General features: G+C 61.6%; 58 protein-coding genes (1 of these 58 running past the window's edge). 19 read left to right on the forward strand and 39 right to left on the reverse strand.

The window, feature by feature from the left end; genetic code table 11:
• Positions 1-42: 42 nt before the first annotated feature.
• On the forward strand, positions 43-1263 hold the full coding sequence (gene sstT / locus HX875_RS06775) for a serine/threonine transporter SstT (RefSeq protein WP_177042565.1): 1221 nt from the start codon (positions 43-45) through the stop codon (positions 1261-1263).
• Between the two features lie 72 nt (positions 1264-1335).
• On the opposite strand, the gene HX875_RS06780 is transcribed toward sstT, so the two are convergent.
• Positions 1336-1845, reverse strand: a complete 510-nt coding sequence (locus tag HX875_RS06780; protein ID WP_088423220.1) for a DUF1993 domain-containing protein — start codon at positions 1843-1845, stop codon at positions 1336-1338.
• A 126-nt stretch (positions 1846-1971) separates the two neighbouring features.
• On the opposite strand from HX875_RS06780, the gene HX875_RS06785 reads away from it, so the two are divergent.
• Positions 1972-2619 carry a YceH family protein gene (locus HX875_RS06785; protein ID WP_177042566.1) on the forward strand — a complete coding sequence of 216 codons (648 nt, stop codon included), beginning with the start codon at positions 1972-1974 and terminating at the stop codon, positions 2617-2619.
• A 113-nt stretch (positions 2620-2732) separates the two neighbouring features.
• On the opposite strand, the gene HX875_RS06790 is transcribed toward HX875_RS06785, so the two are convergent.
• On the reverse strand, positions 2733-3551 hold the full coding sequence (locus HX875_RS06790; RefSeq protein ID WP_177042567.1) for a shikimate 5-dehydrogenase: 819 nt from the start codon (positions 3549-3551) through the stop codon (positions 2733-2735).
• A gap of 241 nt (positions 3552-3792) precedes the next feature.
• On the opposite strand from HX875_RS06790, the gene HX875_RS06795 reads away from it, so the two are divergent.
• The 3 genes from HX875_RS06795 to HX875_RS06805 all read left to right on the forward strand — a co-directional run bounded on the left by HX875_RS06795 (position 3793) and on the right by HX875_RS06805 (position 4853).
• The gene (locus HX875_RS06795; RefSeq protein WP_010172321.1) at positions 3793-4146 is read left to right on the forward strand and encodes a hypothetical protein; all 354 of its coding nucleotides are present in this window, start codon (positions 3793-3795) and stop codon (positions 4144-4146) included.
• 232 nt (positions 4147-4378) lie between these two features.
• A complete protein-coding gene (locus HX875_RS06800) occupies positions 4379-4573 on the forward strand; it encodes a hypothetical protein (RefSeq protein ID WP_003211226.1) in 195 nt (64 codons plus the stop codon).
• A gap of 100 nt (positions 4574-4673) precedes the next feature.
• On the forward strand, positions 4674-4853 hold the full coding sequence (locus tag HX875_RS06805) for a hypothetical protein (RefSeq protein ID WP_134868689.1): 180 nt from the start codon (positions 4674-4676) through the stop codon (positions 4851-4853).
• On the opposite strand, the gene HX875_RS06810 is transcribed toward HX875_RS06805, so the two are convergent.
• Positions 4850-5911, reverse strand: a complete 1062-nt coding sequence (locus tag HX875_RS06810) for an AI-2E family transporter (protein WP_177042568.1) — start codon at positions 5909-5911, stop codon at positions 4850-4852. The genes HX875_RS06805 and HX875_RS06810 overlap by 4 nt on opposite strands.
• 149 nt (positions 5912-6060) lie before the next feature.
• Here HX875_RS06810 and trhP point away from each other — a divergent pair, with 149 nt between their 5' ends.
• The 4 genes from trhP (at position 6061) to HX875_RS06830 (ending at position 13260) form a co-directional block, all read left to right on the forward strand.
• Positions 6061-7380, forward strand: a complete 1320-nt coding sequence (gene trhP, locus HX875_RS06815) for a prephenate-dependent tRNA uridine(34) hydroxylase TrhP (protein WP_177042569.1) — start codon at positions 6061-6063, stop codon at positions 7378-7380.
• A gap of 398 nt (positions 7381-7778) precedes the next feature.
• Positions 7779-9020 carry an exonuclease SbcCD subunit D C-terminal domain-containing protein gene (locus HX875_RS06820; protein WP_177042570.1) on the forward strand — a complete coding sequence of 414 codons (1242 nt, stop codon included), beginning with the start codon at positions 7779-7781 and terminating at the stop codon, positions 9018-9020.
• Positions 9017-12655, forward strand: a complete 3639-nt coding sequence (locus tag HX875_RS06825) for an AAA family ATPase (protein WP_177042571.1) — start codon at positions 9017-9019, stop codon at positions 12653-12655. Before HX875_RS06820 ends, HX875_RS06825 begins: the two co-directional genes overlap by 4 nt.
• Positions 12652-13260, forward strand: a complete 609-nt coding sequence (locus HX875_RS06830; protein WP_177042572.1) for a glutathione S-transferase — start codon at positions 12652-12654, stop codon at positions 13258-13260. Before HX875_RS06825 ends, HX875_RS06830 begins: the two co-directional genes overlap by 4 nt.
• Before the next feature lie 120 nt (positions 13261-13380).
• On the opposite strand, the gene HX875_RS06835 is transcribed toward HX875_RS06830, so the two are convergent.
• From HX875_RS06835 to HX875_RS06855, 5 genes are all read right to left on the reverse strand, one after another.
• The gene (locus tag HX875_RS06835) at positions 13381-13560 is read right to left on the reverse strand and encodes a hypothetical protein (RefSeq protein WP_177042573.1); all 180 of its coding nucleotides are present in this window, start codon (positions 13558-13560) and stop codon (positions 13381-13383) included.
• A 156-nt stretch (positions 13561-13716) separates the two neighbouring features.
• Complete coding sequence (locus tag HX875_RS06840; RefSeq protein WP_177042574.1) at positions 13717-14892, reverse strand: lactonase family protein; 1176 nt, start codon at positions 14890-14892, stop codon at positions 13717-13719.
• Positions 14879-15175, reverse strand: a complete 297-nt coding sequence (locus tag HX875_RS06845) for a DUF5629 family protein (protein WP_177042575.1) — start codon at positions 15173-15175, stop codon at positions 14879-14881. Before HX875_RS06845 ends, HX875_RS06840 begins: the two co-directional genes overlap by 14 nt.
• A 118-nt stretch (positions 15176-15293) precedes the next feature.
• Positions 15294-17669 carry an efflux RND transporter permease subunit gene (locus tag HX875_RS06850; RefSeq protein ID WP_177042576.1) on the reverse strand — a complete coding sequence of 792 codons (2376 nt, stop codon included), beginning with the start codon at positions 17667-17669 and terminating at the stop codon, positions 15294-15296.
• Positions 17670-17684: 15 nt separating this feature from the next.
• Positions 17685-18725, reverse strand: a complete 1041-nt coding sequence (locus tag HX875_RS06855) for a WD40/YVTN/BNR-like repeat-containing protein (RefSeq protein ID WP_256348061.1) — start codon at positions 18723-18725, stop codon at positions 17685-17687.
• 429 nt (positions 18726-19154) lie between these two features.
• On the opposite strand from HX875_RS06855, the gene HX875_RS06860 reads away from it, so the two are divergent.
• Positions 19155-20270 (forward strand): Gfo/Idh/MocA family protein, encoded by a 1116-nt coding sequence (locus HX875_RS06860; RefSeq protein WP_177042578.1) that lies wholly within the window; start codon positions 19155-19157, stop codon positions 20268-20270.
• 136 nt (positions 20271-20406) lie between these two features.
• On the opposite strand, the gene HX875_RS06865 is transcribed toward HX875_RS06860, so the two are convergent.
• The 5 genes from HX875_RS06865 to HX875_RS06885 form a co-directional block, all read right to left on the reverse strand.
• Complete coding sequence (locus HX875_RS06865; RefSeq protein ID WP_177042579.1) at positions 20407-23520, reverse strand: efflux RND transporter permease subunit; 3114 nt, start codon at positions 23518-23520, stop codon at positions 20407-20409.
• A complete protein-coding gene (locus tag HX875_RS06870) occupies positions 23517-24785 on the reverse strand; it encodes an efflux RND transporter periplasmic adaptor subunit (RefSeq protein ID WP_177042580.1) in 1269 nt (422 codons plus the stop codon). Before HX875_RS06870 ends, HX875_RS06865 begins: the two co-directional genes overlap by 4 nt.
• On the reverse strand, positions 24778-26016 hold the full coding sequence (locus HX875_RS06875; RefSeq protein ID WP_177042581.1) for a TolC family protein: 1239 nt from the start codon (positions 26014-26016) through the stop codon (positions 24778-24780). The genes HX875_RS06870 and HX875_RS06875 overlap by 8 nt, the downstream gene beginning before the upstream one ends.
• Positions 26017-26112: 96 nt before the next feature.
• On the reverse strand, positions 26113-26460 hold the full coding sequence (locus HX875_RS06880; protein ID WP_177042582.1) for a hypothetical protein: 348 nt from the start codon (positions 26458-26460) through the stop codon (positions 26113-26115).
• Positions 26461-26652: 192 nt separating this feature from the next.
• A complete protein-coding gene (locus HX875_RS06885) occupies positions 26653-27558 on the reverse strand; it encodes a hypothetical protein (RefSeq protein ID WP_177042583.1) in 906 nt (301 codons plus the stop codon).
• Positions 27559-27925: 367 nt separating this feature from the next.
• Here HX875_RS06885 and HX875_RS06890 point away from each other — a divergent pair, with 367 nt between their 5' ends.
• Both HX875_RS06890 and HX875_RS06895 read left to right on the forward strand, forming a co-directional pair.
• On the forward strand, positions 27926-28609 hold the full coding sequence (locus HX875_RS06890; RefSeq protein WP_003219726.1) for a response regulator transcription factor: 684 nt from the start codon (positions 27926-27928) through the stop codon (positions 28607-28609).
• On the forward strand, positions 28587-29984 hold the full coding sequence (locus HX875_RS06895; RefSeq protein WP_177042584.1) for a sensor histidine kinase: 1398 nt from the start codon (positions 28587-28589) through the stop codon (positions 29982-29984). Before HX875_RS06890 ends, HX875_RS06895 begins: the two co-directional genes overlap by 23 nt.
• Positions 29985-30118: 134 nt before the next feature.
• Here HX875_RS06895 and HX875_RS06900 read toward each other — a convergent pair whose 3' ends face one another.
• The 3 genes from HX875_RS06900 to HX875_RS06910 are packed head-to-tail and all read right to left on the reverse strand — an operon-like array spanning position 30119 to position 32384.
• Positions 30119-30535, reverse strand: coding sequence for an SRPBCC family protein (locus tag HX875_RS06900; RefSeq protein ID WP_177042585.1), 417 nt, complete (start codon positions 30533-30535; stop codon positions 30119-30121).
• A 29-nt stretch (positions 30536-30564) separates the two neighbouring features.
• On the reverse strand, positions 30565-31362 hold the full coding sequence (locus tag HX875_RS06905) for an SDR family NAD(P)-dependent oxidoreductase (RefSeq protein ID WP_218170914.1): 798 nt from the start codon (positions 31360-31362) through the stop codon (positions 30565-30567).
• Between the two features lie 17 nt (positions 31363-31379).
• Positions 31380-32384, reverse strand: coding sequence for an aldo/keto reductase (locus HX875_RS06910; RefSeq protein ID WP_177042586.1), 1005 nt, complete (start codon positions 32382-32384; stop codon positions 31380-31382).
• A gap of 118 nt (positions 32385-32502) precedes the next feature.
• On the opposite strand from HX875_RS06910, the gene HX875_RS06915 reads away from it, so the two are divergent.
• The gene (locus tag HX875_RS06915; protein ID WP_177042587.1) at positions 32503-33399 is read left to right on the forward strand and encodes a LysR substrate-binding domain-containing protein; all 897 of its coding nucleotides are present in this window, start codon (positions 32503-32505) and stop codon (positions 33397-33399) included.
• Positions 33400-33435: 36 nt separating this feature from the next.
• Here the strand turns inward: HX875_RS06915 and HX875_RS06920 are convergent, their stop codons facing one another.
• From HX875_RS06920 to HX875_RS06965, 10 genes are all read right to left on the reverse strand, one after another.
• Entirely contained in the window at positions 33436-34785 is a 1350-nt protein-coding gene (locus tag HX875_RS06920; protein WP_177042588.1) for an OprD family porin, read from the reverse strand.
• Between the two features lie 147 nt (positions 34786-34932).
• Positions 34933-36282, reverse strand: a complete 1350-nt coding sequence (locus HX875_RS06925) for an MFS transporter (protein WP_177042589.1) — start codon at positions 36280-36282, stop codon at positions 34933-34935.
• A gap of 179 nt (positions 36283-36461) precedes the next feature.
• Positions 36462-37481 (reverse strand): 4-hydroxy-2-oxovalerate aldolase, encoded by a 1020-nt coding sequence (gene dmpG, locus HX875_RS06930; RefSeq protein WP_177042590.1) that lies wholly within the window; start codon positions 37479-37481, stop codon positions 36462-36464.
• Between the two features lie 10 nt (positions 37482-37491).
• The gene (locus HX875_RS06935; RefSeq protein WP_177042591.1) at positions 37492-38430 is read right to left on the reverse strand and encodes an acetaldehyde dehydrogenase (acetylating); all 939 of its coding nucleotides are present in this window, start codon (positions 38428-38430) and stop codon (positions 37492-37494) included.
• Between the two features lies 1 nt (position 38431).
• On the reverse strand, positions 38432-38623 hold the full coding sequence (locus HX875_RS06940; RefSeq protein WP_177042592.1) for a 2-hydroxymuconate tautomerase: 192 nt from the start codon (positions 38621-38623) through the stop codon (positions 38432-38434).
• Between the two features lie 10 nt (positions 38624-38633).
• Positions 38634-39434 carry a 2-oxo-3-hexenedioate decarboxylase gene (gene dmpH / locus HX875_RS06945; protein ID WP_177042593.1) on the reverse strand — a complete coding sequence of 267 codons (801 nt, stop codon included), beginning with the start codon at positions 39432-39434 and terminating at the stop codon, positions 38634-38636.
• An 11-nt stretch (positions 39435-39445) separates the two neighbouring features.
• A complete protein-coding gene (gene dmpE, locus HX875_RS06950; RefSeq protein ID WP_177042594.1) occupies positions 39446-40222 on the reverse strand; it encodes a 2-oxopent-4-enoate hydratase in 777 nt (258 codons plus the stop codon).
• Positions 40223-40230: 8 nt separating this feature from the next.
• A complete protein-coding gene (locus tag HX875_RS06955; RefSeq protein ID WP_177042595.1) occupies positions 40231-41688 on the reverse strand; it encodes a 2-hydroxymuconic semialdehyde dehydrogenase in 1458 nt (485 codons plus the stop codon).
• The gene (locus tag HX875_RS06960; RefSeq protein ID WP_177042596.1) at positions 41685-42389 is read right to left on the reverse strand and encodes a class II aldolase/adducin family protein; all 705 of its coding nucleotides are present in this window, start codon (positions 42387-42389) and stop codon (positions 41685-41687) included. Before HX875_RS06960 ends, HX875_RS06955 begins: the two co-directional genes overlap by 4 nt.
• Positions 42386-43249, reverse strand: a complete 864-nt coding sequence (locus HX875_RS06965; protein WP_177042597.1) for a VOC family protein — start codon at positions 43247-43249, stop codon at positions 42386-42388. The genes HX875_RS06960 and HX875_RS06965 overlap by 4 nt, the downstream gene beginning before the upstream one ends.
• A 106-nt stretch (positions 43250-43355) precedes the next feature.
• Here HX875_RS06965 and HX875_RS06970 point away from each other — a divergent pair, with 106 nt between their 5' ends.
• A complete protein-coding gene (locus HX875_RS06970) occupies positions 43356-44255 on the forward strand; it encodes a LysR family transcriptional regulator (RefSeq protein ID WP_177042598.1) in 900 nt (299 codons plus the stop codon).
• Between the two features lie 324 nt (positions 44256-44579).
• Complete coding sequence (locus HX875_RS06975) at positions 44580-44921, forward strand: DUF6124 family protein (RefSeq protein WP_177042599.1); 342 nt, start codon at positions 44580-44582, stop codon at positions 44919-44921.
• A gap of 179 nt (positions 44922-45100) precedes the next feature.
• Here the strand turns inward: HX875_RS06975 and HX875_RS06980 are convergent, their stop codons facing one another.
• From HX875_RS06980 to HX875_RS07000, 5 genes are all read right to left on the reverse strand, one after another.
• Positions 45101-45310, reverse strand: a complete 210-nt coding sequence (locus tag HX875_RS06980) for a YXWGXW repeat-containing protein (RefSeq protein WP_076016843.1) — start codon at positions 45308-45310, stop codon at positions 45101-45103.
• An 89-nt stretch (positions 45311-45399) separates the two neighbouring features.
• On the reverse strand, positions 45400-45876 hold the full coding sequence (locus HX875_RS06985) for a periplasmic heavy metal sensor (protein ID WP_177042600.1): 477 nt from the start codon (positions 45874-45876) through the stop codon (positions 45400-45402).
• Positions 45873-46304, reverse strand: a complete 432-nt coding sequence (locus tag HX875_RS06990) for a hypothetical protein (protein WP_177042601.1) — start codon at positions 46302-46304, stop codon at positions 45873-45875. The genes HX875_RS06985 and HX875_RS06990 overlap by 4 nt, the downstream gene beginning before the upstream one ends.
• The gene (locus HX875_RS06995) at positions 46301-46882 is read right to left on the reverse strand and encodes an RNA polymerase sigma factor (protein WP_177042602.1); all 582 of its coding nucleotides are present in this window, start codon (positions 46880-46882) and stop codon (positions 46301-46303) included. Before HX875_RS06995 ends, HX875_RS06990 begins: the two co-directional genes overlap by 4 nt.
• A gap of 47 nt (positions 46883-46929) precedes the next feature.
• Positions 46930-47250 carry a YXWGXW repeat-containing protein gene (locus HX875_RS07000; protein ID WP_177042603.1) on the reverse strand — a complete coding sequence of 107 codons (321 nt, stop codon included), beginning with the start codon at positions 47248-47250 and terminating at the stop codon, positions 46930-46932.
• Positions 47251-47519: 269 nt separating this feature from the next.
• Here HX875_RS07000 and HX875_RS07005 point away from each other — a divergent pair, with 269 nt between their 5' ends.
• Positions 47520-47663, forward strand: coding sequence for a hypothetical protein (locus tag HX875_RS07005; protein ID WP_166742173.1), 144 nt, complete (start codon positions 47520-47522; stop codon positions 47661-47663).
• 3 nt (positions 47664-47666) lie between these two features.
• On the opposite strand, the gene HX875_RS07010 is transcribed toward HX875_RS07005, so the two are convergent.
• Positions 47667-47915 carry a DUF1652 domain-containing protein gene (locus HX875_RS07010; RefSeq protein ID WP_017477131.1) on the reverse strand — a complete coding sequence of 83 codons (249 nt, stop codon included), beginning with the start codon at positions 47913-47915 and terminating at the stop codon, positions 47667-47669.
• Positions 47916-48157: 242 nt separating this feature from the next.
• Between HX875_RS07010 and HX875_RS07015 the strand changes: the two genes are divergently transcribed.
• Entirely contained in the window at positions 48158-49102 is a 945-nt protein-coding gene (locus HX875_RS07015) for a GGDEF domain-containing protein (RefSeq protein ID WP_177042604.1), read from the forward strand.
• An 82-nt stretch (positions 49103-49184) separates the two neighbouring features.
• Here the strand turns inward: HX875_RS07015 and HX875_RS07020 are convergent, their stop codons facing one another.
• The 4 genes from HX875_RS07020 to HX875_RS07035 all read right to left on the reverse strand — a co-directional run bounded on the left by HX875_RS07020 (position 49185) and on the right by HX875_RS07035 (position 53239).
• Positions 49185-50438, reverse strand: a complete 1254-nt coding sequence (locus tag HX875_RS07020) for a M10 family metallopeptidase C-terminal domain-containing protein (RefSeq protein WP_177042605.1) — start codon at positions 50436-50438, stop codon at positions 49185-49187.
• Between the two features lie 794 nt (positions 50439-51232).
• Positions 51233-51493: a hypothetical protein gene (locus HX875_RS07025; RefSeq protein WP_177042606.1), complete on the reverse strand. Its 261-nt coding sequence runs from the start codon at positions 51491-51493 to the stop codon at positions 51233-51235.
• A 115-nt stretch (positions 51494-51608) separates the two neighbouring features.
• Positions 51609-52508 carry a helix-turn-helix transcriptional regulator gene (locus HX875_RS07030; RefSeq protein ID WP_177042607.1) on the reverse strand — a complete coding sequence of 300 codons (900 nt, stop codon included), beginning with the start codon at positions 52506-52508 and terminating at the stop codon, positions 51609-51611.
• A 35-nt stretch (positions 52509-52543) separates the two neighbouring features.
• On the reverse strand, positions 52544-53239 hold the full coding sequence (locus HX875_RS07035) for a fumarylacetoacetate hydrolase family protein (protein WP_177042608.1): 696 nt from the start codon (positions 53237-53239) through the stop codon (positions 52544-52546).
• Here HX875_RS07035 and HX875_RS32730 point away from each other — a divergent pair.
• Positions 53238-53453 carry a DUF4262 domain-containing protein gene (locus HX875_RS32730; protein WP_256348053.1) on the forward strand — a complete coding sequence of 72 codons (216 nt, stop codon included), beginning with the start codon at positions 53238-53240 and terminating at the stop codon, positions 53451-53453. The two genes, HX875_RS07035 and HX875_RS32730, sit on opposite strands and share 2 nt — an antisense overlap.
• Before the next feature lie 3 nt (positions 53454-53456).
• On the opposite strand, the gene HX875_RS07045 is transcribed toward HX875_RS32730, so the two are convergent.
• From HX875_RS07045 to HX875_RS07055, 3 genes are all read right to left on the reverse strand, one after another.
• Entirely contained in the window at positions 53457-53786 is a 330-nt protein-coding gene (locus HX875_RS07045; RefSeq protein WP_177042609.1) for a hypothetical protein, read from the reverse strand.
• A gap of 83 nt (positions 53787-53869) precedes the next feature.
• On the reverse strand, positions 53870-54190 hold the full coding sequence (locus tag HX875_RS07050; RefSeq protein WP_177042610.1) for a DMT family transporter: 321 nt from the start codon (positions 54188-54190) through the stop codon (positions 53870-53872).
• Between the two features lie 71 nt (positions 54191-54261).
• Positions 54262-54708 (reverse strand): carboxymuconolactone decarboxylase family protein, encoded by a 447-nt coding sequence (locus HX875_RS07055; RefSeq protein WP_177042611.1) that lies wholly within the window; start codon positions 54706-54708, stop codon positions 54262-54264.
• A 195-nt stretch (positions 54709-54903) separates the two neighbouring features.
• Between HX875_RS07055 and HX875_RS07060 the strand changes: the two genes are divergently transcribed.
• Positions 54904-54939, forward strand: the start of a protein-coding gene (locus HX875_RS07060; RefSeq protein ID WP_177042612.1) for an FMN-dependent NADH-azoreductase. 567 nt of this gene lie beyond the right edge of the window; 36 of the gene's 603 nt are visible here — the first part of the coding sequence; the start codon lies at positions 54904-54906; its stop codon lies beyond the right edge, outside the window.

Consider the following 54939-nt stretch of genomic DNA (forward strand, 5'->3'; position numbering starts at 1 on the left):
CTTAGCTGCATCTAATTAGAAAAAACCAGAGACAACCCTTTTATGACTGCTGCCCCTTCCCTCTTTCAACGACTGACATCGATCAGCCTGGTCACCCAAATTGTCATCGGCCTGGTCGCCGGCATTCTATTGGCCCTTCTGTTACCCGACGTCGCACAAGCCACCGGCTTTATCGGCAAGGTCTTCGTCTCGGCGCTCAAGGCCGTCGCGCCGATCCTGGTGTTTGTGCTGGTGATGGCCTCGATTGCCAACCACAAGCACGGCCAGGAAACCCATATCCGGCCGATCCTGTTCCTGTACCTGCTGGGCACCTTTGCCGCCGCCGTGGTCGCGGTGATCGCCAGCACGCTGTTCCCCTCCTCGCTGGTGCTGGCCACCCACGATGTGGCCGTCAGCGCCCCCGGCGGCATCGGTGAAGTGATGCAAAGCCTGTTGCTCAGTGTGGTGGACAACCCGGTCAGCGCGCTGATGAATGCCAATTTCATCGGCATCCTGGCCTGGGCCATCGGCATGGGCATAGCGATTCGCCATGCCAGCGACACCACCCGCACGGTACTGGGCGACCTGTCCAACGGCGTCACGCTGATCGTGCGCATGGTGATCCGCTTCGCGCCCCTTGGGATCTTCGGCCTGGTGGCCTCGACCCTCGCTACCTCCGGCTTCGGCGCCTTGCTGGGCTACGCGCACCTGCTGCTGGTGTTGATCGGCTGCATGCTGTTCGTGGCGCTGGTGATCAACCCGGCCATCGTGTACTGGAAACTGCGCCGCAACCCTTACCCGCTGGTGCTGATGTGCCTGCGGGAAAGCGGCATCACCGCGTTTTTCACCCGCAGTTCGGCGGCCAACATCCCGGTCAACCTGGCATTGAGCAAGCGCCTGGGCCTGCATGAAGACACCTACTCGGTGTCGATCCCCCTGGGCGCCACCATCAATATGGCCGGCGCAGCCATCACCATCACCGTGCTGACCCTGGCCGCCGTGCACACCCTGGGCATCGCCGTGGACATCCCCACCGCCGTACTGCTCAGCGTGGTCGCGGCGGTGTGTGCCTGTGGCGCGTCGGGTGTGGCCGGTGGTTCGCTGCTGTTGATTCCGCTGGCGTGCAGCCTGTTCGGCATTCCCAGTGAAATCGCCATGCAGGTGGTGGCCGTGGGCTTCATCATCGGGGTGTTGCAGGACTCGGCGGAAACCGCGCTGAATTCGTCCACCGACGTGTTGTTCACCGCTGCCGCGTGCCTGGGCAAGGAAGAGCAAGCCGCGTAAACCTTACGCGCACAAAAAAGCCCGGGGCGGTTCGTGAATGAACCGCCCCGGGCTTTTTTTACGCCTTAAGGCTTAGAACGCGCCCATGTAGTCGCGCTTGCCCACTTCCACACCGTTGTGACGCAGCAAGGCGTAAGCAGTGGTGACGTGGAAGAAGAACTGCGGCAGGCCGTAGCTCAGCAGGTACGACTGGCCACTGAAGCGCTTCTCTTTCGGGGTGCCAGGGCGGGTGACGATTTCGATGCCTTCTTTACCGTCGACCTGGGCCGGGGTGATGGTGTCGATAAACGCCAGGACCTTGGCGATCAGCGCTTGCAGGTCGGCGAAGGTGACTTCTGTGTCGTCGTATTTCGGGACTTCGATTTCAGCCAGGCGGGCAGAAACGCCTTTGGCGAAGTCGACGGCGATCTGCACCTGGCGCACCAGCGGGAACATGTCCGGGTACAGGCGTGCTTGCAGGAAAGCGTTCGGGTCGATGTTCTTGGCGGTGGCGTGGGCTTCGGCCTTGTTCAGCACATCGCTCAGGGCGTTGAGCATTTGCTTGAAGACCGGGAGGGAAGCGGCGTACAGGGAAATAGTCATGACAGTCTCGACAGTTGTGGCAGGGTTTGAAACAGCGGCGATTATAGACATGCCGGCAGCCGGCGCCGCTTGTCTTTTATTTTTTCAGGATTAGGCTAGTGGGCTCACTGCATTAGGGAAAGCGCGATGACCACCGAGCACGACACGACTTCTGAAGAACCGCGCCTGAACAGCACGGAAATCCGCATCCTGGGCTGCCTGATCGAAAAACAGGCCACCAGCCCCGAAACCTACCCGTTGACCCTCAACGCGCTGGTGATCGCCTGCAACCAGAAAACCAGCCGCGAGCCGGTGATGAACCTGAGCCAGGGCCAGGTGGGCCAGAGCCTGCGGGCCTTGGAAGGTCGCGGTTTTACCCGGCTGGTGATGGGCAGCCGCGCCGATCGCTGGGAGCATCGGGTGGACAAGGCACTGGAGTTGGTGCCGGCCCAGGTGATCCTCAGTGGCTTGCTGTTCCTGCGGGGGCCGCAGACGGTCAACGAACTGCTGACCCGCAGCGGGCGCATGCATGACTTTGAAGACGCCGAGCAGGTGGTGCATCAACTGGAACGCCTGATTGCCCGTGGGCTGGCGCTGCTGGTGCCGCGTCAGTCGGGGCAGCGGGAGGATCGGTACGTGCATGCCCTTGGGGACCCGGCGGATATCGAGGCGATCCTGGCGGCGCGTGGGAATCCGGTGGAGCGCAGTGCGGGAAGTGGCGTTTCGCTGGAGCGTATCGAAGAGCTGGAGGCGCGGATTGCGGCGCTGGAAGAGCGCCTGTCCCGGCTGGAATAATCAACCTGTGGGAGCCGGGCTTGCCCGCGATGGCGGTGGATCAGCCACTAGAAGGATGACTGACCCACCGCCATCGCAGGCAAGCCAGCTCCCACATTTGATATGCGCACTGTTCACGCCCGGGCAAACGCTACCGCGGCCTGAAACTGCTCATCCGTCGGCCGCACGCCGGTGTACAGCACAAACTGCTCCAGCGCCTGGATGGCGATCACTTCCAGACCGGTAATCACCCGCTTGCCCTGGGCGCGACCACGCAAAATCAGTGGGGTTTCGGAGGGAATCGCCACCACATCGAAGACGGTCTCGGCACCATCAATGGCCTCGGCCTCGAACGCCAACTGATCCGCTTCCGCCCCTCCAGTCATGCCAATCGGCGTCACGTTGACCAGCATCCGCGGGCGCAAAGCCCCCAGCTCCGCCTGCCACTCATACCCCAGGCTCTGGGCCAGTGCCCGGCCCGCCGCTTCATTGCGCGCCACGATCACGCCATTGGCGTAGCCACCATCACGCAAGGCGCTGGCCACGGCCTTGGCCATGCCGCCGCTGCCGCGCAGGGCGAAGGTCGAATCCTTGGGCACTTCATGCTTCTTCAGCAGTTGCTCGATGGCGATGTAGTCGGTGTTGTAGGCCTTCAAATGCCCGTTGGTGTTGACGATGGTATTGATCGACGCAATGGCCCGCGCCGAATCGTCCAGCTCATCCACCAGGGCAATGCAGGCCTCCTTGAACGGCATCGACACGCCACACCCACGAATACCCAAGGCACGAATGCCACCGACGGCGCCCGGCAAGTCCTGGCTGCTGAAGGCCTTGTAGTAGAAATTCAGCCCCAGCTGTTCGTACAGGTGGTTATGAAAACGCAGGCCAAAATTCCCGGGGCGCGCCGACAGTGACATGCACAGTTGGGTGTCCTTGTTGGGGTTCATCTGCATCGGTAACTCCTTGAAGCCCTTCCAGAGGCGGTTTCGGATAGACGGATTACCCGCGCCGGCGGGTTGCCATGGATCATACGCATTGTGCCCGGCCGCTTGTGTAAGCGCGCCGATACAGACCTTACACAACCTTTACCTATCGGCTGTGCTGTTTTTCAGAAATACGCTGTCTTAAAAGTATCCCCGCGACAATCCTTGAGTCTATTGATTGCAGACCACAAGCGCAGGGGCTAACCGAGGAATGACCATGATTCGTAAAATCCCCAAGATCGCCTTGCTTATCGGCGCACTCGCTATAGCAGGACAAGCCTCCGCCCACGGTGGTGGTTGGGGTGCTCCACTTGCACTGGGTGCCGTTGTCGGTGCAGTGGTAGGCGGCTCGATCGTTGCCAGCCAGCAGCAGCCGGTCTACGTGCAACAGCCGGTGTATGTCCAGCCGCAGCCGGTGTATGCCGCTCCGCCGCCGGTCTACTACGCGCCGCCACCGCCTGTGTATGTGCAACAACAGGTTTATTACCGCCCGGCGCCGGTCTACTACGGCCCACCGCGCGGCTACTACGGCCCTCCACACGGTTACTACGGCCGCGGCTGGTAAGCATGAACTGACACACCTGAACAGGCTCCGCCCTAAAAGCGGGGCCTTTTTTTGGCCTGTTGGTCTGAATAAATCTCGCCAAGGTCGTTATAAGGACAATGGCTGTGGCCAAATCCCACATCATTGATCTCAATAGACACTTGCCCGAACAGGGCTCGCGCTGTCATGTTTGTGTCTTGAACGGCTTCCACTATCACCACTGTCCAGTCAATAACAACAAGGACGACCGACCATGCCCACGCAAAACCCCCATCGCACCGCTGGCCTCTGCACGTCGAGCAAGGTCTATAGCGTGCTGACCGAACTCAAGGCCCTGGAAGGCCATCGCAACGCCAAGTTCCTGTCCTTGCTGACGGAAAACCTCGTGCGCAAGGGCCTGCTCAGTGAGCAGGAAGTGGTGCACATGCTCGACCAGGTTGTCGACTGACCGATCGCTCGATAACAGTGATGTCGACTATCGAGCAGGTTAATTTTCCCTTAAGGCCCGCGCACCGTAATGTCACCTCCATAGCTTATCGGAGGTCGTCATGCCCACTATCCAAATCATGTCCGTTATCGGCAGTGCCGTTCCCGCCCCACTCCGGGAGTTGGGTTTGCTCGCCTGCTGGTACCTGGTACGCGATGGCGAAGCCATCAGTGGCCCGCTCACCTCGTTACCGGCCGCCCAGGCCCTGTCGGTCAAGATGGCTGATTGCTTTCATGCCTAAGGCAGTTGCACCCGCGGTTTGGTTTCGACAAACAGCGCCCAACTGGACATGAACAAGGCAGCGATCAGCGGCCCGATGACAAAACCGTTCAGGCCAAAGATCGACAGCCCGCCCAGGGTTGAGATCAGGATCAGGTAATCCGGCATCCGGGTGTCCTTGCCCACCAGGATCGGCCGCAACACGTTGTCCACCAGCCCGATCACAAACACCCCGAACAGCCCCAGCACCACGCCTTGCCAGATCGACCCGCTGAGCAGGAAATACGCCGCCACCGGCCCCCACACAATCCCCGCGCCCACCGCTGGCAGCAGCGAAAGAAACGCCATCAACACCGCCCAGAGCAGGGCACTGGGAATGTCCAGGAACCAGAAAATCAAACCACCCAACGCGCCTTGCGTGACCGCTACCAGCACGTTGCCCTTCACCGTGGCCCGCACCACCCGGTTGAATTTCAATTGCAGGCGACGTTTTTGCGGTTCGGCCAGTGGCACCGCGGTACGCACCTTGCGCACCAGCTCCGGACCGTCCCGCAGCAGGAAGAACAGCAAATACAGCATGATGAAAAAGCTCACCAGGAAATCAAACGTGCCCTGGCCGAAGCTGAAGGCCTGGGTCGCGAAAAACTGGCTGCCCTGCATCGCGCTCTTGACGATCTTCTCCCGCAGGCCTTCCAGGTTGCCCATGCCAAAGCGGTCCAGCAGGTGCTGGAAGTACGGCGGCAGGAAATTCTTGAACTGTTCGATATACCCGGCGACGTCGAGCTTGCCGCTCTCGACGTTCTTGTACAGCGTGGCGCCCTCCTGCACCAGCAAGGCGCTGGTGATGATCACCGGCAAAATCGCGATCACCAGGCACACCGTCAGGGTCGCCAGCGAGGTGAGGTTGCGGTTCCAGCCAAAACGTTGCTGGAAGCGCCGTTGCATCGGCGCAAAGATGATCCCCAGGATTACCGCCCAGAACACCGCGCCGTAGAACGGCAGCAGAATCCAGATAAACGCGATGGTCACCAGGGCGAGCAGCAACAACAGGGTTTTGAATTGCAGGTTGGTTTGATTCATGGCCGATCCATCTCAAAAACACAGGACACTCATGTGCACCTTGATGCTTAGTCCGCCGCAAATCCTGCGAGTGCCCTATTTATTAGACGTGGATCAATAAACCGTGCGGCAGGCCCGGCTACCCTGCCGCCCTTTTGCGACCCGAACCCATGCCCCCCGTTATCGCCCCCGAACTGCTCGCCCCCGCCGGCACCCTGAAAAACATGCGGTATGCCTTTGCCTACGGCGCCGATGCCGTCTACGCCGGGCAACCGCGCTACAGCCTGCGGGTACGCAATAACGAGTTCGACCACGCCAACCTCGCCCTCGGCATCCAGGAAGCCCAGGCCCAGGGCAAGCGTTTCTACGTGGTGGTCAATATCGCGCCGCACAACGCCAAGCTGAAAACCTTCCTCAAGGACCTCGCCCCGGTGATCGCCATGGGCCCGGACGCGCTGATCATGTCCGACCCGGGCCTGATCATGCTGGTGCGCCGGCACTTCCCGCACATGCCGATCCACCTGTCGGTGCAGGCCAATACGGTGAACTGGGCCAGCGTCGAGTTCTGGCAGGCCCAGGGCATCTGCCGGATCATCCTGTCGCGGGAGCTGTCCCTGGAAGAAATCGAGGAAATTCGCCAGCACGTCCCCGCCATGGAGCTGGAAGTGTTTGTGCACGGCGCGCTGTGCATGGCCTATTCCGGGCGCTGCCTGCTGTCGGGCTACATGAACAAGCGCGATGCCAACCAGGGCACCTGCACCAACGCCTGCCGCTGGAAATACCAGGCCACTCCCGCCGTGGAAAATGCCACGGGCGACATCGTGCAGCAGTACGCGCCCGAACCGACCCTGGGCCTCGGCGCCTCCACCGATCAGGTGTTCCTGTTGCAGGAGGCCAACCGCCCTGATGAACAGATGCCCGCCTTCGAAGACGAGCACGGCACCTACATCATGAACGCCAAGGACCTGCGGGCGGTGCAGCACGTGGAGCGGCTGACGGGCATGGGCGTGCATTCCCTGAAGATCGAAGGCCGCACCAAATCCCACTTCTATTGCGCCCGCACCACCCAGGTGTACCGGCAGGCCATCGACGATGCCGTGGCCGGGCGTGACTTCGACCGGGGCCTGATGACCAACCTCGAATCCCTGGCCCAGCGCGGCTATACCGAAGGTTTCCTGCGCCGGCACGTGCACGATGAATACCAGAACTACCAGAACGGCAGCTCGGTTTCCGAACGTCAGCAGTTCGTCGGCGAGCTGACCGGTGAGCGGCGCGGCGAGCTGGCGGAGGTCAAGGTGAAAAACCGGTTTGCGGTGGGCAATCACCTGGAACTGATGACCCCGGCGGGGAATTTCCACTTCGACCTGGCCACGCTGCACAACGCCAAGGGCGAGGCGATCGAGGTGGCGCCGGGCGACGGGCATACGGTGTATCTGCCGATCCCGGCGGAAATGGACCTGCGCTTTGGCCTTCTAATGCGCGACGTTTAATTTCGCCAAACACCTTAATGAGGTTGAGACAGCTTGCTGTGGAGAGAAAGTTTGCTGTGGCGAGGAGCTTGCTGTGGCGAGGGAGCTTGCTGTGGCGAGGGAGCTTGCTCCCGCTGGGCTGCGAAGCGGCCCCAAAACAGGCAAATGCGCTTCTTCCTGGAAAACCGCATCAGCCGGATCAGGGCCGCTTCGCGCCCCAGCGGGAGCAAGCTCCCTCGCCACAGCAAGCTCCCTACCACAGCAAGCTCCCCACCACAGTAGTCTCCCCACCACAGCAAGCTCCCTCACCACAAAAAGCAGGGCGTGCGCGCAATAGGTTCATTAGCACAGTAGAATTGGCGGTTCTGCGTACCGCCATCCTGTCTTGAGCGGTCACCCTCTTTTTTACGGAGATCGCCTTGCGTCTGTTTCACACCTCCGACTGGCACCTTGGGCAAAACCTCCACGGCCAGGAACGCGACTTCGAACACGCCTGCTTCCTCGACTGGCTGCTGGGCCAGTTGGGCCTGCACCGCCCTGATGTGCTGCTGATCGCCGGCGATATCTTCGACACGGTCAACCCGCCGCTCAAGGCCCAGGAGCGCCTTTATGACTTCATCATCAGCGCCCACGAGCAAAACCCAGCGCTGACCATCGTGATGATCGCCGGCAACCACGATTCCGGTTCACGCATCGAACTGCCAGCGCCGCTGATGCGCCGCCTGCGCACCCACGCCCTGGGCCGGGTGTTGTGGCTGGATGACGGGCAGCTGGATGTCGAACGCCTGCTGATTCCATTGCCCGGTGCAAACGGCGAGATTGCCGGCTGGTGCCTGGCCCTGCCCTTCCTGCGCCCCGCCGAAGTGACCGGCGCGCAACTGGGGGACGATTACCTGCGGGGCATCGGCCAGGTGCATGAATGGCTGATTGCCGCCGCCAACGCCAAGCGCCAGCCAGGCCAGGCGCTGGTTGCCATCAGCCATGCGCACATGGCCGGCGGCTCGGTGTCGGAAGACTCCGAGCGCAGCCTGATCATCGGCAATGCCGAAGCACTGCCCGCCAGCCTGTTCGACGCCAGCGTCAGCTACGTGGCCCTCGGTCATTTGCACAAGCCCCAGCGGGTAAATGGCGAGGAGCGGATTCGCTACTGCGGCTCGCCGATCCCGCTGTCATTTTCGGAAATCGGCTACCAGCATCAGATCCTCGACGTGCAGTTGGACGGCGAAACCCTGGTCAGCGTCGAATCCCGGCTGATCCCCCGTTCGGTCAACCTGCAACGCCTGGACGCCGCGCCCCTGGCCGATATCCTCAAGCAACTGGCCGACTTGCCCGACATCGACCTGCTGGCCGAAACCCAACGCCAGCCCTGGTTCGAAGTGCGGGTGCGCCTCGACGAGCCGCAACCCGACCTGCGCCAGCAAGTGGAAAATGCCCTGCAAGGCAAAGCCGTGCGCCTGGTGCGCATCGCCGCCGAATACGCCGGCAGCGGCAGCCGCGAAGACAGCCAGGAAGACCGCCTGATCGAGCTCGACCAGCTCACGCCCCAGGAATTGTTCAGCCGCGCCTGGCAGGAAAGCTACGGCAGTGAAGTGGACGAACAAACCTTGAAGGACTTCGCCGTGCTGCTCCAGGAAGTGCAACAGGAGAGCGAACAGCCATGAAGATCCTCGCCATTCGCCTGAAAAACCTCGCCTCGTTGGCGGGCCCGTTTGAAATCGACTTCACCGCCGAGCCCCTGGCCAGCGCCGGGTTGTTCGCGATTACCGGGCCCACCGGCGCCGGTAAAAGTACCTTGCTCGATGCCCTGTGCCTGGCGCTGTTTGGCGCCGTGCCGCGCCTGGGCGATACCGGCCAGGCAAAAATGCCGGATGCCGATACCGACATTTCCATCGGCGACCCGCGCACCCTGATTCGCAGGGGCACAGGCGGGGGTTATGCGGAAGTGGATTTTGTCGGCGTCAGCGGCCGCCGCTACCGCGCCCGCTGGGAAGCCAACCGCGCCCGGGACAAGGCCAGCGGCAAGCTGCAAAACAGCCGCCAAAGCCTGATCGACCTGGACAGCGAGCAACTGCTGGCCAGCCAGAAGACCGAATACAAAACCCAGCTGGAACTGGCCCTGGGCCTGAACTTCGAGCAATTCACCCGTGCGGTGTTGCTCGCGCAAAGTGAGTTCAGCGCGTTCCTCAAGGCCAACGACAACGAGCGCAGCGAACTGCTGGAAAAGCTCACCGACACCGCGCTCTACACCCAACTCGGCCGCCGCGCCTTCGACAAGGCCAAAGACGCCCGGGACGCCCACAAGCAGCTGCAAGACCAGGCCACCGGCTTTACCCCACTGGCCCCCGAGGCCCGCGCCGAACTGGACGCACAACTGGCCGCCGCCCAGCAGCAACTCAAGACCCAACAGGCGCAACTCAAGCAGCTTGAGCTGCAGCACACGTGGCTCAAGGAACTGCGGGAATGGCAGGAGCGCCAGCAAGGCGCGGCCGAGCAACTGCAACAGGCCCAGCAGCATTGGGAAAGCCAGGGCCCGCAACGCCTGGACCTCAGCCGCCTGGAACAACTGGCGCCGCAACGTCACCACTTCGCCCGCCAGGCCGAACTGACCGCACAGTTGCAGCCCCTCGCCGCACAGATCCAGCAGCACCTTGAGCAGCAAGCCGCGCTGCACACCCGCCAGACGCAACTGCAACAGCAGCAGACCGACGTGCACGCGGCCCTCGCCCAGGCCCTGAAACAACAAGCTGACGCCGTGCCCTTGCTGCGCCAGGCGTTCGAGGAGCAAACCACCCTCGCCCACCTGACCCGTGAGCTGGCCAGGCGCAGCGAAGAAAAACAGCAGGGCGAAGCCGCCTGTGTGGAAGGCCAGGCGACATTGACCGGCTTGCTCGACAAGCAAAAACTCGTCGCCGAACGCCTGAACCGGCTGGCCGCGGAGCTTGAGCGCAGCGCCGCGCTTGCGCCTTTGAGCGACGCCTGGAGCGCGTACCGCGACCGCTTGCAACAGTTGATGCTGATCGGCAACCGCCTGAATAAAGGTCAGGCTGAACTGCCGCAACTGGAAGAGCGCGCCACCCGCCTCGGTGAAAAGTGGACCGAGCAACGTGAAGCCCTGGACCTGCTGTACCACGAAGCCGGCGCCGAGCCTCATGCGGTGGCCGAGCAGATTCAACTGCTGGGCAGCCTGCTGCAGGACAATCGCAAGCAACATCGCGCGTTTGAAGACCTGGCGCGGCTGTGGGACAGCCATCAGCAACTGGACAACCAAAGCCAGGCCCTGACGCAAAAACAGGCCACTGCCCAGCAACAGCGCGAACTGCTGAACCAGAGCGGCCTGCAGGCCAAGGCCGAGCTGGCCGTCGCCGAACAGACCCTGACCGTCACCAAGCAACTGCTGGAGCGCCAGCGTTTGGCCCGCAGTGCCAGTGTCGAGGAGTTGCGCGGCCAGCTTCAGGATGACCAACCGTGCCCGGTGTGCGGTAGCGTCGAGCACCCGTATCACCAGCCCGAAGCGATGCTGCAAAGCCTGACCCGGCACGACGAAAGCGAAGAAGCCAACGCCCAGCAAGCCGTGGATGTGCTCAAGGAAAAACTCACCGAACTGCGCGGCGAAGTCGGTGGACTGATCGCCCAGCAAAAGGAATTCCTGCAACAGCAGGAGCAGCTCGCCAGCCAGTTGCAGGGCCTGGTGCCAGCCCTTGAAGCCCATCCGTTGTCAGCCTCGCTGTTCAACCAGGATGCAGCCAAACGTGACGCCTGGCTTGCCCAGCAACTGAGCCAGCTCAGCCAGAGCCTCAGCCAGGACGAACAACGCCAGGGCGCCCTGCTCAACCTGCAACAAAACGCCGGGCGCATGCAGCAGCAACTGCAAGCCGCCCAGGACGCCAGCCAACAGGCGCGCCAATTGCTGATCGACCAGCAGCGGGAACTGGCCAACGACCGCGAACGCCTGGACGAAGAACTCAACGCCTTCGCCAGCCTGTTGCCCACCGAGACCCTCGATGGCCTGCGCAGCGAGCCGGCGGCGACCTTCATGTTGCTCGACCAACAAGTCAGCCAGCGCCTGGAGCAGCTGGATAACCAGAAAGAAGAACTGGCCGAGCAGCTCCAGCGCCAGCAGGCCATCGACAAGGAAACGGACCGCCAGCAACATCGCCAGCAGCAACTGGAGACCTTGCAGAAACAGCTCGCCGAACAGAGTACCCTGCAACAGGCTGCCGAGGAAAAACTCGTCGGGCTGCTGGGGGAAAACTCCAGCGCCGAACACTGGCAACAGCAACTGGACCAGGCCGTCGAGCAGGCGCGGCAGCATGAGACCGAGGCCAATCAACAGTTGCAGGACACCCGCAACCAGTTGATCCAGCTGGCCGCCGACCTCAAGTCACTGCAAGAGCGCCAACAGGCTCTGGACACCGAGCAACAAGCCCTCACTACGCGCCTCGGTGACTGGCGTGCCTTGCACCCGGAACTCGATGACCAAGGTCTGGCGCGCCTGGTGGCCTTCGATGAGCCACAGGTGGCCGAGCTGCGCCAGCAACTGCAACACAGCGAAAAAGCCGTCGAACAGGCCAAGGTGCTGCTGCAGGAGCGCGAACAGCGGCTCAAGGATCACCAGGCACTGCACAACGGCAACCTCGACGCCGAGCAACTGGACAGCGCCCTGGCCGAACTCAACGCTGCGTTGGCCATTGGCGAAAAACACTGCGCCGAACTGCGCGCACAGCAAGCCGATGACCAGCGTCGCCAGGACGCCAACCAGGCGCTGGCGGCCGAAATCACCAAGGCTTACGAAGAATGGCAACGCTGGGCACGCCTGAATGCGCTGATCGGCTCGGCCACCGGCGATACCTTCCGCAAGATCGCCCAGGCCTACAACCTCGACCTGCTGGTGCACCACGCCAACGTGCAACTGCGCCAACTGGTGCGCCGCTACCGCCTGAAACGCGGTGGCAGCATGCTGGGCCTGCTGGTGCTCGACACGGAAATGGGCGACGAACTGCGCTCGGTGCACTCGTTGTCCGGCGGCGAGACGTTCCTGGTGTCGCTGGCGCTGGCGTTGGGCCTGGCGTCGATGGCTTCCAGTACGTTGAAGATCGAATCGCTGTTTATCGACGAAGGCTTTGGCAGCCTCGACCCCGAATCCCTGCAACTGGCGATGGACGCCCTTGACGGCTTGCAGGCTCAGGGCCGCAAGGTGGCGGTGATTTCCCACGTGCAGGAAATGCACGAACGGATTCCGGTGCAGATTCAGGTCAAGCGCCAGGGCAATGGCTTGAGCACCCTGGAGGTCAAGTGAGCGAGGCGGTGTTGTATTCGTTCCGCCGTTGCCCGTATGCGATGCGGGCGCGGATGGCCCTGCGGTATTGCGGGGTAGCGGTGCAGATTGTCGAGGTGAGCCTCAAGGCCAAGCCGGCTGAAATGCTTGCGCTGTCGCCCAAGGGCACGGTGCCGGTGCTGAGTGTGGATGGCCGGGTGATCGATGAAAGCCTTGCGATTATGCGCTGGGCGCTGGCGCAGAATGATCCCGAGGGCTGGTTGCTGGCGGATGAGGCGGCGACGCAGGCGCTGATTGACGAGAATGATCAGGACTTCAAACATCAATTGAATCGATACAAGTATGCCGAGCGTTATCCGGAGCAGCCGATGGAAGTTTATCGGGCGCAAGGTGAGGTGTTTTTGTTGAAGCTGGAGGGATTGCTGGCCGGGCGGGAGTATTTGCTGGCCGGGCATTTGAGCCTGGCGGATGTGGCACTGGCGCCGTTTATAAGGCAGTTTGCCCACGTGGATCGGGAATGGTTTGCCCGGGCGCCTTATCCGCGGTTGCAGGGGTGGTTGCGGCGGTTTCTGGAGTCGCCGCTGTTTGTCGCGGTGATGGCAAAACCCCAGGCTCAACACGATTAATGTGGGAGCTGGCTTGCCTGCGATAGCGGTGCATCAGTCGACAAATCTGTTACTGATAAACCGCTATCGCAGGCAAGCCAGCTCCCACATTTGATCTTCAGCGTTTGATGAAACTAACGCTCAGTTCTGGATTTTGTGGTCCAGGGCTGCGTAGAAGTTGGCACTTTGTTGCAGGTATTTCTGGGTGTAGGCGCTGGTGCTGGATTTTTTGCTGCTGATCTCAACGCTGGCGCTGGCTGGCAACGCTACGGTGGCAGAAACAGCGGAAGCGGCGATGATCGAGAAGAGATTGAAGTTCATGTCGGTAACCCTTGTGTTCGGTTGGCTTGGTGGCCTGTGTTGGCCTTGGAACCAAACTTACGCCCGAGGGGTTAGCCTTAGAAATTCATTGAAACACTAGCCGCTATCAATACGATTAATACAAGGGGTCAGGCCCCGCACTGCGGGGCCTGTGGCTTAGTGTCGCACCAGGAACTTGAGGTCGCTGGGGGCATCAATCGCCAGTTTCTGCGTGGTTTTGCCTAAAAGACCGGTCTTGGGATCGCGCTCGACGACCACAATCTGGTTGCTCTTCTGGTTGGCAATCAGCAGGAACTTGCCGCTGGGGTCCAGGGCGAACTCCCGGGGGTGATCACCTTCCACCGAGCGGCGCTGGATCTCTTTCAACTGCGCGGTGGCGGGGTCGATGGCAAATACCAGCATCTGGTTGGCGGTGCCACGGTTGCTCACGTAGAGAAACTTGCCGTCGCTTGAGGTGTGCAACGCGGCGCCGGCCTTGTCGGACACCGGCTGGCCGTCAGCGAAGTTGACCAACTGCTTCTGGGTCAGCTTGCCATCGTTGTAGTCGAACACCGCAACCTGCGCGCTCATCTCGGTGGTCAGCCAGGCGTGCTTGCCATCCGCGGTGAACAGCAGGTGACGCGGGCCGCTGCCCGGAGGCAGTTGCACAAACGCAGGGTCGGCCGGGGTCAGCGGCAGTTCATGGTTGGCCTTGGGGTCGTAGCGGTAGGCAAAGATCTTGTCCGCACCGAGGTCCTGGACAAACACGTATTTGCCGTCCGGCGAAGACACCACCGAGTGCACGTGGTTGGACGCCTGGCGTTCAGGGTTGACCCGGCTGGCCGGGTGCCCGCTCAGTTGCACCGGCGGTGACAGCTTGCCTTCGGCGTCTACCGGCAATACCGCGAGGCTGCCGCCCGGATCTTCCAGCACCGAATAGTTGGCCACGAACAGGTAACGCCCGTCACTGGCCAGGCTGGAATGGGTCGGCTCGTTGCCCAGGCTCTGCACCTGGTTGATCAGGGTCAGTTGATGGTTCTTCGGGTCGATGCTGTAACTGCTCACGCGCCCTACCGGGTCTTTCTGGCCCGGGCCGTTTTCATTCACCACAAACAGGTGTTTCTGGTCTTTGGACAGGGTCAGCCACGACGGGTTGGCTGCCTTGGCGGCGAGCACCGGCTGGCCGCTGAACTGCCCGGTGCGGCTGTCGAACTGCAGGCGGTAGATGCCTTCGCTGGTGCCGGCGGTGTAGCTGCCCACCAGCAATTCAAAGGTGTCCACCGGCGCGGCCTGGACCGACATCGCGCCTACGCTGCCGGCCATCAGCAGGGGCCAGAATTTACGCATCATCATCCGCTTCATCCTCGTCATTATTGTTGCCGGTAACGCCGCTCATGCAGACCAGGCGGTGTTCGCCCGAGTCACCGGTAAGGGTCCAGCTTTGCAAGGTCTGATCAAAGATCGCCGCCTTGACCTGCTCCAGGCTGAAACTCCAGCGCTTCTCGGCACGACCGTCCATGCAGATGATCAGTAACTTCTGGTCATCCAGGCTGAAATCGAAGGTATGCAGGCCATCGATCTCGACCATCTGGCAGTCTTCAAAAGCGTTGAGCAAGGTAGCGGTGTCGGCAGTCATAACCATCAATCATCAAGGGGAAAGACCTCATGATAGGTCAAATCGTTGCATCGGCCTAAGCCCGCGCAATGCAAAACGCCGTGGCACAGGCCACGGCGTTTTGGCGAACAGCGTTGGATCAGTGAGCGAACAGCGAATTGCCCTTCTGCCCCGCCAGCTTCTCGGGCTTGATCAGGAAGCGTGCCAGCGCTGGCAGCAGCCACAGCGCGCCGAACATGTTCCACAGCAGCATGAAGGTCAGCATCAGGCCCATGTCGGCCTGGAACTTGATCGCCGAAAAGATCCAGGTGCACACGCCGATGGCCAGGCACAGGCCGGTGAACAGTACGGCTTTACCGGTGGACTTGAGGGTCTGGTAATAGGCTTCCTGCAACGGCAGGCCGGCCCGCAGGAAACTCTCCAGGCGGCTGTAGATGTAGATGCCGTAGTCCACGCCAATCCCCACGCCCAGCGCCACCACCGGCAAGGTCGCGACCTTGACGCCGATGCCCATGAACGCCATCAGCGCGTTGCCCAGCACCGAGGTCAGCACCAGCGGCAGCACGATGCACAGGGTCGCCGCCCAGGAACGGAAGGTGATCATGCACATGGTGGCGACGCACAGGTACACCAGGATCAGGATGATCAGCTCGGATTCCTTGATCACCTCGTTGGTGGCGGCCTCGATCCCGGCGTTACCGGCGGCGAGGATGAATTCCAGGCCGTCCTTGTTGTTCTCCTTGGCGAAGTCCTGCACCGCATGCACCGCGCGGTCGAGGGTCTCGGCCTTGTGGTCGTTGAGGAACACCAGTACCGGCGCCAGGGAACAATTGTTGTTGTACAGGCCATCGGCACGGGCGATGGAGTTGTTCAGCACGTCGGGGTTGCGCGACAGGGTTTCCCATTTCAGGTTGCCCTCGTTCATGCCCTTGATCATCTGCTTGGACACGGTCACCAGCGAGATGGCCGACTGCACACCCTCGGTGTTCTGCATCTTCCACATCAACTGGTCGATGGGCGCCATGGCTTCATAGCGCGAGCAGCCTTCGGGCGGCGTCTTGACCATCACCACCAGCACGTCGGAGCTGGTGGAGTAGTTGTTGATGATGAAGTTGTTGTCCTTGTTGTAGCGCGAGTCCGGGCGCAGTTCCGGCGCGCCCTGGTCGAGGTCGCCGATCTTCAGGTTCTGGCTGTACCAGAGGCCGCCACCGAAGGCGACCAGCGCCAGGGCAATCGACACCGGAGCGACTTTGGGGCTGGCGAACTTCGAGAGCAGGCGCCAGAACGGGTGTTCGCGGTGGGCGTCTTTCTTGCTGCGCTCGATGGCGCGCTTGCTGATGCCCGCGTAGGAGATCGCTACCGGCAGCAGGATCAGGTTGGTGAACACGATCACCGCCACACCCACCGAGGCGCCGATGGCCAGTTCGCGGATCACGCCGATGTCGATGATCAGCAGGGTGATAAAGCCCACCGCATCGGCGAGGATCGCGATCATGCCCGGCAGGAACAACTGGCGGAAAGTACGCCGGGCTGCGGTCAGGGCGTTGTCGGCATCACTGGATTGCAGGGCGATCCCGTTGATCTTCTGCACGCCGTGGGAAATGCCGATGGCGAAGATCAGGAACGGTACCAGCATCGAGTAGGGATCCAGCCCGAAACCCAGGGCATGCATCAGCCCCAGCTGCCAGATCACCGCCACCAGCGTGGTGCTCAACACCGCGACGGTACTGCGCAGGCAGTTGGTGAACCACAGCAGCAGCACCAGAGTGATGACGAAAGCGATCCCGAAGAACAGCACCACCATCACCAGGCCGTCGATCAAGTCGCCGACCTTCTTGGCAAACCCGACGATGTGGATCTTGACGTTGAGGTTCTGCGCTTCGAACTTGTCGCGGATCTTGTCTTCGAGTTCATGGGAGAACTTGCGGTAGTCCAGGGCCAGCAACTTACCCTGGTCCTGCGGGTCGGGATAGGACTCCAGCAATGGAATGTCGACGATGCTCGACTTGAAATCGTTGGCCACCAGCCGCCCGACCTGCCCGGACTTGAGCACGTTGTTGCGCAGCTGGTCGAGGCTTTCCGGCGAGCCGTTGTAGCTCTGCGGGATCACTTCACCGCCGGCAAAGCCTTCTTCGGTAACCTCGGTCCAGCGCACGCTGGGGCTCCACAGGGACTTGAGCCCGGAGCGGTCGACGCCGGAGATGTAGAACACCTCGTCGTTGATCTGGCGCAGGGTCTCCATGTACTCCTTGGTGAAGATGTCACCGTCCTTGGCTTCCACCGAAATGCGCACGGTGTTGCCCAGGTTCGCCAGGTCGTTGCGGTGCTCCATCATCTTCTCGATGAAGGGGTGCTTTAAGGGGATCATTTTTTCGAAGCTGGTGGACGGGCGAATCAACGTCGCCTGCCAGAACAGGAAAATGCTCACCAGCAGGCAGATCGTGATCACTGCCGGGCGGTTATTGAAAATCAGGCGCTCGAGAAACGTGGCCTTGTCGTTGTGATGACTGCTCATTGTGTCCCCGCCTTCTTATTGTTTTGTCGGCTCGGCGCCGGTTGGACTGGCCACGCGAACGCCGCCCTGCCCCGCCAGAATCAAGTTGCCGTTGCCCGCCGCCGTGACCGCCGACAGCGAGATGCGGTCCGGGCGATTGAATACGCTGAAGGTCAGGCCGTCGTCGTGGCTGACCACCACGCTGCCGCCGTTGCCCACCACCACGATGGAGCCGTCGTCCAGCAGGGTCGCCCCCGACAGGCCGAACTCCAGCGCGCCACGGGTGGCGTTCAATTCCACCGGCTCCCAGGTGCTGCCAAAATCCGTGGAGCGAAACAGGTTGCCGCGCAAGCCGTAGGCCAACAGGGTTTGCGCCTGGGCAGTGCCGATCACGCCGAACAGCGAGCCCTCGTAGGGGCCTTCGAGTTTTTCCCAGGTTTGCCCCTCGTCATGGGAGCGGAACATGCTGCCCTGCTCGCCGACGATAAACAGCCCGGCGTCTTTGACCTGGGCAATGGCGTTGAGGTGGTATTGGTCTTCGTTGTCGAGACGGTCGCTGACGTCGTCCCAGGTTTTGCCGCCGTCGGTGGTTTCGATCAGCGCGCCGTAGGCGCCCACGGCAAAGCCGGTGCTGGCGTCCTTGAACCAGACGTCGAGCAGCGGCGCTTCGCGCTTGAGGTCCTGGAATTGCTGGGTCCAGGTCACGCCGCCATCGGTGCTGGCGAGGATCTGTGCGTCATGGCCCACGGCCCAACCGTGTTGGTCGTCGGCAAAAAACACGGCCGTCAGCAGTTGCCGGGTGGGGACTTTGGCCTGGGTCCAGGTGGCGCCCTGGTCGTCGGAATAGAGAATGTGCCCGCGATCACCGACGGCGACCAGGCGTTTGCCTGCGTGCACCACGTCGATCATCAGGCTTTTGGCGGCCTTGGGGGAATCAATGGCAAACACCGCCGCGGCGGGGGTTTCAGTGGCGGCGTGGGCCGCTGTCGACAACGCGACAGCCCCCAGCAACGAGAGCGCTGTGGCCAGCAATGCGACCCTGCGCGTGGCCTTCGGGCGGAAAAACACCACACCCATGACAGGCTCACTCATAGACCTTTCTCCCATTTATTATTGTTAGGTCGTCTTGCCGTGAGGAGCCCTGAAACCTGCAATCTAGAGCGCCTTGGGCAAGCTGGGCCATCCTAGCGGGCTTTGGAATCGTCTGACAATCGGCGCTACGTTATGTTTTGTTAACTGGAAGGGGTTAAGCCGGTGCTGAATGTAATGCTATCAGTAGCGGTGATCGTGGCGAGGGAGCTTGCTGTGGCGAGGGAGCTTGCTCCCGCTGGGCTGCGCAGCGGCCCCAAAATCCTGGGAGCGCTTCGCACTCCAGCGGGAGCAAGCTCCCTCGCCACGGGGTGCATTGTTCGTCGCGGGAATGAATTTTTATTCTATCTATTGAATATTGGGAATATTTATTCCATAAATAGGCTTCTGACAACAATAATTCGAAGGTACCTGGCTATGCGCGAACTCGGAATCGGCCTGATTGGCACAGGCTTTATGGGGCGTGCCCACGCCCTGGCGTTCAATAACGCGCGGGCGGTGTTTGAGCTGCCGGTGAAGCTTACCCTGGCCGCCCTGGCCGATGCCGATACCGAACGCGCCAAGCGCTGCGCCAGCGACTGGGGTTTTGCCCAGGCCCATGGCGACTGGCAGCAGTTGATCAACGACCCCAAGGTAGATGTCGTCGCCATCACCACACCCAACCATTTGCACTACCCGATGGCCATGGCTGCCCTGGCGGCAGGCAAGGCGGTGTATTGCGAGAAGCCGCTGGCGGTGAGCCTGGAGCAGGCGGCGGCCATGCGCGATGCGGCGAGCAAGGCCGGGGTGGTGACCCGGGTGGGTTACAACTATCAGCACAACCCGATGATCGGCCTGGCCCGGCAGTTGATCGACAGCGGTGAGTTGGGAGAGATCATCAGTTTCCAAGGGGAATTCAGCGAGGATTTCATGGCGGATGCGGCGTCGCCCTGGTCGTGGCGTTGTGAGGTGGGGCATGCCGGTGGGGCCTTGGCGGACCTGGGCAGTCATTTGCTGTCCATGGCGCGCTATCTGGTGGGGGATGTCGTAAGTGTGTGTGCCGATACGCAGACGGTGCACGGGCAGCGGCCAGCCACGGCGGGGAGTGAGACGCTGCGGGAGATTGCGGTGGATGATCAGGTGCATGCGTTGTTGCGGTTTGCCAACGGTGCGCGGGGGACGGTGAGCAGCAGTTGGCTGAAGCATGGGTATAAGAATCACCTGAGCTTTGAGATCAGTGGCACGCGGGGCACGTTGTTGTTTGATCAGGAGCGGTTGAATGAATTGCAGCTGTTCCGGGTTGGGCAGGAGGGGTTTCAACGGTTGCTGGCGGGGCCTGCGCTTGCGGGGTATGCGGCGTTCAGTCCGGCGCCGGGGCATCAGTTGGGGTACAACGAGTTGAAGACGCTGGAGGTGCATGAGTTGGTGATGGCGTTGGCTGGCAAAGGCAGTGATGGGACGGATTTTGCGGCGGCTTGGGAGGTGGAGCGGTTGGCGGCGGCGATTCGGGTGGCGGCTCGGGAGGAGCGGTGGGTCAGGCTGAGTGAGGTTTAAAGGATAGAGGAGATCAAATGTGGGAGCCGGGCTTGCCCGCGATAGCGGTGTGTCAGCCAGCATATTCGCTGACTGTTACACCGCTATCGCAGGCAAGCCAGCTCCCACAGAAGCCAGCTACTACATTTGATTTTTGTCAGCTTTGAGGTTTGCGCATCAGGCGGTACGCCGCCGGGATGACGAACAGGGAGAGCAGCGGTGCGGTGAGCATGCCGCCGATCATGGGCGCGGCAATCCGGCTCATGACTTCGCTGCCGGTGCCGCCGCCCAGCAGGATCGGCAACAAGCCGGCGATGATCACGGCCACGGTCATCGCCTTGGGGCGTACGCGCAATACGGCGCCTTCGGTGATGGCTTCCAGCAAGGCCTGGTCCCCTCCTCCCTGGCGTTCAGCCCAGGCGTTTTTCAAATACAGCAGCATGATGACGCCGAACTCGGCCGATACCCCCGCCAACGCAATAAACCCGACACCGGTCGCCACCGACAGGTTGAAGCCCAGCCAGTACAGCAACCAGACCCCGCCGGTCAGCGCGAACGGCAACGTGGCGAGGATCAGCAGCGCCTCATCCACCCGGCGGAACGTCAGGTACAGCAGCACGAAGATGATCAGCAGGGTCGCCGGCACCACCAGTTTCAGGCGTTCATTGGCCCGCTCCAGGAACTCGAACTGCCCCGAATAGCTGAGGCTCATGCCCGGCTGCAACTGCACCTGCTGGTTGATCGCCTCACGCAAGTCCTTCACCACCGACGCCAGGTCGCGGTCGCGCACGTCGATATACACCCAGCCGGAAGGCCGGGCGTTTTCGCTCTTGAGCATCGGCGGGCCTTCAGTGACCTTTATTTTGGCTACGCTGCCCAAGGTGATCTGGCTGCCCGAAGGCGTGTAGATCGGCAGGTTGCCCAAGGCGCTCACCGAGTCGCGCCACTCTTTCGGGTAGCGCAGGTTGATGGGAAACCGCGCCAGGCCTTCGACGGTCTCGCCAATGTTTTCACCGCCAATCGCCCCGGAAACGATGGACTGCACATCGGTGATGTTCAGGCCATAGCGTGCAGCCGCCGGGCGGTCGATATCCACGTCGATGTAGCGCCCACCCGTCAGGCGTTCGGCCAGGGCCGAGCTGACGCCGGGCACCGTTTTGGCGACCTTTTCCACGGCCTGGGTCACGGCGTCGATCTGCATCAGGCTGGTGCCCGCCACCTTCACGCCAATCGGGCTTTTGACGCCGGTAGCGAGCATGTCGATGCGGTTGCGGATCGGCGGGATCCAGATGTTGGTCAAGCCCGGCACCTGCACCACCCGGTCGAGTTCCTTCACCAGTTTTTCCGGGGTCATGCCCGGGCGCCATTGGTCTCGCGGCTTGAACTCGATGGTGGTTTCGAACATTTCCAGCGGCGCCGGGTCGGTGGCGGTTTCCGCGCGGCCGGCCTTGCCGAACACATGGGCAACTTCCGGCACGCTCTTGATCAAGCGGTCGGTACGCTGCAACAACGCGCCCGCGGTTTGCGTCGACAACCCCGGCAGCGCCGAAGGCATGTACAGCAGGTCGCCTTCATCCAGCGGCGGCAGGAATTCACCCCCCAGGTGCGACACCGGCCACAGTGCACTGGCGACCATCAACAGCGCCACCAGCAAGGTCATGCGCGGCCAGCGCAGCACGGCGTCGAGCGCTGGCTGATAGAGCTTGATCAGGCCGTGATTCAGCGGGTTGCGTTGCTCGTCGGGGATGCGCCCGCGAATCCAGTACCCCATCAGCACCGGGATCAAGGTCACCGACAACCCCGCCGCCGCGGCCATGGCGTAGGTCTTGGTGTAGGCCAGCGGCCCGAACAAGCGGCCTTCCTGGGCTTGCAGGGTGAACACCGGGATAAACGACAAGGTGATGATCAGCAGGCAGAAAAACAGCGCCGGCCCCACCTCCACCGCCGCGTCGGTGATAACCCTCCAGTGCTCTTCACCCTTCAATTCCTGGTTCGGATGCACGTGGTGCCAGGCCTCGATTTTCTTGTGGGCGTTCTCGATCATCACCACCGCGCCATCGACCATCGCGCCGATGGCAATCGCAATCCCGCCCAGGGACATGATGTTGGCGTTGATGCCCTGGAAGCGCATCACGATAAAGGCAATCAACACCCCCACCGGCAACGAGATGATCGCCACCAGGGACGAGCGCAGGTGCCACAGGAAGATCCCGCACACCAGCGCCACCACGAGGAACTCCTCCAGCAGCTTGTGGCTGAGGTTGTCCACGGCGCGGTCGATCAGTTTGCTGCGATCGTAGGTGGTGACGATTTCCACGCCGGGCGGCAGGCTGGTTTTCAGTTGTTCCAGCTTGCTCTTCACCGCCGCGATGGCCTCGCGGGCGTTCTTGCCGCTGCGCAGGATCACCACCCCGCCCACCGCCTCGCCTTCGCCATCCAGCTCGCTGATACCCCGGCGCATGTCCGGGCCCAGCTGGATTATCGCCACATCACCGAGGGTCACCGGCACGTTGTTGGCGTCGAGCCGCAGGGGAATCGCGCGAAAGTCCTCCAGGGTCTTCAGGTAGCCGGAGGCGCGCACCATGTATTCCGACTCGCCCATGTTCAGCACCGAGCCGCCGGTTTCCTGGTTGGCCTTGCCGATGGCCTCCACCACTTGCGCTTGGGTGATGCCGCGACTGGCCAGGGCCAGGGGATCGATCTGCACTTGGTATTGTTTGACCTGGCCGCCAATGGTCGCCACTTCGGCGACGTTGGGCAGGGTCTTGAGTTCGAACTTGAGGAACCAGTCCTGCAACGAGCGCAACTGCGCCAGGTCATGTTTGCCGGTGCGGTCCACCAGGGCGTACTGGTAGATCCAGCCGACACCGGTGGCGTCCGGGCCCAGCGCCGGCTTGGCCGACGCCGGCAAGCGCGCCTGCAGCTGGCTCAGGTATTCCAGCACCCGCGAGCGTGCCCAATACAGGTCGGTGCCTTCGTCAAACAGCACGTAGACGTAGCTGTCGCCGAAGAACGAAAAGCCGCGCACGGTCTTCGCCCCCGGCACCGAGAGCATGGTGGTGGTCATCGGGTAGGTGACCTGGTTCTCGACAATCTGCGGCGCCTGGCCCGGGTATGGCGTGCGGATAATCACCTGCACATCCGACAGGTCCGGCAGGGCGTCCACCGGCGTGTTCTGGATCGACCACAAGCCCCATGCGGTGACGAATAAAGTCGCCAGCAACACCAAAAAGCGGTTGGCCACCGACCAACGAATCAACAGGGCGATCATGGTCGGGCTCCCGGTTGCATGCTCATGCCGTCCATGGCCCCCTCATTTGAAAAACCGTCGGACGATTGAGTGGTAATTCCCTTCAAACTTGCTTCAGAGTCCAGCAGAAATTGACCCGAGGCGACCACCTGCTGGCCTTCCTGCAAACCTGCGACGATCACGGTCTGGTCCTGGTTTTCCGCCCCCACCTGCACTTCTACCGGGCGATAACGTCCGCCCTCCTCGGCCACCATCACCAGCACGCGTTTGCCGGTACGAATCAGCGCTTCGCTCGGCAACAACAGCACCGACTGGCCGGTGGATTGGGCCAGGCGCACCTGAGCGGTCATGCCGGGCCGCAACCGGCCATCAGGGTTGGGCAGCTCAACCCGAACCTGCACGGTGCGGCTGTCCATGGCGGTGGCCGGCAGAATCGCGCTGACGGTGCCGCTGAATGCCTGCCCCGGCAAACCAACAAACCGGCTCTCGACGGTTTGCCCGACCGCCAACGCAGCGCCCTGGGCTTCAGGCACGGCGACTTGCAGCCACACGGTGCCCAAGCCATTGACCCGCGCCAGGGTCTGGCCCGGCGCGACGGTCATGCCTTCGCGCACGTCCAGGGTTTGCAACGCGCCGGCCAGCGGGCTGGTAATGGTCATCACCGATTGCACCCGGCCGCTGCGCTCCATTTGCGCGATCAACCCGGCGGGCATGCCGCTCAGCCGCAGGCGCTGGCGGGCGGCGGCCAACAGGCCGGCGTCGCTGTGGCGCAGGGCAAGGAATTCTTCCTGGGCGGCAGCCCATTCCGGCACCAGAATGTCGGCCAGGGGCGCATCGGCCTTGAGCACATCACCCGGCGCACGGGCGTAAACCCGCTCCACAAACCCGGCAGCCCGGGCCTGCACCACTGCCACATCGCGGTCGTTGAAGGCGAGGATTCCCGACAGTTCAAGACTCGACGCCAACACGCCGCGGCTGACACTCGCCAGGCGTACGCCGATGTTCTGGGTCAGGCTCGAATCGATGCGAATCGCCGCAGTGTCCGCCGCTGCGCCCTGCTCGCCGCCATAACGCGGCACCAGTTGCATGTCCATAAAGGGCGACTTGCCCGGCTTGTCGAATTTCTGCTGCGGGTACATCGGGTCGTACCAGTACAACGCCTTTTTCTCCTGCGGCGCCTGCATCGCCCCGGCCATGGCCGGTTTCTGCGCCAGCCAGTAGCCGCCACCCAGGCCCAGCAGCAGGACGCCGCCCAACAGCGCCATGTTCACGATTCGGTTATTCATTGGCGGGTTCCCCGTAAGCGAAATACAGCTGGGCGCCGGTCAGGGCGCGCTGCTCAATGGCATCAATCTGTTTGAAGCGCGCCTCGACCCACTCACGGCGGGCGCTGACCACGTTCATCAGGTCGCCCTTGCCCGCGCGGTAACCCGCCAGGCTCAGGGCAACCTTCTCCTCGGCCAGCGGCACAAGGCTGTCCTGGCTGCGCTGCACGGCACGGTCCAGGCGCTGATAGTTGGCCAGGTCGTCTTCAAGTTCCTGGGCGTGTTCGCGGGTCTTGGCTTCGCGCTCGGCGTCCAGCTGGTCGAGTTGAGCCTGCTTGGCGGCGATGCCGGGGTTCTGCCGGCGACCGGGGAAGATCGGCAGATCGAAGGTGAATTGCAGGCTGACCATGTCACCGTATTCGCGGCCACGGTGCTGATAGTCCACCTCCCAACTCCAGTCCGAAGTGTTCTGCGCCCTGGCCTCGTTCAGCCGGGCTTCGGCCTCGCGGGTACGCGGCACAAAGGCTTGCAGTTCCGGGTGCTGGTGCAGGTTGTGGGTGAAGCCATGGGTGTCGATTGTCCAGTTCGGCAACTGGCCGCTGGGGGCTTCGCTGGCGGCCGGGCCGATCCAGCGCTTGAGGGCAGCGCGGGCCTGGGCGCGTTGCTGGATCAGTTCGTCCTCGCGCCCGGCAAGGTCGGCGGCTTCCTGTTTGGGGATCACCGTGTCGGAAGGCTGCCCACGCCCACCGGCCAACTGCGCACGCACGGTGTCTTGCAGCAGGCGATTCTGCTGATAGAAGTCCTTGAACAGAGCCTCTTTGCGCTCCACCGCATAGGCGCGAATCCACGCCTGAGCGGTGGCCTGGCGCACGTTCAGGCGCTCGATGCGGCCTTCGGCGGCCGCCGTGTCCACGGTGGCCGAGGCCAACTCCACCCGCGCCTTGCGCTTGTCGCGGCTGGGCACTTGCTGCTGGATGCCGATCATCTGCTCGGTCATGTCATCGCCATACAGCGTGCCGCGATTGGGCCCGCCAATGGGGAAGTTCTGCAGGCCCACCACCAGTTTCGGGTCCGGCAACTCACCTGCCGGTATCGCCGCCTGGCCAGCAGCCTGCAATTTTGCGGATTCGGCCGCCAGCGACGGCGCGTTGTTTTGCGCCAGGCGCAGGGCCTCATCCAGGGTCAGCGCAGACGCCAGCGTCGGCCACGCCAGCACGCCCACCACCAGGGCACGCACGCATAGGGAATTCATCTTGAAGTTTCCTGTTCTGTTGCGCTGCACTCCGCTTTACGCGGCCCACAGCAAGGCCATCCCGGGTCGGGGACGAGTCTTCAGGTGCAACAGGATTCAGGTACGGGGCGGACGCCAGACGCCGGACGGCGTGCGGTCGGGGATGAAATCAGACCCCAGGCCGGCAACCACCGGATGGGAGCCAGCAACGGGTGACTTGAGCACGGGCATCGACAGCTGCAGCATGCCGCCAGTCTTGCATTCCTGTCCGGGCTTGCAGCTCTTGCCATGATCGGCGTGGCCCGCACCGTCCGCGCAACAGTCCGCAGACATGTCGCTCATCATCTGCATATCGGACATCTGCATCGGGCACGGCTCGCTGCTCGACGGCACGCCCGCCATCCCGGTCAGGGGAAGCGAGAGGCTCAACAACAGGACGAGAAAAAAACGCAGATAGCGGCTCATGGGGCGGGAGTCTAGACAAAAGGCGGTTAAGCAACAATTAACAAACAGCAAAAAGCCGCGCCTGCTGGAGCAGGCGCGGCTTGGGTCAAACAGACAACAGGATCAGTGCATGAAGATCGCGATCAGGATAATGACCGGGATAGGCACACCGAGGAAAAACAGCAGTAATGAGCGCATGACAGTCTCCTTGAATTAACGAACGGACGTGGTGTGTGCAGTGGTTTCCAGATACACCACCGCATCCCGGCGACGACCGCCAAAGGTTGCAGCGAGGCTGGCAAAAAACGCACCGATCAACAGCGCCACGAAGGTCCACAGCGATGTATAGGCAGCGACTTTCGCCGCAGTGTCAGCAGCCTGCCTGGCTTTCAACTTGGCATCCTCCAGCGCCTTCTGGGCCTGGCCATAAACCTGGTCCACACGCGCCTCGGCATCGGCCTGGCTGAGGTTGGTCCGCTGGCTGATCAACTGCGCCAGGTACGCACGGTCTTCCGGCGCCAACTGGCCGTTGTTGCTCACGGTACGGGCAAAGATGCGGGCAACTACACCATGCACCGCGTCATCACTGACGGCTGCCGGGCGATCATCACGGAACAGGCTGTCGACGTAATAGCCGAAGTCTTCACCCTTGGTGGCAGCACCCGCCACCTGGCTCATGCCACTGGCAGCACCCGAGGCCACACTGGCACCCGCCTTCACACCACCGCTGACCACACTGCTGACCGAACCGACGATCAGCACCGCCGTCACCAGTGTCGCCACGGCCCAGGCCAGGAAGCCATGGGCGGTGTCGCGAAAGTACACCTCATCGCCGTGCATATTGGCCCATTTCACCCGCAGGCGACCGGCGAGGTAACCGCCCATCCCCGACGCGATGATCTGCGTAACCGCCAGCCAGACAATGGTGGAAATGCCAAGCCCTTTGGCGCTGATACCGCTGTCGGCCCACGGCGATACCGCCGAAAAGCCCAGGCCGAAGCCCAGCAGCACCAAGATCAAGGACAATGCAGCCGCGGCGGCAGCCCCGGCAAAAATCGCCCCCCAGGAAACCCCGGAGAGCGCGCTCGACTCTTGCAGCGTGGATGAGGATGTAATCATTGTTGTTTTGCTCCAGGCATGAAAAATAGTGTTACAAGTCTCAAAAGGGACAGTGCAGGCAACGTGCCAGGAGCCTTTAAAATAAAACCCCATATATTTCAATTGGTTAAGTAATTTGAACTAATTTGAACCATGCAACTTGCAAGAAATGCCCGGGAGCGGCGGGCGTTATGCATTCCCCGTAGGAAACGACCCGCGCGCAAGGCTTGGAAGGATAAATTCCTACACGCACAGCATTCGTTCAGATTCAGCGGGGTAAGGTGAATTGTGTCGTTTATGCCTACATAAATTTTTATTTAGGAAGCGGGCTATCATTTCTTGGCAAAATGCCCGCACTTCAGTGTGAATCGCTCACCAGGTAATCCTTATGACCCGCATTTTGACCATCGAGGACGACGCCGTAACGGCCCGCGAGATCGTTGCCGAGCTGAGTAGCCATGGACTGGACGTAGACTGGGTAGACAATGGCCGCGAAGGCCTGGTCCGTGCCGTCAGCGGTGATTACGACCTGATCACCCTCGACCGCATGCTCCCGGAACTGGATGGCCTGGCCATCGTCACCACCCTGCGCACCATTGGCGTATCCACGCCGATCCTGATGATCAGCGCCCTCTCCGATGTGGATGAACGGGTACGCGGCCTGCGGGCCGGTGGGGATGACTACCTGACCAAACCGTTCGCCTCCGACGAAATGGCCGCCCGCGTCGAAGTGCTGCTACGCCGCAAAAGCACGGTCAAGGAATTCGAGACCGCCCTGCGCGTGGCCGATCTGGAACTGAACCTGATCAGCCGTGAAGCCAGCCGCGCCGAACAGCCCCTGAGCCTGTTGCCGACGGAATACAAACTGCTGGAATTCCTGATGCGCAACACCGGGCAAATCCTGTCGCGGATGATGATCTTCGAGGAAGTCTGGGGGTATCACTTCGACCCGGGCACCAACCTGATCGATGTGCACATCGGTCGCCTGCGCAAAAAAATCGACCCGCCGGGCCTCACGCCGCTGATCCGCACGGTACGAGGTTCCGGGTATGTCATTGCTGAACCCCTCTAAAGGCTGGCGCTCTTCCAGCAGCCGGCTGCTGGCGCTCTACAGTTCGTTGTTCGTGGCCTGGAGCTGCATCCTCATGGGCGTGCTGTACTACGAGGTGTCCGGTTACCTGGGCGACCTCTCGCGCCACTCGCTGATGCAGCGCCAGCACCTGTTCCAGCGCTTTGACGGCGAAGAACTGGTGGAAGCCTTGACCACCAGCATGACCTTCGACATGAAAGGCGTGGACGCCTACGGCCTGTTCGACAATCAGTTCAACCCCATCAGTGGCCCGATCCGCGTGATACCGCCGGACCTGCCGATGGACGGGCACATCCATGCCCTGGCCAACTGCATCGACTCCGACGACCCGAAACTGCCCCGCGACAGCTGCGACGCCGTGGCCACCCACACCGAAGACGGCCGCTGGCTGATCCTGGTGCGCGCCAACGGCTCGCTGTTCGGCGTGACGCGCATCATCCTGCATGCCTTGCTGTGGGGGATCACCCTGACGATCATTCCCGGCGCGGCCGGCTGGCACCTGCTCAGGCGGCGCCCGTTGCGGCGGATTCGCGGGATCCAGGCCAGCGCCGAAGCCATCGTGGCCGGCGACCTGACCCATCGCTTGCCGCTGTCGGACCGACGCGACGAACTCGACATGCTGGCGGCCATCGTCAACGCGATGCTCGACCGCATCGAGAAACTGATGAACGAGGTCAAGGGCGTGTGCGACAACATCGCCCACGACCTGCGTACCCCGCTGACCCGCCTGCGGGCGCAGTTGTACCGGATCCAGCAACAGGCCGATGAAGACGCCCCCCACGCCCTGCAACTGGACGCGGCCATCGCCGAGACCGACACCTTGATGGCACGCTTTCGCGGCTTGCTGCGGATTTCCGAACTGGAAGACCACCAGCGTCGCTCAGGCTTCCTGGTGCTCGACCCGCTGCCCTTGCTGCAGGAACTCCATGACTTCTACCTGCCCCTGGCAGAAGAAGGCGAGATGGAACTGCTGCTGGAAGTGCCGGCCTCGTTGCCCTGGATCACCGGCGACCGCGCCTTGCTGTTCGAGGCCCTGGCCAACCTGCTGAGCAACTCGATCAAATTCACCCCACCGGGCGGCAAAGTGATTCTGCGTGGCGTGAACGATGCCGGCAGCACCCGCATCGAAGTACTCGACACCGGCCCCGGGATTCCTGCAGCGGAACGTGCCGCGGTATTCCAGCGCTTTTATCGGGTGGACGAAGGCAATCAGCAACAAGGCGGGTTCGGGTTGGGATTGTCGATTGTGGCCGCGATCATCAACCTGCACGGCTTCAAACTGGAAGTCGGCAGCAGCGAAAGCGGCGGCGCAAAATTGATCCTGGAATGCCGCCAACAACTGATGCCCGAAGCCTGAAAAACACCCCAAACCCAATGTAGGAGCTGGCTTGCCGGCGATGCAGGCACCTCGGTTTATCAGTTACACCGAGTTGATGCTATCGCAGGCAAGCCAGCTCCCACATTTGACCTCATTGACCCCAAGCCAATATTTCAGCCTGGGAAATTGCCCCGCAGCGCTTCCAGCCCACCGCTGTAGACACCGCTGAACAACTCCTCCACCGCCGCATCCGTCACACCGGCCACCGGGATAAACACACCCGACCAGGTCACCTTGGCAGAACTGGCAGTCAGCCCTTCCACCTTCAACGTCGCCAGGTACTCACTCACCGGAAACGGCGACTCGCTGATCGAGTAGCTGTAAGTGCGCGCGACGTTATCAAAGCTTTGCAACCGCTCCACCACCACACCGCCATCAGCCGTTTGCAGATGGCGCACACGCCCGCCTTCACTCGGCTCGCTCTTGACGATAAAGGGCAACCAATCCGGCAGCGAATTGAAGCCGCCCACCAATTGCCAAACCTGTTCGGCCGAAACCGGAACTTCAATAACAGCAGATGCTTTTGCCACGATTCACACTCCAAACCATTCAAGAAAAATCAGATCGCCATGCTGTCGACAACACCGCCGTCGACCCGCAACGCGGCACCGGTGGTTGCAGAGGACAACGGTGAAGCAATGTACGCCACCAGATTCGCCACTTCATCCACATTTGCTGCGCGCTGGATGATCGACGTCGGCCGCGCATTGCGCACAAACACATCAGCCTCGTCCCGCGCACTGCGCCCGGACTTGGCCACCGCGTCCTTGAGCATGTGCTCCAGGCCATCGGTAAAGGTCGGCCCCGGCAGGATCGCATTGACCGTCACGCCGGTGCCCGCCAGCCGTTTGGCCAAGCCATGGGACACCGCCAGGTTGGCGCTTTTGGTCACGCCGTAGTTGATCATGTCGGCCGGCGTTGCCACGCCCGATTCCGACGACACGAAGATCACCCGGCCCCAGCCCTGCTTGACCATGCCCGGCGTGTAGTGCCGCGACAAGCGCACGCCGGAGATCACGTTGACCTCATAGAAACGCGTCCACTCACTGTCGGGGGCATCGAAGAAATCGACGTCGTTGAAGATCCCGAGGTTGTTCACCAGGATGTCGGCCCGTGGCTCGGCGGCGAACAGTTTTTCAGCGCCCTCCACCGTACCGAGGTCTGCCACCAACCCGCGCAACTCGGCGCCGGGTACAGCCTGGCGAATCGTCGCCAGCGCCTCGTCGACCTTGCCCGATTCACGCCCGATCACCACCACCGTGGCGCCGGATTGCGCCAGGGCCTGGCTGATGCCCAGGCCGATCCCGGCAGTGCTGCCACTGACGATTGCGACTTTGCCACTGATATCAATTTTCATCGTTCGCGTTCCTGTGGTTAGAGCGGCAGCGGTGCACGGGCCGAAATCAATCGGGCGTCGCGCAGGGCCTGCCAAAAGGCTGCGGGAATCTTCTCTGACAACGCCGCGACGTCTTCGGCAATTCGACCCGGACGACTGGCACCCGGAATCACTGCCGCCACCGCCGGGTGGGCCAGGGAGAATTGCAGTGCAGCGGCTTTCACGCTGACGCCATGGGCAGCGGCAATCGCCTTGATCTGCTCGACCTTGCTGATGATCGCCGGGCTGGCTTTCTGGTACTCAAAATGTGCGCCGCCCGCAAGAATGCCGGAGCTGTAAGGGCCACCCACCACGATCTCGACGTTCTGCGCCAGGGCCGCGTCCATCAGGCGCTGCAAGGCACGCTCATGGTCGAGCAAGGTGTAGCGGCCGGCCAGCAGGAAGCCATCGGGCTGGGCTTCGGTCAGGTCCAAGGTCAATTCGCACGGCTCGACGCGGTTGACGCCCAGGCCCCAGGCCTTGATCACGCCTTCTTCACGCAGGCGGGTCAGCACTTTGAAAGCCCCGGTGCGGGCCTGGTTGAAGTAGTCCAGCCATTGGTCGCCGTAGAAGTCCTGGGCGATGTCGTGAATCCACACGATATCGAGGCGGTCAGTTTGCAGACGATTGAGGCTGTCTTCGATGGAACGCAGGGTGGCATCGGCGCTGTAGTCGTTGACCATCTTGTTCGGCCGGCCATGTTCGAACACACCGCTTTTCTCGCCGAGGTCGCGGGCGCTCTCTTCCACTTCATCCAGGATCACCCGGCCGACCTTGGTGCTGAGCACATAGTCGTCACGGTTGTATTTCGACAGGGCCTGGCCCAGGCGAATTTCCGAGAGGCCCGAACCGTAGAACGGCGCGGTGTCGAAGTAACGCACGCCCTGGTTCCAGGCCGCTTCAACGGTGGCTTGCGCCTCGTCTTCAGGAATCGCGCGGAACATGTTGCCCAATGGGGCGGTACCAAAACCCAGCACGCCGGGCAGTTTGTCTTTCAAGCTCATGGGGTAAATCCTCAAGATTGTTCAAGGTCGCTGTGTTGACCGTTGAGCAGATCGTAGATTGCAGAGATCGGACCGTCCAAGACATACTGCGACCAACTTGAGTCCCTACAGGTCTGACATGATCGATTTCCGCCAACTGCGCTACTTCGTTGTAGTCGCTGAAGAAGAACACGTGGGGCGTGCTGCCGAACGGTTGCACATCTCCCAATCGCCCCTGAGCCGGCAAATCGCCCAACTGGAAGAGCGCCTGGGTTTGACCTTGTTCGAGCGCAGCCAACAGCGCATCCGCCTGACCCGCGATGGCCAGACGTTTCTGGCCGAAACCAAGGCCCTGCTGACCCACGCCAACCGTCTGGAATCCCTCGGCCGGCGTCTGGGCAAAGGCGAAGAAGGCGGGTTGTGTATCGGCTACATCGAAAACGCCATGCACGCCGGCGTGCTGCCCAACGCCCTGAAGGTACTGCGCGACGCGCGGCCCAACGTGCATATCGCCCTGTACAACCTGCCCTCCATCGAGCAACTGGAAGGCTTGCGCCAGCGCAGCCTCGACATCGCCCTGGTAGGTGAACCGCCGGCAGCAGATGACCCGGACCTGATCGCCTTGCAAGTGCTGGACGATCCGATGTTGCTGGCGCTACCCGAGCAGCATCCGCTGGCCAGCGTCAGCGAGTTGCTGCCCGAACATCTGGCCGAACAGCAGTGGATTGGCGTGCAACGCAAACCCGGGGCGAACCCGGCGGATGACTTCGTTGCGGCGTGCATTCGGGCGGGCTTTACCCCGCAGATTCCGATGGAAGCCAGCGAGCCGTTTACCGCGCTGGGATTGGTGGCGTCGGGGTTGGGCGTGGCGATGGTGCAAAAGGGTTTGAGCCGCAATGCACCACCGGGCGTGGTGCTGCGGGAACTGCCGTGGCTGACCTACACCACACCGCTGTGGGCGGCGTGGCATCGGATCAATTTGCGGCCGTTGGTGGAGACGTTCAGGAAAGTACTGACAGAACCAGAACGCGACTGATCGTTCCCACGCTCTGCGTGGGAACGATTAAAACGATCAAAACAACGCGTGGGTGTAGGTCACGTACAGCCGGTTTTCGTCCAGGTCGCGCTGTGTGGTCACCGTGCTGCGCAGCATCGCGTTGCGCCACTGCACGCCAAACCCGGACAACGTCGGCCCCTGGAACGCATAGGTCAACACCAGGTCGCGCTCCCATTCATGCTGGCTGCCCTGGTCCGACTTGATGTCGCCACCGCGCTGGTAGATCACCTGTGAACTCAGCCCCGGCACACCGACCGTGGCGAAGTTAAACGCGTGCTGCGCGACCCAGGTGTTCTCGCCCGCACGCTGAAAACGCGCGCCGGTCTGGCGGTCGGTGATCAGGTACGTCGCCGAACCATCGCCCTGGTTGAGAAACGGGAAGTCACTGGAGCCATTCAGGTGTTGGTACCCCAGGCTGACCGCATGCCCCGCCAGGCTGTAAGTGAACAGCCCCGCCAGCACCCGGTTATCCACTTCACCGTTGTTGTGGTAACCGGTACTGCGATAGCCCTCGGCACGCCCCGCGGCACTGCCGTTGCGGCCATCGGAGCTGCTGTCGAAAAACCGCAGGTCACTCTTGAAGCTGCCCACCGGCAAGGTCAGGTTATGCACCAGGCCGACAAAGTGCTGCTGATAGAAGTCTTCAAGGTCGCCGTAGTAGTACTGCAACAACAGGTCGGAGCGCGGGGTGTAGTCGACGCCGGCGTAATAGAACTGGTTGCTGCGCTTGCCGGTGGGGCCGCCCGCACCGCTGATGGCGAGGTCTTCGTTGTTCGAGGAGTTGCGGCTTTTGACCCCGCTCAAGCGCCCGCCGATCAGGGTGAGGTTGTCGAAATCCTTCGACGTGGCCTGCCAGCCCTGGAAGGTTTCTGGCAACAGGCGGCCGTCGTTGTAAACCACCACCGGCAGTTTCGGCATCAGGGTGCCGACCTTCAATTCAGTCTTGGCCACGCGCACCTTGCCGGTCACGCCCAGACTGCCAAAATCGCTCACCGCCCGGCCGTCGCTGTCGGTGGGAAACACAAACCCGCCCTGGCTGACGCTGTTGGGATTGCCGTGGGTGCCGCGCCCGGAGTCCAGGCGGATGCCGAGCATACCCAGGGCGTCTACGCCAAACCCAACCGGGCCCTGGGTGTAGCCGGAGGTGAAGTTGAGCATGAAGCCCTGGCCCCACTCTTCCAGCTTCGAAGGCTGGGCCGGGCCGCTGCGATTGTCCTGGTTGAAGTAGACGTTGCGCGCTTCTATTTTCGCGTGGGAATCGTCGATAAAACCTTCGGCGCAGGCGTTGGAAACAGCGACTACCGCGAACACCAAAGGCAAAACGCGCGCGCACGAAGGCGCCGATTTCAGTACGGAGTTTTTCATTGGGGGTACCCATTACTTTTATTGTTGTGTGGGAGTCATGTAGGAGCGAGCTTGCTCGCGAAGGTCGTCAACGATAACGCTGGCGCCCTGAATGAACGCGCTGCCTGGGCGTTCCTCGCGGGCAAGCCAGCTCCTACAGAAAAACCGTCAGGTTGGCAGCGCGGTGACCTCAGGTGCCTTGCGGCGCTCGGTCATGCGCTGCAGCGAAAAGATCGCAATCGAGCCCAGCAGCGCCGGTATCGCCAGCACGATGAAAAACACCGACGGCTGCCCCAGTTGCGCAATCAACCACGCCCCCAGCACCGAACCGATGATCGAGCCAACCCGCCCGTTGGCCATGGCCCAACTCACACCGGTGGCCCGCGCCGCTGTCGGGTAGATGCTGGCGGACAGCAGGTTCAAACCGTTCTGCGCACCCGCCACGCCGAAGCCCACCATGAACACCGTCAGCCCCAGCCAGAACGCGTCGGCCAGCGCGAAGCCCACCAGCGCAATCACCAGCGCCGAGCCCAGATAGGCCAGGCCCAGCACGCGATACGGACTCACGCGGTCCATCAGCAAGGCCATCAGAATCGCACCCACCGTGCCGCCCAGTGGCACCATCGCACCGATGCGTGCGGCACTGGCGATGTCGTAGCCGGCGTCCTTGAGAATGCTCGGCAGCCAACTGGTCAGCAGGTAGAACACAAACAGCGAGCAGAAGAACGTGCCCCACAACAGCACCGTGCGCAGGGCGCGGCCTTCGATAAACAGTTGGGAGATGGGCGAGCGCACGGCCACCGGGCTTTGCGGTTCAATCAAGGTGATGTCGTGCAGGTCGGTGCGGCCGGTGATCTTCCCCATCACCTTGCGCAGCGCCTCCGCATGCCGTGCGTGAGCCGCCATGAAGCGCACCGACTCCGGCAGCAGCCAGGCCAGCAATGGCAGCAACAGCAGCGGCACAATCCCACCGATCATCAGCACCCCGCGCCAGCCGAACACCGGGATGATCTGGCTGGCCACCGCACCGCCGAGCGCCAGGCCGGTGGTGAACCCGCTGTAGCTCAAGGTGACCATGATCATCCGCCGCCGGGCCGGCGAGTATTCGGCGCTCAAGGTGATGCACGTCGGCATCGCCCCGCCCAGGCCGATCCCGGTGAGAAAGCGCAGTGCGGTGAGCATGTCGATGGAGGTGGAATACGCCGAAGCCAGGGTGCCGAGGCTGAAAATCAGCACCGACACCAGCAGCACCTTCTTGCGCCCGTAGGCGTCGGCCACCGGCCCGAAGATGAAGGCACCGACCATCAAGCCCAGCAAACCGGCGCCAAATGCCGGGGACAACTGGCTGGGTTGCAGCCCCCACTCCTGGCGCAGTGCCGGGGCGATGTAGCCTATGACGGCGGTGTCGAAACCGTCCACCAGCACCACCAGGAAGCACAGGACCAGCACCATGACCTGGTAGCCGGAAATCCTGTTGTTATCGATCATTGCGCCTATGTTGGCAGTCTTGCCGTTCATGGATGTTCCCCTTTTATTGGATTTGTCTGTGGGGTGAATCAAGTGCACTGCAACGCTAATTTTCCGATTTGAAACCCGATCAAAATGTGGGAGCTGGCTTGCCTGCGATGCAGGCACCGCGGCATCTCAGGCACACCGCAGTGATGCCATCGCGGGCAAGCCCGACTCCCACAGGGAGGTCAGCGCGCCAAAAGGTCCAGCGCCACATCAACAATCATGTCCTCCTGCCCGCCCACCATCCGGCGTTTGCCCAGCTCCACCAGGATGTCCACGGCCTTCAAGCCATACCGCGCCGCCGCCACTTCAGCGTGCCGCAAAAAGCTCGAATACACCCCGGCATAACCCAGCGCCAAGGTCTCGCGGTCGACCCGCACGGGGCGGTCCTGCAGCGGCCGCACGATGTCGTCGGCGGCGTCCATCAGTGCATACAGGTCGGTGCCGTGGTTCCAGCCCAGGCGGTCGGCTGCGGCGATGAACACTTCCAGCGGTGCATTGCCCGCACCGGCGCCCATGCCGGCGAGGCTCGCGTCGATCCGGTCACAGCCCTCCTCCACCGCGACGATGGAATTGGCCACGCCCAGGGACAGGTTGTGGTGCGCATGCATGCCGGTTTCCGTCTCGGGCATGAGCACAGCCTTTAACGCGCGAAAGCGCTCGCGAATGTCTTGCATGCTCATGGCGCCACCAGAGTCCACCACGTAAATGCAGGTGGCGCCGTAGCTCTCCATTTTTTTTGCTTCCAGCGCCAGGTTCTGTGGGCTGGTGAGGTGGCTCATCATCAGGAAGCCCACGGTGTCCATCCCCAGGGTGCGCGCGTATTCAATGTGCTGGCGGGCGCAGTCCGCCTCTGTGCAATGGGTGGCCACACGCACCACCCGCGCCCCGGCGTTGTACGCGGCCTTGAGGTCGTGCACGGTGCCGATGCCCGGCAGCAACAGCGTGGCAACTTTGGCGTGGCTGATCACGTCGCTGACCGCCTCGATCCACTCAAGGTCGGTGTGGGCACCAAAGCCGTAGTTGAAGCTGGAACCTTGCAGGCCGTCACCATGGGCCACTTCGATGGAATCGACACGGGCCTTGTCCAGCGCACGGGCGATGGTCTGTACGTTGTTGATTGAGTACTGATGCCGCACCGCATGGCTGCCGTCACGCAGGGTGACGTCGCTGATGTAGAGCTTCTTGCCGGGATCAAAAGTCATGTCGTCTGCCTCACAAAGCCATCGACTGCGCCATGCGTTCGGCGGTGGCCAACGCAGCGGAGGTCATGATGTCGAGATTGCCGGCGTAGGCTGGCAAGTAATGGGCGGCGCCCTCGACTTCGAGGAGCACCGTGGTCTTCAAGCCGATGAAGCGCCCCAGGCCGGGAATGTTCAGCGGCGCATCGGCAGGAATCACTTCGAACTGGACCTTTTGCTTGAGGCGATAACCCGGCACATACGCGGTCACGGCATTCGCCATGTCCTCGATGGAGGCTTCGATCTCGCCCTGGTCCGCCGCTTCCGACAACACGTACACCGTGTCGCGCATCATCAACGGCGGCTCGGCCGGGTTGAGCACAATGATCGCCTTGCCCTTGCCGGCCCCGCCCACCGCTTCGATGGCCTGGGCGGTGGTTTCGGTGAACTCGTCGATGTTCGCCCGGGTACCGGGGCCGGCGGATTTGCTGCTGATGGAGGCGATGATTTCCGCGTAGTGCACCTTGGCCACGCGGGACACCGCCGCCACCATCGGGATGGTCGCCTGGCCGCCACAAGTCACCATGTTGACGTTCAGCGCCGACAGGTTGGCCTCCAGGTTCACCACCGGCACGCAGTACGGGCCGATGGCTGCCGGGGTCAAGTCGATCAGGCGGATGCCGGGTTTGTGCTGGCGCAAAAAGGCATCGTTCTGCACGTGGGCGGTGGCCGAGGTGGCATCGAACACGAAGTCGATGTCGTCAAATTCCGGCAGCTTCACCAGTCCCTCAACGCCCTCGTGTGTGGTCGCCACGCCGAGGCGCCGCGCCCGTTCCAGGCCGTCGGAGGCCGCGTCGATACCGACCATCACCGCCATCTGCAAATGCTTGCCGTGGCGCAGGATCTTGATCATCAGGTCGGTGCCGATATTGCCTGAGCCGATGATTGCGACTTTCTTTTTATGCTCACTCATCTCAGCGCCCCAAAGCCTTGGCGGTTTTACCGGCGATGCCGAATTGGGTTTTCGGCACTTCGGTGATGATCACCCGCACGGACTCCGGCGGGGCCTGAATCGACTCGATGGCGGCGTTGGTCAACGCCTCGATCAGGCGCGCCTTCTGTTCGTCGTCGCGGCCCTCAATGAGATACACCTGCATGATCGGCATGGTCGACTCCTTAAACGGATTTGGAAGCAAAGCGCATGGAAACGCTGCCCAGGTGCTGGTAGCGCACGGTGATCTGGTCACCCGCCTCTACCGCGATGGCTTCGGTGACGCCGCCGGTCATGATGAAGGTGCCGGCGGGCAACTCCTTGCCCTGGGCGGCGAGCATGTTGGCGAGCATCGCCACGCTTTGGGCCGGGTGGCCAAGCACGGCGGCACCGGCGGCGGTGGCGACCACTTCGCCGTTTTTCTCCATCACCACGCCAAGGCATTTCAGGTCGAGACCCAGCGGGCTGCGGGCCTGGCCACCGGTGACGAAGCGGGCGGACGAGGTGTTGTCGGCGATCACACTCTTGAGGTCGAAGCGGAAGTTTTCATAACGTGAGTCGATCACTTCGACGGCCGGCAAGATGAAGTCGGTGGCCGCCAATACGTCGCCCACATGCACGCCCGGGCCTTTCAGCGGGTGCTTGAGCACGAAGGCGATTTCCGCTTCAACCTTGGGATGAATCAGCGAGTCGACGTCGATCACCGAGCCATCTGCGCAAGAGCCGTAGTCGGTGATAAAGCCGTGGATCGGTTCGGTGACGCCCATCTGCTTCATCTTGGCAAACGAGGTGAGGCCCATTTTCAGGCCGACGATGCGCACGCCGCGTGCCTCTTTGTTGGCGCGAATCGCGTCCTGGACGGCATAGGCATCTTCCCAGTCCATGTCGGGATGGGCGTCGGTGATTTTGGCCACGGCTTCGCGGTTAAGCTCGGCGTTTTCCAGGTGGGTGGCCAGTTCGGCGATAGTGGTTGCTGACAGATTCATAGAGGTGTCCTTCAAACAAAACGAACGGAAGCCGAGCCGATACCGCCCAGGCTCATGCGCAGTTGATCACCGGGTTGCACCGCAACCATGGCGGCCAGGGAGCCGGACAAAATCACTTCGCCTTTTTTCAAGCCGATGCCAAGTTTTCCAAGGGTGTTGGCCAGCCACACCACGGCATTCACCGGGTGGCCGAGGGCGGCGGCACCGGCACCGGTGGCGACGATTTCACCGTTCTTTTCCAGGGTCATGCCGACGCAGGCCAGGTCGATATCCCGGGGATCGACAGCGCCGTCACCCAGCACAAACGCTGCGGCTGAAGCGTTGTCTGCGACGGTGTCCTGGATCTTGATTTTCCAGTCCTTGATCCGCGAGTCGACGATCTCGAAACACGGCATCACATACGCCGTGGCACGGATCACGTCAGCCGCCGTTACACCGGGGCCCATCAGGTCGTCCTTGAGCACGAAGGCAATCTCGCCCTCGGCCTTGGGCGCGATGAAGTCGGTGCACGCCAATGCCGCACCGTCGTTGACCAGCATGCCGCTGAGCAGGTGGCCGAAGTCCGGCTGGTCGACGCCGAGCATGTCCATCACCACCTGGCTGGTGACTCCGATTTTCTTGCCGATCACGGTTTGCCCGGCGTCGAGACGCGGTTGCAGCATGGCCAGCTGGATCTGGTAGGCGTCGGCCACGCTCAATTCGGGGAATTGCTCGGTGAGCGGCGCCAGCGGTTTCCTGTCGGTGAGCGCCTGATGCAACTGCGCGCCGAGGTGATTGAGGTTCGTCATGGCGGTACTCACAGGCGGATGCACACGTTGCGCAGTTCGGTGTAGAACTCCAGGGAATGCACCCCGCCTTCGCGGCCGATGCCCGACTGCTTGGCGCCACCGAAGGCGGTGCGCAGGTCCCGCAGGAACCACGAGTTGATCCAGCAGATGCCCACGTCGAGTGCCGCGCCCATGCGGTGGGCGACTTGCAGGTTGGTGGTCCACACACTGGCGGCGAGGCCGTAGGGCGTGTCGTTGACCAGGCGTACCACTTCGTCTTCATCATCGAAAGGCGCGATGTGGCAGCACGGGCCGAAGATTTCTTCGCGCACCACCGCCGAGTCTTCCGACAGGCCGGTCCAGATGGTCGGCTGTACCCAGGCGCCTTCGGCCAGTTCGGCAGGCATGTCCGGGATGCCGCCGCCGGTGACCACGGTGGCGCCGTCTTTGGCGGCCTGCTGGTAGTAGCTCAAGACTTTTTGCCGATGACCGACAGACACCAGCGGGCCCATGGTCACACCCGGCTCATTCGGCGGGCCGACCTTGATCGCTTCGGCGCGCACCTTGAGGGCGGCAACAAAGGCTGCAAACAACGGGCGCTGCACGTAGACGCGCTCAGTGCCCAGGCACACTTGCCCGCTGTTTTCGAACACGGCACGGGCGATGCCGGCCACGGCTTTGTCGAGGTCAGCATCGGCAAAAATCACCCCGGCGTTCTTGCCGCCCAGTTCCAGCGACACCGGGCGCACGCCCTTGGACGCGGCCTTCATGATCGCCTCGCCGGTGCCGGTTTCGCCGGTGAAGGTGATGCCGTCGACGCCCGGGTGTTCAGTGAGGAAGGCACCGGCGGAGTGCTCGCCAAACCCATGGACCACGTTGTACACGCCCGCCGGTACGCCGGCGTCGCGCATCACTTCGCCGAGCAAGGTGGCGGTGGCCGGGGTTTCTTCCGAGGGCTTGACCACCACGGTGTTGCCGCAGGCCAGGGCCGGGCCGACTTTCCAGGTCATCAGCAGCAGCGGCAGGTTCCAGGGGCAGATCACCCCGATCACCCCGCGCGGGTTGCGCACGGCGTAGTTGACCGCCTTGCCGCCGTCGGGGGTGTCCATGGTGAAGCTTTCGGTGGGCACGTTGCGGATCAGGTCGGCGAACACCTTGAAGTTGGCGGCGCCGCGCGGGATGTCCAGGTGGCTGGCCAGGGCATGGGGCTTGCCGGTGTCGGCCACTTCGGCGGCCACAAATTCTTCGGCGCGCTGTTCGATACCGTCGGCCACCTTGTGCAGCAAGGCGGTGCGCTGGGCGACGGTCATCTTGCCCCACGGGCCATTCAGCGCGGCACGGGCGGCGTTGACTGCGGCGTCTACTTGCTCGCGGCCGGCTTCGTGGACCTGGCCGATCACGCTGTTGTCGGCAGGGTTGCGGTTGTCGAAGGTGCGCACGCCTTCAACCCATTGGTTGTCGATAAAGTTGTGAAAATGCTTGGTCATGGTTGGCGCTCTTCTCTTGTTATCAGGTTCAGCTCGGCATCGCCGGCCGTCAGGTAGTCCCACATGCGTTCGAAGATCCGGCCGCTGTTGGTCGCCCGTTGCCGGGCCTCTTCGAGGCTCAGGCGTGGCGCCTGGTCGGCCACACCGGCAGCCAGCAGTTGCAGTTCGATGCGGGCGGCGTCTTCGAGGTAGAAGTTGAGGGTCAGCGCTTCCACCAGCGAACCGCCGACCACGATCGCGCCGTTGCCGCGCATCACCAGGGCCTGGGCGTTGCCCAATTGCTCGGCGAGTGCCGCCGCCTGGGTGTCGTCGCGCAGCAGTTGCGGGTCATCCCACAGCGGCACGCCGTTTTTGAAATAGGCGCCCATGCCGTGACGCAGCTGTGGCGTGAGGCCGGCGCACGACAGGCTCATCACCTGCATCGGCATGCTGCGAATCACCGCCTGCACATCGGCGCGGCGCTGGTAGATCTGTTGGTGGATACGCACCTCGCCCAGCACACCTTCCGGCAGCGGACCGTGCACCGGCACCACGGTACCGGGCTCGCCGGGCTGGATCAGGCCCATCGGTTTGGCGGCGCACACCAGGAAACGGTCGGCATCCAGGCGCAGGCTGCAATGGCCGTAGGCGTGGACAAAACCGGCCCGGGCCAACGCGCGGGCGGCAACCCGCACTTCGGCCTGCTGGCTTAACGTGGTCATAACTTGAACTCCGGAATATCCGGCTTCGAGCCCCAGGCGCAGAACGAGGTGGTAGCCAGGGGAAACTGCCGGGGCTGGTGACTGGCATCGTCTTCCGGGGCGATATGGCTGACCCCGGTGGAGTATTCGTAGGTCATGCCATCCGGGCCTTCGAAGTACAGGAACATCGCCCCCGACGTTGGGTGGCGACCCGGGCCGAACAGAATCTTGATCCCGCGTTCCTTCAGGAAGTACCAGGCACGCATCACGTCATCGATGCTTTCCACCTGGTGGTTGATGTGCTGCACGCCGGCATGGCTGGAGGGAAACAGGGCGATCTTGTGGTGCACGTCATCGATGCGCAGCAGCGGCGCTTCGCCGATTCGGTCACTGACCCGGGCGTTGGCCAGTTGGGTCCAGAAGGCTTCGTCGCGCTTGGCATTGGTGGTACGCAGGCCGATGTGGCTGAAGCCGGTGATGCCGGCGTCGCGGGCGGCGAAATAACGGCTGCCGCTGGCGTGGGGGCGCAGCACCAGTTCGATGTTGTTGCCGCTGGGGTCGCGAAAGTGGATCAGCTCGTTGACATGGCGTACCTCGGCCTCTTCGCGAGTGCCGTGACGTACCGCAAAGCCGTTGTCTTCCAGCAGTTGGGCGGCGTGGTCGAGTTCATTCCAGTTCGTGACTTCGAACGCGGTGGTGGTTTCCCGGGGGTCGCCTTCGTAGTAGCACAGGGTGTGGTCGCGGCTGTCGGAGCGGAAGTAAATCGCACCGTTGGCCTTGCGGGCCACTTGCAGGCCGAGCATCTGCGTGGCGTACAACTTGGCCTGGGCAAGGTCCGCTGTGCCCAGACGCACATAGCGGATGTCATGCAGATTGATCATGAAGGTGCCTCTTGGTTTTATTCTTGTCTGGACACAATCCTCGCCGTCGGGCACAAATAGCAAAAGCGAATTCTGGTTATTCAATCTATTTGATTTGGTTATAGTCATGCGCACAGATCTGAACCTGCTACGGGTGCTGTTGGCCATTCACGATTGCGGCAACGTCACCGCCGCGGCCAAGCGCCTGGGCATGAGCCAGCCCGCGGCCAGCGCGGCGTTATCGCGCTTGCGTCACTCGCTGGGCGACCCGCTTTTTGTGCGCAGCGGCACCGCCATGGAGCCCACACCCCGGGCGCGCAGCATCGTCGAACGGACTCGGGAAGTGATCGCCACCATCGACCAGGAAATCCTCCCGAGCCCCACCTTCGACCCGGCCGAAAGCCGCGACGAAGTCACCTTCTGCCTGAGCGAAATCGGTGAAGTGGTGTTCCTCCCTGCCCTCTTCGACTGCCTGCGCAGCAAGGCACCCCACGTGAAAATCCGCTGCCTGAGCCTGGGGCCCAAAGACCTGCTGGAAGCCCTGCGCGAAGGCAAGGTTGATGCGGCTTTGGGTTACTTTCCCGACCTGGATGCGCCGAACATCTACCAGCAGCGGCTGTTCTCCCATGACCTGGTGTGCCTGATCCGACAAGACCACCGGATCACCGACGCGCGCCTGTCCCTGAAAGACTTCTGCGAGCTGGAACACCTGCAAGTCCGCGACGGCAGCCGCAGCCAGGAGATGTATGAAAGCTTCCTGGCCGAGCAGGGAATCGAGCGCAGGATCGTGCTGCAAATGTCCCATTACATGAGCATGGCGGCGATTATCGAGCGCTCGGATTTGGTGGCGGTTGTGCCACGCACAGTGGCCAATCTGTATGTGCAGTATTCATCGGTCAGGTTGATTGAGCCACCGGTGGAGATCCCGAGGTATAGCTTGAAACACCATTGGCATGCGCGGAATCAAAAGGATCCGCGGCATCTTTGGTTGAGGAAGCAGGTGGTGGAGTTGTTTGGGGGGGAGTGATGGAATTTCTGAAGTTTCCCTTTCCCTCGCAGGACGTTTCCTAGAAAATCCTGACCGCTTGCGCCGCTCAAATCACATGGCTAGTCTTCGCCGGTCGCTGCCAATTCAGCGATCGGGTTTAGCAGCCCGCCGATGAGACTAGGCGCAAAGCGCCACCTTCTGCAGGGCGCTTTTTTTCGGCCCCACGCTTTATGGTGGCCGTGCGCGGGGCACCTTCGGGTGCACCGGATACTAGTCTCCGGTCTGCTAACCCGCGCACGGTCGCCACCCCTCAATCGTTTAGCAGCGATGGTGACGGCCTCTACCGACTAGAGGTGTTTCACGATGGATAAAATCGTTCCAGATCCGCCCTTCAGCAGTTCAGATTCCTTCTCGGATCAATCCCAGAAACATGCCGCGTATAAACGTGCGCTGGATCACTACCTCAATCCCAACCCATCCCCTACGACGGAAGAACCGATGCTGTTCACGGTCGATCCCGATACCAGTTTTGAAAGCGCATTAGTCCATACCAGTAGCCTGTTGCACTGTGCCTCGGTGACCGCGCAACAGGCGGGTGATCAACTGGATGGGGCGTCTCGGGCGCTGGTGATTTCGGTGCTGCATTTGGTGGATATGGCGCGGGTGATGGTGGATCGGGCAGTGGATTGTATGCAGCCGCGTTGAGGGTGTCGGGGCATACGCATTGAACCGCCTGCCCCGATCAAATGTGGGAGCCGGGCTTGTCGGGTCGCCGCATCGCCGCGATGGCATCACCGCAGTTTGTCAGGTAGACCGAGGTGCCTGCATCGCAGGCAAGCCAGCTCCCACAGGGTTTCAGCGTCGCAGTTGAACGTGTGGAGGGCTCAATACCGCCAATGCCCCGGCACCCACAACCACTGCCCGTTCCCCCAGCGATAGTGCCCCCGCACCCACTGATACCCCGGCGCCGGTGCCACCGGCACCACTTCAACCAACGGCGGCGGACGACGCGGGTGAACAGGTTCGACAATACAACCGGACAACGCAGCGGCCATCAACGTGGCGGCCAGCGTGGCCTTGAATATCCGGGACATGGCAGGATTCCCCAATGAGACTGACCAGCGCCTGAGTGGCGGGCCTACCCGGGTTAAACGCCGCCACCCGGAAAAATCCGTCGCCCGTCTCAGTTCTTTTTGGCTACCGAGCCCTTCGCCTGCCCCTTCAAATACAACGCTTCCACCAGTCGCTGGCGCTCATCCCGGGGCAAGGTGCTGGCGAACTGCGCCAGGGTGTTGTCCACCAGCGCCCTGAGCGCCATGTCCGCTTCCCGAGCCTTGCCCAAGTCGCTCACCAGTGCCTCACGGTCCAGGGTCGGCGCCTCCAGTTGCTTGATCACATCCAGCCGCGCCTCGCGCCCGGCCAGCACCAGCGGTTGGCTGTCTGAGCGGTTCTGGCGCAGCAACTGACGCAACTCCTTACGCCGCTCCGGCGGCAGCTTGACCATCGCCTGGCGCAAGCCATGCTGGTTCACCACGGCCTCGGCAGGCTTGGTATTCGCCAGCCAGTGGTACAGGCCACCGCCGACCCCGCCGATCAAAAACACGTTGAACAACACCGACACAACCAGCAGCGGCTTCAGGTATTTGGGTGACGGGGTCATTGCTCGCTTTCCTCGGCGTTGACGGTGAAGACGACTTCGGCGTCGCCCTGGTCGAAGACACTGGGCAGTACTTCAGGACCGAGCATGGGCAGCGGCACGCTCAACGACGCCACCAGGATTCCGGCGGCGATCCCGGCAATGCCCACGCCGACAAAACCGGCAGGCGACAGCCAGCCGGCGTAACGCGCCCAGAACGACTGGCGCTGGGGAAACGACTGACGGATCTGTCGCGCCAGCGCCGGGTCGACAGGCGCCAGTTGATACCCATCCAACTGGCCATCGAGCCATCGCGCCTGGTGCAACACCTCACGTGCGCCGGCATCGCCTGCATCCAGCAGTGCCTGGGCCTCGGCCTGTTCGGCCCGGGGCCAACGGTGCAAGTGGCCGCCGTAAGCCTCGGCCAATTGGGCAAATCGTTCGGGCGTCATGGTTTTCCCCTTCCTGGGCGGGCGGGCCCGGGTGTGTCGTCAAGGTAACTGCGCAAGTTGCGCCGGGCCCGTGACAGCAAGCTCTCCAGTGCCTCGACGCTGATGTTCATCAGCGCCGCGGCGTCGATATTCGACAGCTCTTGATAGTACTGCAGCACGATCGCCTCGCGCTGGCGATCAGGCAGCGACGCCAACGCCCGCGCCATATGCTCGCTACGGGCAACCGCTTCGAGTTGCTCATCGGGTGCAGGCGCGCTGTCGACCACGTCGTTCATGGCCTCCTCGTCGTTCAACGGGCGCTCCTTGCGCCGACGCAAATGGTCATGGCACAGGTTGAGCACCACGCGGTGCAACCAGGTGTCGAAACGCGCTTCACCACTGCGCCAGCTTGCAGCCTGGCGCCAGATCCGCAGGAAGCTTTCCTGGGCCACGTCCCTGGCCTCGTCGGCATCCCCGAGGATCCGACTGGCGAGCGCGAGCAAACGCGGAAGTTTGCGCGTCACCATTTCGTTGATGGCCGCCGGTTCGTTATTACCGATGCGGGCCAACAGCTCAACGTCCGGATCAGTGTCTTTCAATAGGGCAAGTCTCGGTCCGGTGGCTAAGGGTCAGGTTGACGGGACGGTCAGCGGATCCAGTGCCCTTCCATCCAGTACCAGTTGGGGCCGCGCGACTCCCAGTGGCCAGGTTCCCAACGGGCGTTGCGCATCACCGGCTGCCAATGGCCCGGCACCCACACGTAACCGCGCCCTTCGTAGCGCCAGTGCCCGCGATCCCACACATAGCCAGGACGCTCGACGGGAACCGCCTCGACACGCATCGGCGGCGGCGCATCGCGGATGATCACTTCGGTCTGGGCAAAGGTCGGCGTGCTGACCAGGGCGGCCAGCGCCAGCGGGATCAACAGGGCATAACGTAGTTTGGCCAGCGGTCGTGCAAGTCTCATGACAACTCCTTCATCGGCGATCGCCAGTGATCGCTGCTGCAGGGTTGAACGGCGGGTGCCGGGGAAATCCGTCGCGTCAAAATCAAAATTTTTCGCGACCACTCGGCACGGCAGGCAGGGCCAGTATTGCCCAGGGTTTGCGGGGGTTTGATGAAATATGCAAAAAGCTGCGACGGATTTGGCCGGGCGGTCGCGTTCAAGGGTTAACCGTTGGCAATCAGCAGGCGTATCTGCTGATCGGCAACGTTCACTACCTTGAGGAAATCACCATGTCTCGTCGAATTTCACTGCTGGTTGCCGCCGTCCTGCTCATGAACCTTGGCGGCTGCGTGTTCCTGCCGGGGCACCGCGAGCATTGCTGCTGGCGCGGTTACGGGGTGGTGACAACCCCGACGGCACAAGCGATCTCCTGATCGCTAACTGACCGCCGCAAACCCTCTGCGCCCGGCCTTGATCTCGGTGCGCAGTTCGCCAATCAGGTTTGAGATGGAACGGATGCTGTCCAGACCCTGGGGCGACACGCGGGTCAGCAGCAGGTCGACGCGCCCGGAGGCCGGGTCGAAGATGTTGATGCGCAGCGAACCGTCGCTGTTCAGTGAGCAGTCACAGGCGAGGGGCAGAAAACCCGACTCCATGATGTGGCGAAACTCGGCTATCGAGACCATGCGGGCACCCTTCGCTGGACCAGGCTCAGTGGACGTGATCCGTCTAGGGTAGATGAGCTTTTTCAACCTGCCGGGGAATTAAGTCAAAAGTGATACTTGGTGCTCATTTTGCCTGAAACCGCTGGCGGGCTGACGCCAGAAAAACCACACCACGACCTCTCATCCGATGCCGCGCGTAGCACTTGATTCCTGTCGATGATGGCCAGATGCTCTGGGTTTTTGCCGCCATCAAGAGCATCCCCATGAGCATCGAACCGCCGAGCGAACCCGACAGCGCCGTGTACAAGACCTTGCTGGAATCCACCAAGGCGATTCCCTGGCGCATCGACTGGGCAACCATGACCTTCAGCTACATCGGCCCGCAGATCGAGACGCTACTGGGCTGGACGCCCCAGAGCTGGGCCACCGTGGATGACTGGGTAGAACGCATGCACCCGGACGACCGCGAATACGTGGTCAACTTCTGCGTCTCGCAGTCCCGCGCCGGGGTCGACCACGAAGCCGATTACCGCGCGCTGACCGCCAGCGGCGAGTACGTGTGGATTCGCGACGTGGTGCACGTGGAGCGCAAGGATGGCGAGGTGCAAGCACTGATCGGCTTCATGTTCGATATCAGCGAGCGCAAGAAGACCGAAGAGCACTTGATCCGCTTGCAGAAACAGCTGGAGGAATATTCCTTCCAGGACGGCCTGACCGGCATCGCCAATCGGCGCATGTTCGACACCGTGCTGGCGCGTGAGTGGACCAGCGCCCTGCGCAGCCAATTGCCGCTGTCGTTGATCCTGTTGGATATCGACTATTTCAAGCAGTACAACGACCTCTACGGGCATATCAAGGGTGACGAATGCCTGCGGCAAGTGGCGAGCACGCTCTCCCGAGCGGCCAACCGGCCACGGGATTTCATTGCGCGCATCGGCGGCGAAGAGTTTGTGTGGTTGTTGCCGGAAACCGACGCCGAGTCTGCCCGGCGTGTGGCCGAGCGCTGCCTGCACTTGATCCGCCAGCAACAGATCAAGCATGGGAATTCGGCGGTGTCCGACCTGCTGACGCTAAGCCTGGGGGTAGGCACCCGGACGGTAAGCCCGGGAAGCGAAGCCCTGGTGTTTGTCGAACAGGTGGACAGATTGCTGTATCAAGCCAAACGCAACGGGCGGATGCGCGCCGAGATAGCCACGATCACCGACTGAGCCCCCCATACCCACAACGTAGGTGCCGGCCGTACACTCCCGGCCTGCACCGATTCGTCACGCCGCCAAAAGACGGCAACGCTTAACGAGGCACGACGATGTCGTTTGGAACAATAGGCTTGGTACTTTTAATAAGGAAATCGGTTTTGCCGTTACCTGAGGTATCAATAGCCAGATAGTAAAGTTTATCGGTCGGGTGAAACCCGATTACCGCATCACCGGGCGTGCCAGTAAAATTTTGCACCAGTCGCGGCGCAACACCAGCTTTGGTCATGGCTTCGGTGATATCAATTTTGTCCTTGCCACTGACAAAATCCATCAGGCAGTCAGCTTTATCATGAGTAGAGTCGGACAATTCGTTATATTTAAAGGTGTTGTTCCCCCCTACGCCCCATAGTTGATCCCGACCGCCGCCACCCACGATGACGTTATTTGCCTGGTTACCGATAATCTTATCGTTACCTGTTCCTCCCTTGGCATTTTCGATCGTCACGCCTCTGGCAATGGACACATTATTCACACCACTCCCCACATTGGAGTACGTTCCTGCCCCCAGATTAATGGTCTGGTCCTGAGTAAACTTTGAAAAGTCAAACGTGTCATTACCGCCACCATCCCACACACTAAATTCCGGCGCAGAATTAGCCTCTTGCATATGCCTCGGCATCATTCGATACGTATCAGGGTCCTTCAAACTATACTGATCGCGATCAGCATTTGAATTAAAGCCATAAACCGTGTCGGTATTACGCGTATTGTAATTTGCACCATATAGTTTCTGGGCTTGCTCTATATCGTCCATCAACGAGCCAGGTGCATGGTCGGGACGTTGAACCCCCATTGCATGCCCCACTTCGCGCATGATTTTTTGTTTGGATATTGATGGAGCGTCCGTCCCCCTTGCCGTCTGAAAAAAGACCACTTCAGATCCTGGTTCTTTGGGCACGCCATCAGGTGTATTAGGATACGTGTGAACAGCCAGCTTAAGGTGCCCCTCATTTGCAGGATTTTTACTCTCTGTAAATGTAACGTTGGCAACATCCGACCAATCCTGCAGAGCGCTTTTGACCTTTGACTCATCCAACATAAAAGGAAGTAAGCCCTTCCCCCGCTCGGAAGAATGATAGACACCATTCTGGTAAGAGAGGCTCGTAACACCATCATTATTAAGATCATGCCACTTACGTCCGGTGCCTGAACTCTGCTGAGTTGGCTGGCCGTCACCATAACCTTTTGAAGGCTGTGTTTTGCTGGGCTCTTCAGAGGCAGACTTTGAGTAATTATCCGCATAACCATTGGTCATGGTGGAATTATGAAGCGCTTGTAAGTTCGACATATAATACCCTTTCAGATTAAACACCCGGAAACGAGCGAACACTCTATTCGCCGAAACAAGGTGACACGGCCAAAAAAGCAATCAAGCCTCAATTCGTAACTAGATCTAAATCCGGTATTTTTACTCCACTCAAAAAACGACAAAAAAATACGTCTTCAAAATTTTACGTAAGAAAATATCACTAAACCAATACGACACCAGCCACCTAAAAAAACCCACTACACTCACAAATCAATGTTTTCTATACCCGCCGAAAAAAGGGCAATCGAGTGCAGTACGTTTAATACTTTTCATAAAGAAACGCGCACGCCTGCAAAGTACAACAACATATTTCTCACAAATACTGTTGGCAATTTAATACCAAATTTATTATCACGTCTTAAATGCTTATTTTTCCTCGGGCATGCCGGGGTAGCGTAGGGTGGGATATACCAGGACGACGGAAAACCAACCTGGCAGCAGTGAGAATGCTCAGTGGAAGCGACAGGACGTGCAAGGGAATCGACGTGGAAAACACCAAATTCCAGGCAAAAAAAATCCCAAGTAGCTGATGGAAACTTGGGATTTAAAAATGCATAAACCGTGGGAGGTGAACGCCCGGCAATAATACCGACCGGAGCAATCTGTAACAAGATATTTTTAAGCCTTTCGTCGGATCAAGCCGCGCCTAAGCCCTTCAATAACCACACTTTTTTAATGGATCCGATTATTCAAAGTGCCACTTTTTGGTGCAACAAACCCTAAGTTAAACAAACTTGCGCTGTTTAATTCCGCGATAAAAATAAGGGTATTGATTAAAAGTGCGTGGGCTTCTTCAAGTAATGCTCACTCAAATGTTTGCACGGATCCACCAGCACCAATTCGTCCTGAGGCGTGGTACGCGAAACGCTGGCTGCCTGGCGACATAACGCCAGGCGCTCCGCTGCTTCTTCCCGCTGCCGGTCCACCTGGGCATTGAGCTGCACGAAATAGGCCCCCAGCATCACCGCCACACACAGAACCCCGACAACAAAATAGCGGAAGGCGTTGGATGGAGGGGGTTCCAGCTCACTCATACACTCATTGCACCTTGTGTTTCTGATAGCGAACATCATCGCCAAGCTTCTCACCGAGACGCTCAATTGTATGTAAATTGAAACACATGGGTTGTGTTGGATTTGTAAAACACCGTCAGTCCTGCTCACGCCGCCTGAACTGCCCCGGCGCCAGCCCGTGGGCCTTGCGAAAACACCGGGAAAAATAGGCCTCGTCGGTAAACCCGCAACGGTGCGCAATCGCACCAATCATCTGCGGGCTGTTGAGCAGCAGCGTGCGCGCCAGTTGCATGCGCCGGTCGAGCACCAGTTGGGAGAAAGGCTTGCCGGTTTCCTTGCGCAGCAAGTGGGTCAGGTAGTTGGGCGACAGGAAGGCCGCCGCCGCGGCATCGGTCAGGTTCAGCGACGGCTCGTGCAGATGCTCACGGATGTAGCCCTGGACCCGCGCCAGCGCATCCTTGCGGCCACGGCGGGTGGCGTTGTTGGCGGCAAAGGCCTGGAGCGGCTCGGCATACTGCTGGCACACCAGCCCGATCAACTGGAACAGGTAACCCTTGAGCCGCTCCCGCGCGCCGAAGCTGCGGTGGGCGTCCAGGGTGCGCATGTGTTCCAGCCAGGTTTTGACTTCCTCGAATGCCGCGTCCTCAAGGATGAAGTCCAGTTGTTCCTGGAAGCGGAACGGCGACAGTTCCGGCGCCTGGCCAATGGGTATGTCTTCCAGGTCCAGCGGGTCGCAGGTCAGTTGCGGCAGGAAAAACCCCTGGCTGAAATTGATCAGCATGAAGTCGCCGTCTTCGGGATGGGGAATCACGTGCAGGCGATGGGGCAGGATAAAGGCCAGGGCCTTCTTCGGGAACGGGCGCACCGCACCGCCGATGTGCTGCACGGTGTCGCCGCCCAGGTTGATCTGGATCTGGAAGTATTCGTGGCGATGGGGACTGGTCAGCGCCGCCCTGCCCCGCTTGTCGCGGATGTAGAAGTCGGAGCGGTCGCTGCGCTGTTCCATGCCGTAGGTGGTGATGCGGGTGCCGGGCATACGTATTTCTCGAAGGGCCTGGCACCACTGTAGCGTCAACCCTGGCCGAGGGTGAAGCTCAGCTCCGCCAGGCCGTCGATTCCGGCGGTCACCACATCGCCCGGTTGCAAGGCGCCGACGCCCGCCGGGGTGCCGGTGAAGATCAGGTCGCCGGCCTTCAGCGCCACGGATCTGGACGCATGGCTGATGACCTCGCTGACCGACCAGATCTGGTCCGCCAGATCGCCCACTTGGCGCTGCTCGCCATTGACCTTGAGCCAGATACGCCCGCTGCCCGGATGGCCGACGGCACTCACCGGCCGCAACGCGGTGCAGGGTGCCGACTCATCGAAAGCCTTGGCCCATTCCCACGGACGAGAAGCCTTTTTCGCCAGGGCCTGGAGGTCGCGGCGGGTCAGATCGATGCCCAGGCCGTAACCCCAGATATGCGCGAAGGCGTCTTCCGGGGCGATGTCCACCCCGCCCTTGCCGATGGCTACCACCAACTCGACTTCATGGTGCAGGTCGGCGGTCAGCGGCGGATAAGCGATCACGCCTTCGGCAGGCACCACGGCATCGGCCGGTTTCATGAAGAAGAACGGCGGCTCGCGGTCCGGGTCGTGGCCCATTTCGCGGGCGTGCTCGCTGTAGTTGCGCCCGACGCAGAACACCCGGCGCAGGGGGAAGCGAGCGTCGTCGCCCTGGATGGCGAGGGACGGGATTTCGTTGGGAGTGATGACGTAGCGGGTCATGGCATGTGCCTCTTCGGTTACCTGGGGCCAGTATGCGCACTGGCTCCAGGGCGAAGTTGGACAGGCTTACGCAGATTTTGTACTGGGCGGTGCATCGATCAAGGCCGACTTCCCCGCGCTGCAAATGGTCTGGCCGGACAAGCAAGGGCACTTCCCATGGGAGCCCGCCTACGATCAGTCGTTCTCCAGGTTCCAGTTGCTGCTGGATAAGTAGGGGTTATTTACGCGCCAGCTTGTAGCGCAAACAGTCCTGGTAAAAACTCTGGCGAATCACCTCGGGCTTGACCCGCGAACGGCTGTCGTAGGTCTGCTCGGTGATGCCCATGGCCATCATGTGCATCCAGGGTTTCTTGAACTGGTAGGTCTTCAGTTTCTGGCGCGCGGCATACAGCGAGACGCCCGACAGCTTCAACTCCTGCGCCCGGGCCGCTGTGCCCGCGCCCCAGCTGCACATATACCGGTCGTTGTCCCGCAGCTCCCGTGCCTGAACCGAAACCGCCCCACCCGCCAGGGAACAGGCGATCAGCATGATTCCAACATTGCGCATTTGCATCCCGCCTAACCACCTGAAAATAAAAGTGATTTTGGCGAGGATTTTGTTACAAAGGGGCCAGCAAATTGCCTTCTCGGTTAATTTACCGACACCAGTTTGAGACCGATCACACCTGCCAGGATCAGCACAATGCACAACACCCGCAACGGCGCGGTGGAATCCCCCAGCAACGCCATGCCCAGGATCGCCGTGCCGGCCGCGCCGATTCCGGTCCAGACCGCGTAGGCGCTGCCCACCGGCAGCGTGCGCAGCGCCATCGAAAGCAGGATCACGCTGGAAACACCGGTCACCACGGTGAGCAATCCGGGGGTGAATCGGGTGAAGCCATCCGAGGCCTTCATCGCGAACGCGAAGGCGATTTCAAGGATGCCGGCCAAGCCGAGAAGTAGCCATGCCATGGGGTGAGCCCTCAGGAAATACAGTGGGGGATGTGGCGAGGGGCCCGGCCGCCTCGCCACAACGAAGCGGCTTAAGCCTTGGCGGCCGCCGCCGGCGTGGTGCGGAAGGTGATGCCCAGGCGGTTGAAGGCGTTCATCAGTGCAATGCCGTAGGTGAGGTCGGCCAGTTCCTTGTCGCTGAACTCGGCGGCAGCCGCCGCGTAATCCGCGTCCGAAACATCACTGGCGGTAACGGCTTGCGCAAACGCCAGCGCCACGCGCTCACGCTGGGTGAAGACCGCGCCAGCGTCATGCCAGACCGGCACCAGCACCAGCTTGTCCACGGCCAGGCCTTGCTTGAGCAGGTCCCGCGAGTGCATGTCGATGCAAAAGGCGCAGCCGTTGACCTGGGAAACCCGCAGGTAGACCAGGTCGATCAGTTCCTTGGACAGGCCACTGTTCTGCAGGTAGACGTAAACCCCGCCGAACGCTTTGTAACCTTCAGGGGAAGCCTTGGAGTAGTCGAGACGTGTTGTCATGGTGAAATCCTGTAGCAGTTGGATGAAGCCGCCATCTTGCGGCGCCATGGCCTACCCCAAAAGATCCATGAACTGGCTTGAACAATAGGCCATGAATGCGCCGCCATGGCCTACTCTGAATCTTGATTCTTGGCTCTTTGGCCTGGGTCATGGGGTTCGTAGACTGAAGGCCATCCATTCAGGAAGCACCGCACCATGAATATCCTCCATGTCAGCGCCAGCCCTCGCGGG

The organism is Pseudomonas yamanorum, assembly GCF_013386765.1.
Lineage (GTDB): Bacteria > Pseudomonadota > Gammaproteobacteria > Pseudomonadales > Pseudomonadaceae > Aquipseudomonas > Aquipseudomonas yamanorum_A.

What these genes read in the sequence shown, in the direction of transcription:
- sstT (WP_177042565.1), top strand. Translation starts at nt 43, where the DNA reads ATGACTGCTGCCCCTTCCCTCTTTCAACGACTGACATCGATCAGCCTG.
- HX875_RS06780 (WP_088423220.1), bottom strand. Translation starts at nt 1,845, where the DNA reads ATGACTATTTCCCTGTACGCCGCTTCCCTCCCGGTCTTCAAGCAAATG.
- HX875_RS06785 (WP_177042566.1), top strand. Translation starts at nt 1,972, where the DNA reads ATGACCACCGAGCACGACACGACTTCTGAAGAACCGCGCCTGAACAGC.
- HX875_RS06790 (WP_177042567.1), bottom strand. Translation starts at nt 3,551, where the DNA reads ATGCAGATGAACCCCAACAAGGACACCCAACTGTGCATGTCACTGTCG.
- HX875_RS06795 (WP_010172321.1), top strand. Translation starts at nt 3,793, where the DNA reads ATGACCATGATTCGTAAAATCCCCAAGATCGCCTTGCTTATCGGCGCA.
- HX875_RS06800 (WP_003211226.1), top strand. Translation starts at nt 4,379, where the DNA reads ATGCCCACGCAAAACCCCCATCGCACCGCTGGCCTCTGCACGTCGAGC.
- HX875_RS06805 (WP_134868689.1), top strand. Translation starts at nt 4,674, where the DNA reads ATGCCCACTATCCAAATCATGTCCGTTATCGGCAGTGCCGTTCCCGCC.
- HX875_RS06810 (WP_177042568.1), bottom strand. Translation starts at nt 5,911, where the DNA reads ATGAATCAAACCAACCTGCAATTCAAAACCCTGTTGTTGCTGCTCGCC.
- trhP (WP_177042569.1), top strand. Translation starts at nt 6,061, where the DNA reads ATGCCCCCCGTTATCGCCCCCGAACTGCTCGCCCCCGCCGGCACCCTG.
- HX875_RS06825 (WP_177042571.1), top strand. Translation starts at nt 9,017, where the DNA reads ATGAAGATCCTCGCCATTCGCCTGAAAAACCTCGCCTCGTTGGCGGGC.
- HX875_RS06835 (WP_177042573.1), bottom strand. Translation starts at nt 13,560, where the DNA reads ATGAACTTCAATCTCTTCTCGATCATCGCCGCTTCCGCTGTTTCTGCC.
- HX875_RS06840 (WP_177042574.1), bottom strand. Translation starts at nt 14,892, where the DNA reads ATGATGATGCGTAAATTCTGGCCCCTGCTGATGGCCGGCAGCGTAGGC.
- HX875_RS06845 (WP_177042575.1), bottom strand. Translation starts at nt 15,175, where the DNA reads ATGACTGCCGACACCGCTACCTTGCTCAACGCTTTTGAAGACTGCCAG.
- HX875_RS06850 (WP_177042576.1), bottom strand. Translation starts at nt 17,669, where the DNA reads ATGAGCAGTCATCACAACGACAAGGCCACGTTTCTCGAGCGCCTGATT.
- HX875_RS06855 (WP_256348061.1), bottom strand. Translation starts at nt 18,725, where the DNA reads ATGGGTGTGGTGTTTTTCCGCCCGAAGGCCACGCGCAGGGTCGCATTG.
- HX875_RS06860 (WP_177042578.1), top strand. Translation starts at nt 19,155, where the DNA reads ATGCGCGAACTCGGAATCGGCCTGATTGGCACAGGCTTTATGGGGCGT.
- HX875_RS06865 (WP_177042579.1), bottom strand. Translation starts at nt 23,520, where the DNA reads ATGATCGCCCTGTTGATTCGTTGGTCGGTGGCCAACCGCTTTTTGGTG.
- HX875_RS06870 (WP_177042580.1), bottom strand. Translation starts at nt 24,785, where the DNA reads ATGAATAACCGAATCGTGAACATGGCGCTGTTGGGCGGCGTCCTGCTG.
- HX875_RS06875 (WP_177042581.1), bottom strand. Translation starts at nt 26,016, where the DNA reads ATGAATTCCCTATGCGTGCGTGCCCTGGTGGTGGGCGTGCTGGCGTGG.
- HX875_RS06880 (WP_177042582.1), bottom strand. Translation starts at nt 26,460, where the DNA reads ATGAGCCGCTATCTGCGTTTTTTTCTCGTCCTGTTGTTGAGCCTCTCG.
- HX875_RS06885 (WP_177042583.1), bottom strand. Translation starts at nt 27,558, where the DNA reads ATGATTACATCCTCATCCACGCTGCAAGAGTCGAGCGCGCTCTCCGGG.
- HX875_RS06890 (WP_003219726.1), top strand. Translation starts at nt 27,926, where the DNA reads ATGACCCGCATTTTGACCATCGAGGACGACGCCGTAACGGCCCGCGAG.
- HX875_RS06895 (WP_177042584.1), top strand. Translation starts at nt 28,587, where the DNA reads ATGTCATTGCTGAACCCCTCTAAAGGCTGGCGCTCTTCCAGCAGCCGG.
- HX875_RS06905 (WP_218170914.1), bottom strand. Translation starts at nt 31,362, where the DNA reads ATGAAAATTGATATCAGTGGCAAAGTCGCAATCGTCAGTGGCAGCACT.
- HX875_RS06910 (WP_177042586.1), bottom strand. Translation starts at nt 32,384, where the DNA reads ATGAGCTTGAAAGACAAACTGCCCGGCGTGCTGGGTTTTGGTACCGCC.
- HX875_RS06915 (WP_177042587.1), top strand. Translation starts at nt 32,503, where the DNA reads ATGATCGATTTCCGCCAACTGCGCTACTTCGTTGTAGTCGCTGAAGAA.
- HX875_RS06920 (WP_177042588.1), bottom strand. Translation starts at nt 34,785, where the DNA reads ATGAAAAACTCCGTACTGAAATCGGCGCCTTCGTGCGCGCGCGTTTTG.
- HX875_RS06925 (WP_177042589.1), bottom strand. Translation starts at nt 36,282, where the DNA reads ATGAACGGCAAGACTGCCAACATAGGCGCAATGATCGATAACAACAGG.
- dmpG (WP_177042590.1), bottom strand. Translation starts at nt 37,481, where the DNA reads ATGACTTTTGATCCCGGCAAGAAGCTCTACATCAGCGACGTCACCCTG.
- HX875_RS06935 (WP_177042591.1), bottom strand. Translation starts at nt 38,430, where the DNA reads ATGAGTGAGCATAAAAAGAAAGTCGCAATCATCGGCTCAGGCAATATC.
- HX875_RS06940 (WP_177042592.1), bottom strand. Translation starts at nt 38,623, where the DNA reads ATGCCGATCATGCAGGTGTATCTCATTGAGGGCCGCGACGACGAACAG.
- dmpH (WP_177042593.1), bottom strand. Translation starts at nt 39,434, where the DNA reads ATGAATCTGTCAGCAACCACTATCGCCGAACTGGCCACCCACCTGGAA.
- dmpE (WP_177042594.1), bottom strand. Translation starts at nt 40,222, where the DNA reads ATGACGAACCTCAATCACCTCGGCGCGCAGTTGCATCAGGCGCTCACC.
- HX875_RS06955 (WP_177042595.1), bottom strand. Translation starts at nt 41,688, where the DNA reads ATGACCAAGCATTTTCACAACTTTATCGACAACCAATGGGTTGAAGGC.
- HX875_RS06960 (WP_177042596.1), bottom strand. Translation starts at nt 42,389, where the DNA reads ATGACCACGTTAAGCCAGCAGGCCGAAGTGCGGGTTGCCGCCCGCGCG.
- HX875_RS06965 (WP_177042597.1), bottom strand. Translation starts at nt 43,249, where the DNA reads ATGATCAATCTGCATGACATCCGCTATGTGCGTCTGGGCACAGCGGAC.
- HX875_RS06970 (WP_177042598.1), top strand. Translation starts at nt 43,356, where the DNA reads ATGCGCACAGATCTGAACCTGCTACGGGTGCTGTTGGCCATTCACGAT.
- HX875_RS06975 (WP_177042599.1), top strand. Translation starts at nt 44,580, where the DNA reads ATGGATAAAATCGTTCCAGATCCGCCCTTCAGCAGTTCAGATTCCTTC.
- HX875_RS06980 (WP_076016843.1), bottom strand. Translation starts at nt 45,310, where the DNA reads ATGTCCCGGATATTCAAGGCCACGCTGGCCGCCACGTTGATGGCCGCT.
- HX875_RS06985 (WP_177042600.1), bottom strand. Translation starts at nt 45,876, where the DNA reads ATGACCCCGTCACCCAAATACCTGAAGCCGCTGCTGGTTGTGTCGGTG.
- HX875_RS06990 (WP_177042601.1), bottom strand. Translation starts at nt 46,304, where the DNA reads ATGACGCCCGAACGATTTGCCCAATTGGCCGAGGCTTACGGCGGCCAC.
- HX875_RS07000 (WP_177042603.1), bottom strand. Translation starts at nt 47,250, where the DNA reads ATGAGACTTGCACGACCGCTGGCCAAACTACGTTATGCCCTGTTGATC.
- HX875_RS07005 (WP_166742173.1), top strand. Translation starts at nt 47,520, where the DNA reads ATGTCTCGTCGAATTTCACTGCTGGTTGCCGCCGTCCTGCTCATGAAC.
- HX875_RS07010 (WP_017477131.1), bottom strand. Translation starts at nt 47,915, where the DNA reads ATGGTCTCGATAGCCGAGTTTCGCCACATCATGGAGTCGGGTTTTCTG.
- HX875_RS07015 (WP_177042604.1), top strand. Translation starts at nt 48,158, where the DNA reads ATGAGCATCGAACCGCCGAGCGAACCCGACAGCGCCGTGTACAAGACC.
- HX875_RS07020 (WP_177042605.1), bottom strand. Translation starts at nt 50,438, where the DNA reads ATGTCGAACTTACAAGCGCTTCATAATTCCACCATGACCAATGGTTAT.
- HX875_RS07025 (WP_177042606.1), bottom strand. Translation starts at nt 51,493, where the DNA reads ATGAGTGAGCTGGAACCCCCTCCATCCAACGCCTTCCGCTATTTTGTT.
- HX875_RS07030 (WP_177042607.1), bottom strand. Translation starts at nt 52,508, where the DNA reads ATGCCCGGCACCCGCATCACCACCTACGGCATGGAACAGCGCAGCGAC.
- HX875_RS32730 (WP_256348053.1), top strand. Translation starts at nt 53,238, where the DNA reads ATGGCATGTGCCTCTTCGGTTACCTGGGGCCAGTATGCGCACTGGCTC.
- HX875_RS07035 (WP_177042608.1), bottom strand. Translation starts at nt 53,239, where the DNA reads ATGACCCGCTACGTCATCACTCCCAACGAAATCCCGTCCCTCGCCATC.
- HX875_RS07045 (WP_177042609.1), bottom strand. Translation starts at nt 53,786, where the DNA reads ATGCGCAATGTTGGAATCATGCTGATCGCCTGTTCCCTGGCGGGTGGG.
- HX875_RS07050 (WP_177042610.1), bottom strand. Translation starts at nt 54,190, where the DNA reads ATGGCATGGCTACTTCTCGGCTTGGCCGGCATCCTTGAAATCGCCTTC.
- HX875_RS07055 (WP_177042611.1), bottom strand. Translation starts at nt 54,708, where the DNA reads ATGACAACACGTCTCGACTACTCCAAGGCTTCCCCTGAAGGTTACAAA.